Origin of the sequence: Streptomyces sp. NPDC018693, assembly GCF_044391385.1 — a bacterium.
Lineage (GTDB): Bacteria > Actinomycetota > Actinomycetes > Streptomycetales > Streptomycetaceae > Streptomyces.
Map to the genome: position 1 here is coordinate 353,063 of NZ_JBIRZZ010000004.1, position 57,483 is coordinate 410,545.

Here is a 57,483-nt window from a genome sequence, read left to right on the forward strand (position 1 = left end):
TGGGGGCGCGGCCCCCAGACCCCCCACCGCGACCCCACTCAGCCCGCGCAGCCGAAGTGCCCCCGCACCAGCGCCTGCACCAACTCCAGGTCCCCGAGGACCAACGCGTCCAACAACGCCACATGCTCCGCCGCGTCAGCGACGGCCGCCGGCCCCCCGACCAACGGCCACTGGGCCCGCCGGTGCAGATCATCCACGATCCGCACCAGTTGCTCATTGCCCGCAAGAGTCAGCACAGCCCGATGAAACGCCCGGTCGGACTCGGCGTAGGTGACCCGGCACCCGGACCCCGCCGCCCGCACCGTCGCCTCCGCGAGCGGCCGCAGCTCGGCCCACCGCTCGGCCGGCACCGTGCGGGCGAGCCGCAGCATCACCGGCACCTCGATCAGCGCCCGCACCTCGGCCAGCTCCGCCAGCTCGCGCGCCCCGCGCTCGACGATCCGGAAACCCCGGTTGGGCACGACCTCGACGGCGCCTTCGAGGGCGAGCTGCTGCATGGCCTCCCGCACCGGCGTCGCCGAGACCCCGAAGCGCTCCCCGAGCACCGGTGCCGAGTAGACCTCGCCGGGCGCCAGCTCCCCGGCGACCAGCGCGGTGCGCAGCGCGTCGAGGATCTGCCCGCGCACGGAGGAGCGCTGCACGACGGGCCGGGGCGCGGGGATCGGCGTCTCGCTGTGGGTGTGCTCACCCCGGGCGGCACCGACGTCGCTCTCCCGCGCCCGGCGGTCACGGCCGACGTCGACCGCCCCCGGCTGGGCCGGTACCCGCGCCTCGCGGCGCAGGGCCCCCGTCTCGGCGGAGCCGTGCGTGCCCTGTTTCACGGGGTCCTCCTCGGGCTCCGGGCTTGTCGGTACTTGGGGTCATTTAACGGCCGGTTGTTACTCATCCGTCAAGCACCTTAGGCGCAGTGGCTCTCAGTTCAAATCGGGACCTTATTCGATAAGGTAAGCCTTACCTACAATCGACTCCGAAACGGTGGTCCCCGGCATGCCGCTGCCCGCATCACCCCTGTCGGCCGCGTACGCCCGGCTCTCGGAGGTGTACCCGGGCCTGACCGTACGGCAGCTGGGGGCGGCCGAACCGGCGCCCCGGGGTGGCGGCTGGCTCTCGGCGGCCTCCCTCGCGCAGGGCGGCACCGCCCTCGACGCCCACCTCGCCCGGGACGACGCCCAGGTCCTGCGCGACTACGGACAGCGGGCCCGCCCCGACGTGATCGCGACCTTCGGACTGCACCGTTACTCCTGGGCCGCCTGCCTGCTGATCACCGTTCCCTGGTTCCTGCACCGCCGGGTGCCGCGCCTCCCCGTGACGCATGTCTCGTACGACCGCACGGACGGAGGCATGCGCCTGGCGATCCGTCCGCCCGCCTCGCTCGCCTGCCCGGCGACCCGGCGGCAGCACTGCCCGGCGCCCGGGTGGTCGCGGACGAGGACGCGCTGCGGGCTCAGGTGCGCGCGGCGGTCGCCGAGCACCACGAACCGCTCCTCGCCGCCTTCGGCCCGCGCACGCGACGCCGCGGACGCGCCCTGTGGGGCTTGGTGACGGACGACGTCGTCGAGGGCCTCCACCACGTCGCCGAGCTGCTCGGCGAGCCGGGCCGGGCCCGCCGCGAGCTGGAACTGCTGCTGCCGGGCACCACCCGGCCGTACGTCGGCACACCGGCCTTCCGCGAGCTGACCGGACCGGGCGGGGAGGCGCTGACCACCCGCGACCGGGCGAGTTGTTGCATGTTCTACACCGTGCGCCCCTCGGACACCTGCGCGACCTGTCCGCGCACCTGTGACTCCGACAGGGTTGCCAAGCTCACCGCCGCCGCCGTGAGTTGAGACCCTCTCAGGCGTCCCCCCGGAAACGGGGCACGACCTCGCGTCCCGTAAGATCGTCGGTCGACGGGACTCCCCCGCGGTTACAGGTGATTCACAACTTCCTCACTTGTCGCAGGAACTTTCCGTGGAACCATCCGTACGGGTAGTCTTATTCGAACTCAACTCCCGCCCCTCAAGCGGCAGTTCGAGCAGAACGTCGCCCTGGGCATCCCCTTGCACCTCCTTGGCGGCCTCTTGCCCCGAAACCCCCATGAGGGCCGGCGGGATTGGGCCACTATGGCGGGCGTTACGCCCTATCCCAATGCAAGGGACCCCAGATGAGACTGACCGACATATCGCTGAACTGGCTGCTTCCGGGCGCCGTACTGCTCCTGGGCATGCTGGCGGCGGTGGCGGTGCTCGCGCGCAGCAAGCGGTCCGGGGAGCACGCCAAGACCGAGGACTCGTGGGAGCGCAGCGAGGAGCGCCGCCGCCGCAAGGAAGCGATATACGGCACCGCCTCCTATGTGCTGCTGTTCTGCTGTGCGGCCGTCGCCGCCGCGCTCTCCTTCCACGGCCTGGTCGGCTTCGGCGAACAGAACCTGGGCCTCTCCAACGGCTGGCAGTACCTGGTGCCGTTCGGCCTGGACGGGGCGGCCATGTTCTGTTCCGTGCTCGCGGTGCGCGAGGCCAGCCACGGTGACGCGGCGCTCGGCTCCCGCATACTCGTGTGGACCTTCGCGGCCGCGGCCGCCTGGTTCAACTGGGTGCACGCGCCCCGCGGCCTGGGCCACGACGGCGCCCCGCACTTCTTCGCCGGCATGTCGCTGTCGGCGGCCGTGCTGTTCGACCGGGCGCTGAAGCAGACCCGCCGGGCCGCGCTGCGCGAGCAGGGTCTGGTGCCGCGCCCGCTGCCGCAGATCCGCATCGTGCGCTGGCTGCGGGCCCCCCGCGAGACCTACAAGGCATGGTCGCTCATGCTCCTGGAGGGTGTGCGCAGCCTGGACGAGGCCGTCGAGGAGGTCCGCGAGGACAAGCGCCAGAAGGAGGAGAGCCGACTGCGCCGCCGCGACCAGCAGCGCATGGAGCGCGCCCAGCTCAAGGCGATCAGCCGGGGCCACCGCGGGCTCATCGGCCGAGGCGGCCGCCAGATGGAGATGGCCGCCATGGAGCGGGCCGGTGCCGAGCGGGTCTCCGCGGAGCCTGCCATATCGGCGGAGCAGCTGCCCGTGCGCGCGCGACCCTCGCTGCAGCCCGTCCGCAGCGGTTCTGACCCGGTCACCGTCGACCTCACCGCGGAGGACGACACAATGGCCCTGCCGCGACTCGACTCCCTTGAGCGCAAGCTCAAGGACCTGGAGCAGCAGTTCGGCTAGACCGGACCGGGCACGACACACGACGGAGGGGGCGTGGCCTTGCGGGCCACGCCCCCTCCCGTTCGTCGTCCCGGTGGTCCTCCCCCGTCAGGCGGCGGCGTCCGCGCCGCCGAGCTCGAACCACACCGCCTTCCCGACCCCGTGCGGGCACACGCCCCACGCGTCCGCGAGGGACTCCACGAGGACCAGGCCCCGGCCGTGCGTACCGTCGTCGGCGTTCGGTACGCGCAGCCGGGGCCTGTGGGCCACGAAGTCCCTGACTTCCACCCGCAGGCCGGCCGGGCCCAGCGTGGCGGTCAGGACCGCGTCGTGATCGGTGTGGACGAGCGCGTTGGTGACGAGCTCGCTGGTGAGCAGTTCCGCTATCTCGGACCCTTCCGGCCTCTCCCAGTGCCGCAGCAGCTCACGCACCGCCCGACGCGCCGCGGACACCTCCCGCAGGTCCGCCCGGCCGAGTCTGCGCCGCAGTTGGTGCGGCTGCGGCAGCCCCGGGGCCGTGTCGGTCGTGTCCTCGGCCGCTGACAACTGCCCGTTCGTCTGTGCGCGCGTCTGCGTACTCGTCGGTGTACTCGTCTTCGTACTCGCCTGTGCAGTCGTCTGTGCAGTCGTCTGTGCAGTCGCTTGTGCAGTCGTCTGCGCTCTCGGCTGTGCCGAGGTTGCCGCGATCGTCATGGGACCGCTGCCCCGTGCCTGCCTCTTCATGACCCCCGCCCGCGCGCCGATGTCGGTTCCCCTCCTGCTCGAACACGTTCACGGGGATGCTTGCCCGTTGGGCACCGGGCCAGTCATGTCGAATCGGCGACGACCAGGTGTTCGGCCATGTACGGGCGGCTCGGCACCGGTTCCCGGCGGCACACGCGGCCTGCTTCGGGAAGAGATGGGGCGGTTGATCCAGGACGGGGGACACGGGAACAGCCGCCCATCCTCGCGGGTGGGCGGCTGCGGTACGGCGGTCGCGCAAAGTTGGCCGGAATCCGACGGGCGGCGACCGGGCCGGTCAGTACAGCTTGTTGACGGCGGTGACGGTCGTCTTCTTGAACTCCTTCACCGGGGCGTGACGGAAGTCGCCCAACTGCCCCCAGTCGACGACGGTCACGGTGCGGCCGTCCCGACCGACGGAGAGCAGCCGGACATCGGTGGCGCCCCAGGAGGTCTCGGTGTGCAGCCCGTAGACGTGGGCGCCCTCCTCGACACGCACCCCGCCGAAGTCCCTGAACTCGGCCTCGACGTCCGGGTGGGCCCGCTCCATCCGCGCGGCGCACGAGCGGATGTCCTTGTTCAGGCGCGCGACCAGGGCCTTCGCCGCGCCCTCGCTGCGCAGGACGACGGAGACCTGCCGGGCGCCGGTGTCGAGGTCGGTACGGAAGGTGCGGTACCAGGTGCCGCCGCGACCCGGCAGGGCCTTGTTCAGGCAGACGTCCAGCTCGACCTCCTCCGGAACACCGGGGGTGACCTGGCCGGCCGTCCAGGACGAGGAGGAGTGCGGCGGAAGGTCGGCCGCGGAGAGGAAGCCGGGCGCCCGCGTGGCGGCGCTCGCGGGCGCGGCGAGCGCCGTGACCGCTGTGAGGCAGGCGGCGGCGAGAGCGGTGAGCGCGCCGGTTCGATTGCGCATGGACATGGGTGTCCCCCGTGAAGTGCGTGAAAGGTACGAATGCGTGAAAGACGTCACGTGACGCCGGAACGGCACCTCGGCGGGCGGTCGGCCCTGCCGTCCGGTGCGGCACGATGAGCATCGGCGGTCACCCGGGCACGGGGCAAGCCTCCGCACCCCGGTCGCCGCCATGGAACCATCCCGGGCCGTCTGACGTGCAGATATATGGAGTGCCTGGGATGCTGTCCCGGGCCGTCACGGGCCAGTACGAGCCGAAGGGCAGGCATATGCGGGGGTACGGTGTCGAGCGCTGACGAAGTGGCCGAGTTCGCGGCACTGCTGACGGAGCTGAAAGAACGCACCGACCGCAGCTACGGCGCCCTCGCCCGCCGCCTCCACATGAACGCCTCGACGCTGCACCGCTACTGCGCCGGGGAGACCGTCCCCCAGGACTTCGCCCCCGTGGAACGCTTCGCCGCGTTCTGCGGCGCCACCCCGACGGAACGCCACGAACTCCACCACCGCTGGCTCCTGGCGACAGCGGCACGCCGGCGGGAGCGGGCGACGGAAGCGCCGACGGGGGCGGCAGCGCCATCTGCTGCGGCGGCGACAGCGGGGCCGACGGCCGCACAGGGCGCGGCAACCGCTGAGACTCCGGCAGCCGTAGGAGAGGGGGCTGCTGGGGAGACACCCGCAGCCGCATCCGGGGCCACAGCGCCAGAGACACGGGCAGCCGCGCCTGAGCGGACAGCCCAAGAGACACCGGCAACCACACCGAAGGAAACACCCGCCGACACACCGCCAGCCCCGCCGACATCAGCAGCCGGCGGCACAGCGGCGGCCGCGCCCACGGCTTCACCCGAAGGCACACCGGCGTCCGCACCCACGCCGGAGGCCGCGGGCCCATCGACACCCACGTCCACGTCGGCAGCTGCGGGCACACCTGCGGCCGATTCCCGGCACCCGGCGCCGGTCCCGGCCCTTCCCCGCGTCTGGTACCGCCGTCGGCGGTCGGCCGTGCTGCTCGGGGTCGGCTGTGCCGTCCTCGCGGCGCTGGGCACGCTCTCCGCGCTGGCCGCCGGGCGGCCCTCGTCCCCGACCGCCGCCGGGCCCAGCGCGACCGCCGGGACGCCCTCAGGGACCGGGCTCCGGGCGACCCCCTCCGCGACGCCCACCCCGTCCGCCACGCCCTCCCCCACCCCGCCCACGGCCTCGCCCTCCCCGAGCGCGGACCGGTCGTCGTCCCCCGCGCCGAGCGTGACCCCGGCCACGGGGGCGCCGCCGCTCGCCCCCGTCCCCCTCACCTGGACCGCCGACTCCCACGCGTGGGCGCTGGGCTGCGGGCACGACTACGTCGTCGCCAAGCCGCCGGAGCACGTACCGGCACCCCCGCTCCCGCAGGACGCGGCGGTCTGGGCCCGGGCCCAGGGCGCGGTGCACGGCCGGGAGACCAACGTGGCGATCTCGGTGCAGGGCCGCAGCTCCACGGCGGTCGTCCTCACCGCGCTGCGCGTCAGGGTGGTGGGCCGCGGCGCTCCGGCCCAGGGCTCGGCGTACGCCATGGACCAGGGCTGCGGGGGCTCGATCAGCCCCCGTCACTTCGCCGTGGACCTGGACCAGGACCGCCCGGTCGCCCACTCGATCGCCGGCAGCGACGTGGACACCCCGATCCCGGCGGTGCGCATGCCCTACCGGGTGTCCGCCGAGGACGCGGAGGTGCTGCTGGTGACCGCCCGGACGGCCGGCTGCGACTGCTACTGGTACCTGGAGCTCGACTGGTCGTCCGAGGGCCGCACCGGCACGGTCCGCATCGACGACCAGGGCCGCCCGTTCCGTACGAGCGCCGTCGAAGGACTGCCCCGATACGTCTACGACACGCTGAACCGCGCCTGGCGCAACAACTGACGCACGGCAGGGGGCGACGGCAAGCGCGCTCAGGCGGTCGCGACGGGCTTGTCGCTCGGCCTGTCCTCCGGCGTCGCCCTGGACATCGTCTTCGGCCTGGGCATCGTCTTCGGCCTGCTCTTCGACGAGTTCGCCCTCTGCCTCGCCATCGGCCTGTGCGGGGTACGGCCCTTGGCGCGGCGTTCGGCTCGGTCCTCGGCCGGGACACGGGCGAGGGCACGGTCACCTGACGGGTACGGCCACCCGGGGCCGACGCGTTCACGCCTCCCAGACGGCCGCCGCCGTACGGTCGTCGGAGTAACCCTTGACCCGGACCTGGGTGTCGGCCAGGAACGCGGCCAGGCCGGGCGGGGCGGGGGCGGACCACCGTCCGGTGAGGTACTCCGACAGCTCCGGTTCGCCGCGCAGCGGCTCGGCGAGGCCGCCGGTGCACATCAGCAGCGTGTCCCCCGGCCGGGCCACCGAGGCACGGAAGCGGAAGGGCGCGTGGGGCGGCTCGGCGTACCCGTCGGCCTGCTCCCGGGCGTCGTCCCCCAGGACGGGTTCGATGTCCTGCCAGACGCCGTCCCGCAGCCGGAACAGTCCACCGGCGCCGACACCGAAGAACACGCGGGTGCGGCACTCGGGGTCGGCGGGCAGCAGCAGACAGCGCAGGGTGGCCGTGTACTCCTCGGGCTCCAGGCCCTGCTCGGCGGCGCCGGCCCGCAGTCGGCCCAGGCTGCGGTCGGTGAGCCGGTGCAGGCCCGACTTCAGGTCCCCGCGCCGTGCCGCCCGGATGTCCTCCGCCAGGCGCGCGTGGCTGCGGCCCACGGCCTGGGCGATCCACCCGCACGCCTCGGCGGCCGCCCGGTGCGCGCCGGCGGTGGCCCGGGCGCCGGTGGCCATCGCGACCAGCACCAGCGCGTGCTCGCCGCTGCCGAAGCGAGCCGTGAGCAGCGAGTCGCGGCGCGGCTCCCCCCGGTAGCGCGCGGAGTCCCCCCGCACGGACACCGCCCGCAGGGTGCACACGCCGTACCGGGCCCCGTCCAGCACGGTGTCGGCCACCAAGTCCGCCAGGTCGTCCGGCTCCGCGAGGGGAAGAGCCGTGGGCTCGGCTTCGTAGGTGGGCGGCCCGGAACCGACGTAGTCCCTGAGGACCGGCATCCGCGACCTTTCACCGACCGTGGCAGCGGGCAGATCACCCGGCCGGGGCGGGCTTCCGTCGAGCGTGTCGCCGCGCCGTGAGGGCGTCGCGTCGGGGGAGGTGCGGGCGGGCGGGACGGTGCCCTCAGGGGTGGGGGTCGGGTCGGGTGCGGGTCGGTCCGTACGGGGACCGCGCTGGGGTGTGCCGCTGCCGGGGCCTGTCCCCGTGCCCGGGGCTTCCCCGACCCCCGGGGACCAGGCGGTGGCCCCGTGCGGTCCGGGGGGCGGGCGCTCGGCGAACCCGGGTGGGAGCGGCCCGGGCGGGAAGGTGGTCGGCCCCTGGGGTGTCTCGGGCGGCGCTTCCCACGGCGCACGAGGCCGGTCCGGCGGCCGACTCTCCGGGCCGACGCCGTGCGCGGGTACGTCCGTCGACGGCTCCGCGTCCTCCGGCTCCCAGGGGTCCCACGCCGCCACCCACTCGGCACTGGCCGCGCTCCAGGACCGCGCGCCCTTCTCACCACCCGCGACGCCCGCGTCGCCCCCGCCCCGCTCCTCCCCCTCGGCCCCGTCGGCCCGCTCCGCGCCCACCGCGCCCACCACGGAGGCGAACCGGTCGTCCAGGGAATCGACGGCGGCCGTGGGGCCCGTGTCCTGGGTGGAGTCGTCGTACAGCTGCCCCCACCAGTCGTCCTCGTGACCGGTGGGCCTTCCCCCCTGCTGGCTCATGCCCGTAATTGTCCACGGCACGGGCCGTCGGAAAACGGGACATCAGGAAAATCCGGCACGCCACACGAGGGACGCACCGAACACCAGTTCAGTGAAGGTCGGAGGTCGCCGAACGGCTCCACCCCCCACGGGAGAGCCGTCCGGCGACATGGGTGACCCGGGCCCCGATCCCCTGTGCGCCCCTGCGCGACGGAACCCGGATCACGTTCCGGGGCGGGTGACCATGATCATGTGTCACCGCCGCGCCTCACCTTGGCAGAGTGACCGGCGGTACGGCGATGATGTGCGGTGGCGGGATCCCGCCATGACCGTTTCCCGCCACCCGGACGAGGGTTCGGACCGCGAAGCCACCGCAGGAGGACCACCCGGATGCTGGGCGCGATAGGGCTCGACGAGACGCAGGAGGCGGCGTACCGCGCGCTGGTGTCGGTGGGCGCCTGCGACGTACGGGATCTGGCGTGCCGCCTGTCGCTCGGCGAGCAGGACACCGAGCGCGCGCTGCGCCGCCTGGAACGGCAGGGCCTGGCCGCTCAGGCGTCGGGCCGGCCGGACCGCTGGGTCGCCGCTCCCCCGGGCGTCGCGCTGGGCGCCCTGCTCACCCAGCAGCGCCACGAGCTGGAGCAGGCCGAACTGACCGCCGCGCGGCTCGCCGAGGAGTACCGCGCGGCGGCCGCCGAGCCGGCGGTGCACGACCTGGTGGAGGTGGTCACCGGCGCGGCCGCGGTCTCCCAGCGCTTCCTGCAGATCCAGCTCGGCGCGAGCGACGAGGTGTGCGCGCTGGTCACCGGGACCCCGGTCGCGGTGACCGGCGGGGAGAACGACGCCGAGAAGCGGGCCACCGAGCGCGGGGTGCGCTACCGGGTGGTCATCGAGCGTGCGGTGCTGGACCAGCCGCACGGCATCAGCGAGCTGACTGCCGCGCTGGCCCGGGACGAACAGGTGCGGGTGGTGGACGAGGTGCCGACCAAGCTGGTCGTCGCCGACGGCGTCCTCGCCCTCGTACCGCTGACCGCCCGCTCCGCGGAGCCCGCCGCGCTGGTGGTGCACGCCAGCGGGCTGCTGGAGCTGCTGTCGGCTCTGTTCGAGTCGGTGTGGCGGCAGGCGCTGCCGCTGCGCCTGGGCCCGTACGGGGTCACGGAGCAGGGCCCCGACGCTCCGGACCCCGCCGACCTGGAGATCCTGTCGCTGCTGCTGGCCGGGCTGACCGACGAGAGCGTCGCCAAACAGCTGGAGCTGGGGGTGCGCACGGTCCAGCGCCGGGTGAAGCGGCTGATGGAGCTGACCGGTGTGTCGACCCGGCTGCAGTTGGGCTGGCACGCGCGCGAACGGGGCTGGGTGGCACGCGAGCCCTAGCGCCACGTACGCCACCACCTGCGGGTCACGCCCGACTCCGGCACCCTGGGCAGATGGGAGCGTGGGAACTCCTGCTGGTCGGCCTGGTCATCCTGCTGGGCCTGTGCGGTGTGCTGGTCCCCGGCGTGCCAGGGTCGTGGCTGGTGTGGTCCGGGGTGCTGTGGTGGGCTCTGAAGGACCCGGAAGCGATCGCCTGGCTGGTCCTGGTGTGCGCCACGGCCGCACTGCTCCTCTCCCAGGTGGTCCGCTGGGCCCTGCCGCCACGCCGGCTGCGGGAGATGCGTGCGAGCGGCGCCAATCCCCGTATGGGGGTGTACGCCGGCACCGGCACGCTCCTCGGCTTCGTCCTGATCCCCGTCGTCGGCGCGATCCCCGGCTTCATGGCCGGCGTCTACCTCTACGAACGCCTGCGCCTCGGCCGCCACGCCGAGGCCCGCGCGGCCCTGCGCACCCTGATGCGCTCAGGCGGCTCCAGCGTCCTCGCGGAACTGTTCACCTGCCTGCTGATCGCGGGCGCTTGGGTGGGGGCGGTGCTGTGGGGGTGACGCGGGTCGGGGCCGACACCGGTCGGAAGGCCACGTTCCGGTGAATCTCGCCGAACCACCACAACCTCAGCACCCCTCCGCACGTCACCTTCACGCCATTTTCACGCCATAGCCACGCGCACGTCAGGAAGACCATGAGTCAGCACCAGCCCGGATACGGACCGCCCCAGCCCCCGTGGGGCCCGACGCCGCCCCCGCAGAAGAGGCCCTCCGCCGGCAAGTTCATCGGCTTCGGCTGCCTCGGCGTCGTCGCCCTGTTCGTCGTCATCGCCGTCATCGGCGCGGTCGTCGGCAGTGATGACGACGGCGCCGAGAACACGGCCGCCACCGCCACCAGCAGCCCCAGCGACACGGGCGACGGCAAGAACAGCGCCTCCCCCACCCCCTCCGCCGCGGCGAGCACCGCGAAGAACGAGGACGACGACACCGCACGGCTGCCCGACATGAGGGGCAAGGGCCTGCAGTCCGCGCAGGACCAGGCCCAGGCCGCCGGGTTCTACCACCTGACCTCGCACGACGCGCTCGGGCGGGGGCGCATGCAGGTTCTCGACCGCAACTGGAAGGTCTGTTCACAGACTCCCGCGGCGGGCGACCGCCCCACGGACACGAAGGTCGACTTCGGGGCGGTCAAGCTGGAGGAGGACTGCCCGGCCGATGACCAGGGCACCGTGGCGGAGGCCGGCGCGACGATGCCCGACTTCGTGGGCAAGTCGGTCAAGGTTGCCCGCGCCGCGCTCGACTCCAGCACCTCGATCACCGTCACCGACGCCTCCGGCGACGACCGGTTCGTCATCGTCGAGTCCAACTGGCAGGTGTGCACCCAGGCGCCGAAGGCGGGCGCCGTGCTCGACGGGCAGCCGGTGACGTTCACGGCCGTGAAGTTCGACGAGTCCTGCTGACCGGCTCAAGGGCGCCCTCCAGCGTCAGCAGCCGTATCTTGCGGTCGAGGCCGGCGGCGTACCCGGTCAGTGAGCCGTCGGCGCCGATCACCCGGTGGCAGGGGCGCAGGATGAGCAGGGGGTTGGCGCCGATCGCGCCGCCGACGGCGCGTACGGCGGCGCGTGAGGCGTCGATCCGGGCCGCGATCTCGCCGTACGTCGTGGTCGCCCCGTACGGCACATCGTCGAGAGCGTCCCAGACGCGCTCCCGGAAGGGGGTCCCGGAGGCCCGTAGCGGCAGCCGGAACTCCTTCAGGTCACCGGCGAAGTAGGCGGCGAGCTGCTCGGCGGCGTCCCGGAAGGGCCCGGTGTCCTGTCGTCGGCCGTCCTCCACCACCCGCCCGCCCTTCTGCCCGGGCAGGGACAGGGAGGTCAGCGCGCCGTCGGCGTCGGCGGTGAGGAGGAGCGGCCCCAGGGGGCTGTCGAGCCGCGTCCAGTACGTCGGGGTCAGGTCGTGCATCACGGCTCCAGGGTCTCGGCCCGCAGGTGGTGCAGGGCGTAGGTGCGCCAGGGGCGCCAGCTGTCGGGGACATCCGCGCCGGGCGGCGCCACGTCGGGGTCGCCGAGGGCGCGGGCCCGGATCGCCGCGGCCGTACGGGCGTCCAGGCCGGGCAGGGCCAGCAGCGCCTGCTCGGCGTCGTCGCGGTCGGCGCCCGCGTCGAGCCGTACGGTGCCGTCGGCGAGGGCGGCGGTGAGCGCGCCCAGGGGACCGTCGGGTTGGGCCTCGGCGAGGGCGGCCGGCTCGGGGAAGAGGTGGGTGAGGCCGCCGCAGGGCGCGTCGAGCGCCTTGCCGCAGGCGCGCACCAGCCGCTCGGCGTCCGCCCGCCCCACCAGGGCGCGTACGGCGTACTCGTCGGCGTCGACGGCCCCGGGCGCGCGCAGCCCCGGCCGGGCGGCGACGAGCGGGGCGAGCCGCGGGTCGGCACCGAGCCGCTCCTCGACGGCGTACGGGTCGGCGTCGAGGTCGAACAGCCGGCGCAGCCGCTGGACGGCGGTGGTGAGGTCGCGGTGGTCGGTGAGGTGCAGCCGGGCGTCCAGCCAGCCGCCCTGGTGGGTGGCGGCACCGCCGGGGGTGCCGCCCGGGCGCTCGGCGACGGCGACGATCCCGGTTCCGTACGGCAGCCGCAGCGTCCGCCGGTAGCAGCGCCCGCCCGGCGGCCCCGACACCTCCTCGACCCCGGCGACCGCCTCGCTCTCCAGCAGGTCGAAGACGGCGGCCGCGTGATACGGCCCCCGGTGGGCGAGCCGCAGCGGGATCCCGGCCCTCGGCGTGGCCCTGCGGCGGGCCGGGCGCCCGCCGCCGGGCGCGGCGGCCCGCAGCTGGGTCGGCGTGGCCGCGTACACCTCCCGCATGGTGTCGTTGAACTGCCGCACGCTGGCGAACCCGGACGCGAACGCGATCTCGGTGATCGCCAGCTCGGTGGTCTGCAGCAGTACCCGCGCGGTGTGCGCCCGCTGGGCCCGCGCCAGGGCGACGGGCCCGGCGCCCAGTTCGGCGGTCAGCTGCCGCTGCACCTGGCGTGCGCTGTAACCGAGCCGGGCGGCCAGTCCGGCGACGCCCTCACGGTCGACGACCCCGTCGCCGATCAGCCGCATGGCGCGGGCCACGACGTCCGCGCGGACGTTCCACTCGGCCGAACCGGGCACCGCGTCCGGACGGCACCGCCGGCAGGCGCGGAAGCCCGAGCCCTGCGCGGCGGCGGCCGTCGCGAAGAACCGCACGTTGCGCCGCTTGGGCGTCACGGCGGGGCAGCTCGGCCGGCAGTAGATCCCGGTCGTCCGCACGGCGAAGAAGAACTCCCCGTCGAAGCGGGCGTCCCGGCTGCGGACGGCCTCGTACCTGGTGTCCTCGTCCATCACGGTTCCAGTGTTCGGCACGGGCGGGGACGGAGCTAGCGGAAAACGGACATGGGGATGGCCCTAGCTATACCTATAGCTAGGACCAGCGTCCCCTTTTCGCTTCCGCCGCAGCCCGCCCCATGGCCCCTTTCCGCTTCCACTCCCGCCGGATCTCCGAACGCAGCCGCGCATCCGTCTTGGCGACGATCCGCTGGTTCTCCCGCAGCAGCTTGCGGTAGCTCTCCAGCCGTCGCACCGGCAGCTCACCGGCGTCGATCGCGGCGCGCACCGCGCACCCGGGCTCGTACTCGTGCGCGCAGTCGTGGAACCGGCAGCGCCCGGCCAGCTCCTCGATCTCGGAGAACACCTGTCCGACCCCCTCGCCGGCGTCCCAGAGGCCGACGCCGCGCAGTCCGGGGGTGTCGATGAGGACTCCGCCGCCGGGCAGGGCGAGGAGGTTGCGGGTGGTCGTGGTGTGCCGGCCCTTGCCGTCCATGTCACGGGTGGCCCGCACGTCCATGATGTCGTCGCCGGCGAGGGTGTTGGCGAGCGTCGACTTGCCCGCGCCGGAGGTGCCGAGCAGCACGGTGGTGCCCTGCCCGAGCAGCGCGGTCAGTTCCTCGACGCCCTCGCCGTGCAGCGCGCTGACGGTGAGCACCGGCACGCCGGGCGCGCTGGTCTCCACGTCCTGGACGAGATGCGCCAGCGTGACCGGGTCGGGCACGAGGTCGGCCTTGGTGAGGACGACGACGGGCTGCGCCCCGGACTCCCAGGCCAGCGCCAGGAACCGTTCGACCCGGCCGAGGTCGAGTTCGACGGCGAGGGAGACGGCGACGACCGCGTGGTCGACGTTGGCCGCGAGGATCTGTCCCTCGGAGCGCTTGGAGGAGGTGGAGCGGACGAAGGCGGTACGGCGGGGCAGCAGCGTCCGCACGTAGCGCGGGTCGCCGCCCTCGGGGTCGACGGCGGCCCAGTCGCCGGTGCACACGACCTTCATCGGGTCGCGCGGCACGACGAACTCGGTGTCGGCCCGTACGGTGCCCTCCGGGGTGACCAGGTCGCACTGACCGCGGTCGACCCGGACCACCCGGCCGGGCAGCAGCCCCTGCTCGGCGTACGGGGCGAACTCGGCGGCCCAGCCCTCGTCCCAGCCGTACGGGGACAGCGGGTGGGAGGCAGCCGAAGGAGAAAGGGAACGAGAAGAAGTGGAACGAGAAGACGAAGACAAGGGGGGACCCTTCACAAGGGCGGCCCCGGCGGCGCGCTCACGGGCGCGCGCGGTTCTGAAGTGGTCAGCCGGAGACCGCGGAGGTGGAGTGGATGAACTTCCGGTGGCGCACAGCACCCATCACAGAGACAGCCATCGGTCACACCTCCTGTCGTTCTCGTCGGGGTCGTTCTCGGCGCTCAGCCTAGGAGAGGTCCCTGCCTGAGCGCCAACGGTTTTCCCACTTCGCCGTTCTCGGGGTCAGGACTCCGTGCACGGCCGCCCGTTGAGTGTGAACGCGTGGGGCGCGGAGTTCGTGCCCTGCCAGGTGCCGAGGAAGCCGAAGGAGAGCGAACCGCCCTCGGTGACGGTCTTGTTGTAGTCGGCGGCCGTGGCGGTGACGCGGGTGCCGTTCTGGTCGAAGCCCGCGTCCCACATCTGGGTGACGCGCTGGCCGTCCCGGAAGGACCAGGCGACGCGCCAGGAGTCGAGGGCGTCGGCGGTGGTGACGGTGAGGGTGGCCTGGAAGCCGTCGTTCCACTGGTGGACGAGGTCGTAGCGGGCCGAGCAGGCCGTGCTGTCGGGGCTGTCGTCGGCGGTCGGGGAGGACGTGCCCTGGGGTTCTGGGTCGGGGCGCCCGGGTGCGGTCGTGCTGGTGGCGGGGGACGGCTGTTCCGGCGTACGGGAGGCCGGGGTGGAACCGACCGGGCTGGGGCCTCCTGGGGTGGAGTCGCTCGGCTCGGGGGTCGGCAGGGCGAGGCCGGGGCCGGCCACCGGGGTGCCGTCGGTGGGGGTGCCGGCCGCGGCGTCGTCGCCGGCGGAACCGAGCGGCATCAGCGACGCGGCGAGCGCCAGCAGCGAGACCAGGACGGCGGCCGCGAGCAGCCCGTGGCGCAGGACGCGCGCCCGGCCGGCGCCGGCCAGGGCGGCCTCGCCGTCCGGGTCGGGCGCGTCGGGGCGGCCGGGGCCGAGGCGCACCTCGGCGGCCCGGCGGCGGCGCTCCAGGTAGGCGAGGCCGCCCCAGCCGATGACGCCCTGGGCGAGCGCGGCGGGCAGTCCGCCGCCGTGCAGCCTGAGACAGGCGGCGGCCTCCGCGCACTCCTGGCAGGTGGCGAGGTGGCGGGAGAGGTCCTCGGGCGTGTCGGCGGCCGGCGAGCGGGTGACGGCGTCCAGCAGGCGGATGTAGCTGCGGCACTCCGCGCCCATCGGCGTGTCGAGGTGGTTGCGGTGGCAGCGGTCCCGGAACAGGCCGCGGACCTGGTTGAGTTCCTCGGCCGCGGCGGCCGGGTCCAGGCCGAGCCGGCGGGCCACGCCGCGCAGCGGCAGCGCCTCCACCTCGGCCAGCCACAGCAGGGCGGCGTCCGGTTCCTGCATGTCGCGCAGTCCGCGCAGCGCGATGGGGCGGGTCAGCGGCGGGCCGGTGTAGCGGGCGGCCTTCCCGGAGTTGAGCCACAGGCGCAGATCGGGGTCGAGCTTGTGGCCCTGGCCCGCGGCTTCCCAGGCGGCCGCCGTGGTGCGTACGGCGGTCAGCAGCATCGGGATGCGGGGCAGGCGGGGCGTGCGGCGGCCGGCGCTGCGTCGGGTACCGTCCTCCGCGGCGCGGGCCTCGCGTATGCCGAGCGCGAACGCCTCGCGGGCCAGCTGGTGGGCCGCGGTCGAGCCGGACGTGCACAGATCGGCGTACGACAGGACGGCGTCCCAGCACTCGGTGAACAGCGCGGCCTCGGCGTCGTCCCTAGGGGTCGGCAGGTCGGGCATGGGTCTCCTGCATTCGAATGCGAGGTCAACTCACCATGTCGGCAATGGAGTTGGGGGGAACCTCGCGGCAGGGCCAGAGCTTTTCACGTCTTCCACACAACTGACAAGCGGGGTGTTCAGATGTCATGACCAGCGCCTCGCCACGACGGCCGCCGCCGGTTGTCATGTCGACAAAACGTCCGCGTCCCTACGTGCACCGGGTTTCGGTTCCGGCTTACGGTACGGACGCGGACGCCGTTTGTCTCAACGTTCCGCCGGGTCACCTCACCCGCGTCGGCTCCTCGGCGGGCAGGCTGTCCATGAAGGAGCTCACGGAGAACACCGCGCGGCCGGGGCCGGGCGGGCCGTAGCCGGGGGGCGAGGAGAGGCCGAATTCGTCCATCGTGGCGCGGTACGCCTCCAGCAGCCGGATGTGGTACTCCAGCGGCGCGCCCTGCGGGTTGGCCTTGCCGAGCGGGGTGGTGGGCTCGGGGCACCAGGTGGTGAAGCGGGGCGTGATGCCGTGCGACATGAAGAAGCGCAGGCCCTCGGTGGTCGACGCGATGGCCTCGTCGACGGTGGTGAAGCCGAAGGGTTCGGCCATCTCCACGCCCGCCACGAAGTTGGGGATGACGTTGCGCGCGCCGAACACCTCGGCGGAGTCGAGGATGCGCCTGTGCCACTCGTCGCGGCCGACGTAGCGCTCCTTGCCGGGGCAGTACAGCTCGAACAGCCGGCGGTCCCACACCTCGTAGTTGGGGTGGTAGATCTGCACGCCGTAGTCCTTGAACCGCTGCACGTCGTCGCGCGGCAGGGCCTGGGCGACGACCTTGCCGATCCAGCGGCCGGGGAAGCGCTCCTCGATGGCCTTGGCGTAGTGGCCGTAGAAGTCGGCCTCGTCGCGGCCGGCGACCGTCTTGGTGATGGCGCCGCCGGTGAGGGTGTAGGCGGTGGACGCCTTCTGGGTGTCGTAGCGGTCGATGATCTCGAGCGCCTCCAGCACCTCCTCGACGTCCTTGACTCCTGTATACGGTCGACCGGCGGCCTTGTGCTGTCGCCAGTTGTGGTTGATGTCGCAGTACTGGCACTCCTCCTTGGCGCCGAAGTACTGGCAGACCCGGAAGACGGTCAGGTAGATGAGGTAGCCCCACTGGATGGTGGGGGCCACCTCCATGACCGACTTCCCGTTGGAGAGCGTGTGCCGGTAGTACTCCGGCATCGGCGGGACGCCGACGTCCGCGATCCGCTTCCCGTCGAGGTAGAGGCCGAGCAGCCCCTCGTCGTCGGCGGCGACCCGGTAGGGGGAGGCCGGGTTGACGCGCACGGAGACGACGGTGCGGCGCAGGTCGTACGGGCCGCCGGTGAGGATGATCTCCTCCGGCGGGCGGCGCAGCGCGGCCTCGCCCAGCTCCGGCAGGGTGCCGTGGTCGAAGGAGAAGATGAAGTACGACTTCGGCTTGACCTCCCCGCTCTCGTTGTCGCTCAGCGCGGAGGCGTCGAAGGCCACCCCGCCGCGCAGCAGGTCCTCCTTGAAGACGGCCTCCCGCGGCACATGCGGAAACCGCTCCATCAGATCCTCGACCAGCGCGGTACGGCTGCCCATCCCGTCTCTCCTCCCGGCTCAGGCGTACGACTCCTCACGTTATGCCCCCGTGACGGCGGGGTCGGGACCGGGGTGCCGGTGTCGCCGGTCGGCCGGGGTACGTTCCTGGGGGAACACCCATGTCTTCGGGAGGGCGACCGGATGGCCGAGAGCGTGACCAACTGGGCGGGCAACATCACCTACGCCGCCAAGGAGGTGCACCGCCCGCACTCGCTCGACGCCCTGCGCGCCCTGGTGGCGGGCAGCGACCGGGTGCGGGTGCTGGGCAGCGGGCACTCCTTCAACCGGATCGCCGAGCCGGGTCCTCAGGGTGTGCTGGTGGCGCTGGACGAGCTGCCCGTGGCCGCCGATGTCGACACCGCGGCCCGCACGGTGCGGGTGGGGGGCGGCGTCCGGTACGCGGAGCTGGCCCGCCGGGTGCACGCCGAGGGGCTGGCGCTGCCGAACATGGCGTCGCTGCCGCACATCTCGGTGGCCGGTTCGGTGGCGACCGGGACGCACGGTTCGGGGGTCGGCAACGGATCCCTCGCCGCCGCCGTGCGGGAGGTGGAGATCCTCACGGCGGACGGGGAGGTCGTGGTGATCGGGCGGGGTGAGGAGCGGTTCGGCGGGGTGGTGACGTCGCTGGGGGCGCTCGGGGTGGTCACCGCGCTCACTCTGGACCTGGAGCCCTTCTATGAGGTCGAGCAGCAGGTGTTCACCGAGCTCCCGCTGGCGGGGCTGGACTTCGAGGCGGTGGCGGGGGCCGCGTACAGCGTGAGTCTGTTCACCGACTGGCGGGCGCCGGGCTTCCGTCAGGTGTGGGTGAAGCGGCGCACCGACCAGGCGCCGGTGGACTTCCCTTGGGCGGCGCCGGCGACCGAGAAACTGCATCCGGTGCCGGGGATGCCGGCGGAGAACTGCACGGAGCAGTTCGGGGTGCCGGGGCCGTGGCACGAGCGGCTGCCGCACTTCCGGGCGGAGTTCACGCCGAGCAGTGGGGCGGAGTTGCAGAGCGAGTATCTGATGGAGCGGTCGACGGCCGTCGAGGTGCTGTATGCAATCGACCGTATCCGGGAGACGGTCGCCCCCGTACTGCAGACCTGCGAAGTGCGTACGGTCGCCGCCGACGAGCAGTGGCTCAGCCCGGCGTACGGACGCGACTCCGTCGCCGTGCACTTCACCTGGGTCGAGGACGTACGGGCCGTGCTGCCGGTCGTGCGGGAGGTGGAGGCGGCACTGGCGCCGTTCGCGGCGCGACCGCACTGGGGGAAGGTGTTCGACATTCCGTCGGCCGTCGTCCGTGGACTGTATGCACGGTCCCGCGACTTCGCGACCGTCGCCCGTGAACTGGATCCGACCGGCAAGTTCACCAACGCCTTCGTACGCGACACCCTGGGGATCTGACCGAGAATCCGACTCGGAGGCGACTTTATAAACCCCTTTCCTAATCCCTTGTCGAAAGCCCGCGCACGCCATAGCCTGGCGCGGCGCCGGAGCAACGTTGCCCCGGCCACGCATGGAAAGGGATGGGCCCGCCCGGTGAAGCGCACATCACGCGACATCCGCACCGCGAACCGCTACGAGGTGCTGCGCCAGATCATCGCCCACTCGCCCACCTCCCGGCAGGAGCTGGCGGCCGCCACCGGCCTCTCGCTCGCCACGGTCGCCACCCTCGTCGGCGAGCTGCTCGACCTGCGGATGATCACCGAGGTCGGGTTCGAGGACTCGGCCGGCGGCCGTCCCCGCGGCCTGGTCGCCGTCAACGCGTCGGGGGGCGCGCTGATCGGCGTCGACATCGCGGAGACGTATGTCCATGTCGAGCTGTTCGACCTCGGGCTGAACGTGCTGGCCCGGGCCGAGGAGGACGTCAGCCCCGGCGAGAGCCTCCCCGGGCAGGTGGTCGGCCATGTCGCCGCCGCCGTCGGCTCGGTGGTCGCGCAGGCCGGGATCGAGGGGGCCCGGGTGCTCGGCGTCGGGGTGAGCGTGCCGGGGCAGGTGGACCGCGCGACGGGTTTCGCCGAGTACGCGCCCAACTGGGACTGGCACGACGTGCCGCTGCTCGACCTGCTCACCGAGCACATCGCCTACCCCCTGTACCTGGACAACCCGCTGCGGGCCAGCGCGGTGGCCGAGCTGTGGTTCGGGGCGGCGCGCGGGCGCGGTGACGCCGTGGTCGTCAACCTCGGGACCGGGGTGGGCGCCGGGCTGGTCCTGGGCGGCGGGCTGCACCGGGGCGTGAGCAACAGCGCCGGCGAGTGGGGCCACACCACGATCGTCCTGGACGGCAGGCTGTGCCGCTGCGGCAAGCACGGCTGCGTGGAGGCGTACGTCGGCGCGTCCGGGATCATGCTGAGTCTGCGGGAGTCGAGTCCCGACAGCGCGCTGCTGCATCCCGAGGACCAGACGGCGACCATCGCCGCGCTGGCCCGTGCCCTGCGAGAGCGTGACCCGGTGGCGCTCAGGGTGGTGCGGGACACCGTGCGCTATCTCGGCGCCGGGATCGCGAACCTGGTGAATCTGTTCAACCCCGAAGTGGTGGTGCTCAGCAGCTGGGTCGCGGCCGCGCTCGGCGAGCCGCTGCTGGTCGAAGTGCGTGCGGCCGTGGCCCGGCACGCGCTGAAACGGCCGCTGGCCGCCACCGAGATCGTCCTGTCCCCGATCCCCACCGACCCGGTGTGCCTGGGCGCGGCGACGTTCGCGCTCGAAGGGGCGCTGCAGACGGTCGGGCAGCGGGCCGCCGCCAAGCGCACCACCGCCGCGAGGGCCCGTACCGCGCCGCCTTCCTGACGGTGCGGCGGGTGCGCCGCAGCACCCCCGTGTTCGTCATCCCGAACCGGACGCAACGTTTCGCACGGGCTTCGTCCAACCCCTTGCCGAAGCCTTAGCCGAAGGTTAACGTCCCGCACCGCACCGCATTGTGAGCCACGTAGCGCTGAAGCCGTGGAGCCGCAGCCGCACTCGAGACAAGGACGTCAGCATGTCGGCAATGAGCAACAGCAACTGGTCCCGCCGATCTCTCTTCCGGGCCGCCGCGGGCATGGCCGCCGCCGGCACGCTGGCCGCGTGCGGCGGCAACAACGGCCGGAGCGGGTCGGGTTCGGGCAACGGCCTGACCCAGTACTTCCACGCCTACGGCGAGGCGGGCACCGAGCAGGCGATCAAGAAGTACGCGAAGGCGTACAAGGAAGCGAACGTGACCACGCAGTGGATCACCGGCGGCAACTTCGAGAGCAAGCTGTTCGCGTCCCTGCTCACCGACCAGGCGCCCGACCTCTTCGAGTTCCACCCGCAGATCCAGCTCATCAGAAGCGGTCAGGTGGCCGACCTGACGGACATCATCGACCCGGTCAAGGACGACTTCAACCAGGCGGACATCGCCTCGCACACGGTGGACGGCAAGATATACGGCGTCCGCATGATCGACGACCCGCAGTTCTTCTTCTACCGCAAGTCCCTGCTGGAGAAGGCGGGCATCGAGCCCCCGCAGACGCTCGACGAGCTGATGGAGGCCGCGGCCAAGCTCACCACCAGCAAGGTCAAGGGCCTCTTCCTCGGCAACGACCTGCACGCCGTCATCCAGCCGCTGATCTACGCGGCCGGCGCGGACACCCTCACCGACAACAACGAGATCGCCTACCACACGGACGGCGTCGTCGCGGGCCTGAAGACGATGCGCAAGATCTTCACCAGCGGTGACCTGCTGCTGGACGCGCCGGCCGACTTCTGGGACCCCTCCGCGCTCAACCAGGGGCTGTGCGCCATCCAGTGGTGCGGCATGTGGGCCATGCCGGCGTTCCAGCAGGCGCTCGGCGACGACCTCGGCGTCATGCCGTTCCCCAAGGTCACCGACGCCGGCAAGCCCGCCGTGTACAACGGCGGTTGGTCGATGTTCGTCAACGCCAAGGGCAAGAACGTCGAGGCGGCCAAGGAGTACGTGAAGTGGCTGTGGATCGACCAGAAGGAGTACCAGGAGGACTGGGCCCTGTCGTACGGCTTCCACATCCCGCCGCGCACCTCCATCGCGCAGAGCGCCGACAAGCTGCAGTCGGGCCTGCCGGCCGAGGGTGTGAAGCTGTTCAACGAGTTCGGGCACTTCGACCGGATCGGCTGGACCCAGGCGATGATCACCGCCACGGAGGACGTGTTCGCCAACTGCGTCCGCAAGGACGGCGACCCGGAGGCGGAGCTCGACAAGTGCGACGCGAAGGTCGACGCCGAACTGAAGAAGCTCTTCCCGTAGGCGCCCGGACGGACTGACGTCATGTCGACCACCACCAAGCTCGACCCGGCGCTCCCCGCCGCGGCCGAGGCCCCCGGGGCCCGGCCGCGGCGGGGGCTGCGGGGCAGCAGCACCTTCAACTTCTGGCTGTTCACCGGCCCGTTCCTCGCCGGGCTGCTGATCTTCGTCTACGTCCCCATCGGCTGGAGCATCTGGCTCAGCTTCTTCGAGGCCCGGTTCACCGTCACGCCCAGCGAGTTCGTCGGCTTCGACAACTACCGGCAGATGCTGGGCAACGACGACTTCATGGGCTCGCTGGTCACCTTCACCGTCTTCGCCGCGATCATCGTGCCCACCACCTGGGCGCTGTCGCTGGGCCTGGCGCTGCTGGTGAACCGGCTGCGGTTCATGCGGGCGTTCTTCCGGTCGGTGTTCTTCCTGCCGACCGCGTGCAGTTATGTCGCCGCCTCGCTGATCTGGAAGATGTCCATCTTCAACGGCGTCCGTTTCGGCCTCGCCAACACGGTGCTCGGCTGGTTCGGCGTGGAGAACATCGCCTGGCTCGCCAACCCCGACCCGCCGTGGTACTGGCTGGTCATCGTCACCGCCCGGCTCTGGCTGCAGTCCGGCTTCTACATGATCCTCTTCCTGGCCGCGCTGCAGAACATCCCGGACGAGCTGTACGAGGCCGCCGCGATCGACGGTGCCAAGCCGGGCTGGCAGACCTTCCGGTACATCACGCTGCCCCAGCTGCGGGCCACCTCGACCGCCGTGATCCTGCTGCTGCTCGTGGCCGCCTACCAGGCGTTCGACGAGTTCTTCAACCTGCTGCAACGCACCACCTGGGGCCGGCCGCCCCTGGTCGAGCTGTACTACACCGCCCTCGGCCAGGAGCAGGACTACGGCCGCGGCAGCGCCGGCGCGGTGATCCTGACCCTGCTGATCTGCGTCGTGACCCTGTTCCAGGGCCGGATCATGGGCTTCGGAAGGGGTGACGAGTCCAAGTGACCACCACCGCACCGCAGATCGAGAAGCGGACCGAGCGGCGGACCGACGGGCCGCGCGGCGCCCGGCGCGGCGGGGTGATGGGCTCCACCGGCCTGTACGTCGCCACCGGCGTCGCCGCCTTCCTGTTCCTGATCCCGTTCTATCTGCTGATCCGCAACGCGCTGTCCACCGACCCGGAGATCACCGGCGAGAACTGGAAGCTGTTCCCCACCGACATCCAGTGGGGCAACCTCACCGAGCCGTTCGACGATCCCACGGTCGACTTCGGCCAGTCGTTGTGGAACTCGATGGTCGTCGGGATCCTGCACACGGTCGGCGTACTGCTGGTCTGCTCGCTGGCCGGCTACGGCCTCGCCCGGATCCCCTACAAGCACGCCAACAAGATCTTCTACGCCGTCCTGGTGACCCTGATGGTCCCGGCGGCCGTCACCTTCGTGCCCAGCTTCGTGCTGGTGTCGTCCCTCGGCTGGGTGGACTCCTTCCAGGGTCTGATCGTCCCGGGCCTGTTCAGTGGTTTCACCTGCTTCCTGTTCCGGCAGTACTTCCTGGGGTTCCCCAAGGAGCTGGAGGAGGCGGCGCGTGTGGACGGACTCGGCTACTGGGGTGCGTACTGGCGTGTCGTCGTCCCCAACTCGCTGAACTTCTTCGCCGCCATCGCGACGATCACCTTCATCAACGGCTGGAACGCCTTCCTGTGGCCGCTGGTCATCGGGCAGGACCCCAGCGCCTGGACGGTGCAGGTGGCGCTGTCGTCGTACATGACCAACCAGACCGTCAACTACCACCTGATCTTCATGGCCACGGCCATTTCCATCCTTCCCCTGCTGTTCGTGTTCCTCTTCCTCCAGCGCTGGCTGGTACAGGGGATCGCGCAGACCGGTATCAAGGGCTGAGCTAGGAGACCGATGTCTTTCCGCACCACAACGGCCATCGATTACGTCGAGGACGTCTCACCCGGTTCCGGGGCGCTGCCGCCCCGGGCCTGGTACGCCTCCTCGGACGCCACGTCGCTTTCCCTCAACGGCAGCTGGCGCTTCAGACTGTCCGGGACGGCCGACGCCGAGGACGACTCCTTCGCGGCGGACGGCTTCGACGCCGGGGACTGGTCCGAGGTGACCGTCCCGGGCCACTGGGTGCTGCAAGGACACGGCTCCCCCATCTACACCAACCACCTCTACCCCTTCCCGGTCGAGCCGCCCCGGGTGCCGACCGAGAACCCGACCGGCGACCATCTGCGCGTCTTCGACCTGCCGGAGGACTGGCCCGACCTCGCCGAGGGCGGCGCCGTTCTGCGGTTCGACGGGGTGGAGTCGTGCGCCCGGGTGTGGCTGAACGGCACGGAGGTCGGGGAGTTCAAGGGCTCGCGGCTGCCGCACGAGTTCGCGGTCGGCCATCTGCTGAAGACTGTCGGCAATGTACTGGCGGTGCGTGTCCACCAGTGGTCGGCGGGCTCCTACCTGGAGGACCAGGACCAGTGGTGGCTGCCGGGCATCTTCCGGGACGTCACCCTCCTGCACCGCCCCGCCGGCTGCGCGGTCGACTTCTTCGTGCACGCCTCCTACGACCACACCACCGGCGAGGGCACCCTGCGCGTCGACTCCGACGTCGACGGCCGGGTGACCGTGCCGGACCTCGGCATCGACATCGCCACCGGCGAGTCGGCGACCGTCGCCGTCCAGCCGTGGACGGCGGAGACGCCGAAGCTCTACGACGGCGCACTCGTCACCGAGGGCGAGCGGGTGCCGCTGCGCGTCGGCTTCCGCACGGTCGTCCTGGAGGACGGCCTGATCAAGGTCAACGGCAGGCCGATCCTCTTCAAGGGCGTCAACCGGCACGAGTGGCACCCGGAGAAGGGCCGCGCCCTCGACCTGGAGACCATGCGCGAGGACGTGCTGCTGATGAAGCGGCACAACGTCAACGCCGTGCGCACCTCCCACTACCCGCCCCACCCGGCCTTCCTCGACCTGTGCGACGAGTTGGGCCTGTGGGTGATCGACGAGTGCGACCTGGAGACCCACGGCTTCGTCGAGCAGAACTGGCGGGACAACCCCGTCGACGACGACCGCTGGACCCCGGCGCTGCTCGACCGCGCCGCCCGCATGGTCGAGCGGGACAAGAACCACCCGTCGGTGGTCATCTGGTCGCTCGGCAACGAGGCGGGCACCGGCCGCGGCCTGACCGCGATGGCCGAGTGGATCCACGGGCGCGACGCCTCCCGTCTGGTGCACTACGAGGGCGACATCGACTGCCGTGACACCGACATGTACTCGCGGATGTACGCCGACCACGCCGAGGTCGAGCGGATCGGCCGCAACCTCGACGGCGGCACCCACAAGCGGCGTGAACTCCCCTTCATTCTCTGCGAGTACGCGCACGCCATGGGCAACGGTCCCGGCGGGCTCGCCGACTACCAGCGGATCTTCGAGGCGCACGAGCGGCTGCAGGGCGCCTTCGTCTGGGAGTGGATCGACCACGGCATCAAGCACGCCGAGCTGGGCTACGCCTACGGCGGCGACTTCGGCGAGGAGCTGCACGACGGCAACTTCGTCTGCGACGGCCTGGTCTTCCCGGACCGCACGCCGTCGCCCGGCCTGGTCGAGTTCAAGAAGGTGATCGAACCGGTCGCGATCGACGGCGACGGCCCCGGCGGCGTCGTCCGCGTCACCAACAAGCAGGACTTCGCCGGCCTGTCGGCGCTGGCCTTCGAGTGGGCGTTCCAGGTGGACGGCGAGACGGTCGAGTCGGGCAGCCTGGCGGTGCCGGCGCTCGCGGCCGGCGAGTCGGCCGAGCTGAAGCTGCCGGAACCGCCCGCGGAGACCCGGTCGGGCGCGGAGACGGGGTGGACGGTGCGGGCGGTGCTCGCCGAGGACACCGCCTGGGCCCCGCGCGGGCATGTGGTGGCGTGGGGCCAGCTGCCGGTCGCGGCACGCGCGGTGCCGTCGGTTGCGGCGACCGACGGACCCACGGTGACGGACGGGCTGATCACGCTGGGCCCGGCCGCCTTCGACGCGCGCACCGGTGCCCTGAAGAAGATCGGTTCGGTGGAGGTCACCGGGCTGCTCCTCGACGTGTGGCGGGCGACGACGGACAACGACGACGGCATGTACTGCCACCCCGACGCACGCTTCGGCTTGATGTGGCGCAAGCTCGGCCTGCACCGCATGCAGCACCGGCTGGATGCCGTGGAGCCCGGCGACGACGCGTTGACCGTACGGACCCGGGTGGCGCCCGCCGCGGCCGAGGTGGGCCTGCGAACGGTGTACCGCTGGACCTCCGACGGCACCCTGCTGAAGCTGACCGTGTCCGTGACGCCCGAGGGCGACTGGACGGTGCCGCTGCCCCGGCTCGGCGTCCGCTTCGGTCTGCCGGGTTCGGCGGACGCGGTGCGCTGGTTCGGCGGTGGTCCGGGTGAGGCGTATCCGGACAGCAGGATGGCGTCGATGGTCGGCAGCTGGCGGTCGACCGTAGACAATCTGCAGACTCCGTATGTCCGTCCGCAGGAGAACGGCGCCCGCGCCGACGTCCGCTGGGCAGAGCTGGGCGGCCTGCGCGTCGAGGGCGACCCCGCATTCTGGTCCACCGCCCACCGCTGGACGAACGAGCAGCTCGATTCCGCCCAGCACCGCACGGACCTCACGCCCGGCGACACCGTGTGGGTCAACCTCGACCACGGCCAGCACGGCGTCGGCTCCCAGTCCTGCGGCCCGGGCCCGTTGCCGCAGTACTTCCTGACCGTCGGCCCCGCCGAGTTCTCGTTCGTGTTCTCGGAGACCGACTGACCTCCCCCGGTCCCCCGGAACACCGCCGCGGCCGGCCCCCCACCCCAAGGGGCCGGCCGCGGCCGTGTGGGGGGCCTACCGCACCTCCCGCCCCGCCCGCCGTACCGGCGTGAGCAGGGCCACCGCCGCGATCAGCACGCAGCATCCGCCCGCCGCCAGTGCCACCGGGGCCGTTCCCCGGCGTTCCGCGGTCCAGGTGAGGAGGATCGCGCCGACCGGGGCCGCGGAGTACTGGAGGGTCCAGTAGGCGGAGGTGACCCGGCCCAGGAGGGGTTCGGGGGTGACCTCCTGGCGCAGGGACATGGAGCAGGTGCCCGCGACGGCGACACAGGCGAGGAAGAGCGCGGCGAGGGCGGCGACCACGGCCACGTCCCCGGACCAGCCGAGGCCGGCGACGGCGAGTCCGCTCACCGCGACCGAACCGGTCCAGGCGGCCCCGAAGCCGAGGCGGCGGCGCAGCCGGGCCACGAGCAGGGAGCCGGCGACGGTGCCGAGGGCGCCGACGGCCATCACGGTGCCGACGGTGCCGTCGTCGTGACCGAGGTCGTGCTTGAGGTGATAGATGATCAGGTCGTTCAGCCCGAGCGTCAGGAAGCTGAAGACGAACAGCAGTCCGGTCAGCGCGCGCAGCACCGGGTGGCCCCACAGGAAGGACATCCCGACGCGCAGGTCCCGCCAGAGCCCGCTCCGCCGCGCCGACCGGTCGTCCGCCGGCCGGGCCCGGAAGCGCACGACGGTCATGCAGGCGGCCGAGACGCCGAAACTGGCCGCGTCGACGCCGACCGCGGCGGCCGGTCCGGTCCAGGCGGCCACGACCCCCGCGCACAGAGGGCCGAGGACGCCGGCGGCGGCCGCGGTCGCGTTCAGCCGTCCGTTGGCCTCGGTGAGCCGGCCCGTGCCGACCAGGCTGCGCACGACGGTCACATAGCCGACGGAGAAGAGCATGCCGACGGCCTCGCACACCGGCAGCACCGCGTACAGCAGCCAGATGCGGGGCCCGAACAGCCACACCAGTGGGACGGACCCGTACAGCACCATGCGCACCAGATCGCATACGATCAACAGTCGACGGCGGTCGACCCGGTCCACCACGGCCCCCGCGAACACCGCCGCGCCGACCGCGGCGGCCCCGCCCACCGCCGTCAGCAGACCCATCCGCGCGACCGACCCGGTGGCCTCCAGGACCAGCAGCGGAAGCGCGATCAGCGCGAAGGAGTCGCCGAGGACGGAGAGGGTCTGCGCGGCCCAGAAGATTCCGAAGTCCCGTTGCCGCCAAAGCGGTTGATCGCCGTCGCCGTCGGCCTTCCGGGTCCTCCCCCGCCGCGTCCCGTACGTCACCCGGCAACCCTACGTCCCACCACAGCGGCAGCGGCCTCAGCGGTCCCCGTGATGGTCGCGACCGTAGGCGCTCAGCACCTCCTGCCGCGTGCCCCCGGTGCGCAGGAAGCGTTCGTCGAGGGTGGCGGCGAGGTCGTCGAGTGCGGCGGCGAGGACGGACGCCGACAGGCGGGCGTCCGGGTGGCGAGCCCGCTGGGTCCGTTCGGCGAGTTCGGCGGCGTAGCCGATGTGGCGGGCCAGCGCGGTGTCGCCGGTGCCGTCGTGGAAGTAGTACGACTCCGGGTACTGGGCGAAGTCCACGCTGACGCGGGCGATCTCGGCGGCCAGCCCGTCCAGCAGGCCGGCGCCGGCGCCGGAGGCCAGGTCGTCGGGCGCCGGGTCGGTGCGGCGCAGATGGCAGATGCGCAGCGCCAGCGCCCGGCGGCGGGCCAGCGCGGGGAAGATGCCGAGGACCCAGGAGACGGTGGCGGTCAGCAGCGCGAACCCGACCAGCGCCTCCAGGGGCGCGACGATCCGCAGCCAGCCCTCCGCCGGCGCGATGTCGCCGAGGCCGAGGGTGCCGACGTGGACCAGGGAGACGTAGAGGGCGTCCACGGGCCGGGAGTGGCGGTCCGGTTCCAGTTCGCTGGAGAAGACGAAGCCCTCCGGCATGTGCGGCCAGTACACCATCGCCCAGCCCACGGCCACCCCGCAGGCCCACATCGCCACCACGCACGCCATGCCGAGCGGCCCGGCGACCCCGGCGGACCTGCGGCTGCGCCGGCCACGTGAGGACAGCCGCCACAGGGTCATCATCACGGCCCGGCTCAGTCCCCCGTGGCGGGTCGGATGCCACAGCGTGTGGAACACGTCCCGCAGGATGACCATCACGATGACCGCGCCGACCACCGAGATCACCCAGTCCATGCACCCTCCTCAGCCGTACCGCTACCGGCTCCAGCATGGTGCCGACCGGACACCGGGCCGAGGACATCCGCCCGGTGTCCGAAGCGCCGAGGGGGCGTTCGGGTGCTCAGTGGTCCGCGCAGCAGGGCGTCGGTTCGGGCACCTCGAAGGGGACGAGGACGCCCCCGGCGGCCGGCATGACGGTCAGGACGAGCTCGCCGTCCTGCCATTGCGGCCGTACGTGGTTCCGCGTCACGAGCCTTTCCCGCGGCGCCGGTTGACCGGGCGAGCCCAAGGCCGTCACCCGGTCGATCGCCGACCGCGCCAGCACCTCCGCGACGGTCAGCGTGCCGGTGAGGGAGGCGGCCCCCGGGTAGAGCACCGCCCGTCCCCGCGGGTCGGGCGCGCCGGGCGTCACGTCGTGGCCCCGTGCCGTGAGCCGCTCCCGGGCGGTGCGCGTCAGCGGCTCAGTCGGCAGGGTGAGGGAGACGACCACGCGCGGCCGGTCCCCGCGCACCAGGTGCGTACAGCCGAACACGGCCCCGGGAAGGGCGAGTTCGGCCGCCAGGGTGTGCAGCAGGTGGTCGGCCGCGCGCAGGTCCCTGGTCCCCGCGTCCACGGTGAGGACGTACGGCGGCACTGTCACGAGGGCAGGACCCACACCGGGTTGGAGTAGAACCACAGGTCACGCCAAGGGTCGGCGTCGCCCACGACGTCGAGGGCCGGCCCGGCCGGGTCGACCGCCGCGCCCATGGCACCGACCGCGCCGCGGTTGCCGTCGGACCCGCGCAGACGGACGTAGACCGGGCGGTCGACGCGGCCGAGGTCGTAGGTGAGGCGGACCGTGCCGGAAGCCTTGTTCACCTCGTACGACTTCACCACCCGGGCCGTGGGCGCGGTGAACGTGTCCTTGTCCTCGACCGGCCCTGTCACATCACCCTGGATGACGTCGACGCGGGCCAACTTGGGCAGGAAGCCGGCCCAGTTGGGGCCGCCGGCGAGGGCGATGTCGACCGTGAGCGTGACGCTCGTGCCCTTCCGGACGTGCAGCGCGCCGCCGAGCGTGGCCCACCGGCCGCCGCCGGTCATCCGGGCGTCGAGGCCGCTGATCAGCTGCCCGTGGTCGACCCAGATGCGCCCGGCGCGGATGCCGTCCATCACGGCGGCGTAGCCGAATCCGTCGGCGCCGACGTGCGTACGGCTGTACTGGCCGGGCCAGTAGTCGCCCTGGGCGATGTCGATCGCGCCGCTGTAGACCGGGTCCTCGTACCGGCCGTTGGCGTTGAAGTCGCTGCCCGGGCCGCGCACGGTGGTGTCGGCGTACACCTGGTGGCTGTCGCTGTTGGCGGTGATCCACCAGGGCTTGCCCTCGGCGAGCAGGCTGTCCCACAGTCCGCCGACCGTGGCGGTCATCCAGTCGAAGCCGCCCCAGGTGCGGTAGCTCTCCAGCGGGTAGCCGGGGAAGGAGTTGGCGCTGGGGTTGTTGTCGTAGATGCCGCGGGCGCGGCCCATGCCGAGGGGCGCGGGCAGACCGGCCGCCTGGTGGCCGGGCGCGCCCTCGAAGCCGACGGCTATCTGACGGCCGGCGCCGGTCGCGTCGCGCCAGCCGCGGATCTCGTGCGGGGAGTCGACACCGCGCCGCGCCGGGTGGTTGGCCAGCATCAGCGCGTCCTTGACCTTGCGCCGCTTGACCTGCTCCGCGAGGAAGTTGAGGCCGGCGATGGCGAGCGCCTCGTTGGCGGGCGTCGAGTCGCCGGCACCCTTCACGCTGCCGTCGTAGTCGGTCTCGAACTGCTTGAGGACGGCGACCTCGTTCCGGCCCGGGTGGACGAAGACGGTGCCGTGCTCGGCGGCCGGGATGTTCCACTCCAGGCCCTGGAAGACGAGCGTGTCCTGGTGGGCGGCCCGGGCCTGTCTGATGTCCGGGTTGACCTTCTCGACACCGATCCTGGCGTGCGTCGCGTTGCCGTGGTCGGTGATGACCAGCCAGTCCATGCCGTGCTTGGCGCCCTGACGGACCTGGTCGACGACGCGGTACTTGCCGTCGGAGCTGTACTGGGTGTGGATGTGGTGGTCGCCGGCCAGCCAGAGGAAGCCGTTCCTCCTGCGGCCGCCGGTGGCGGCGGCCGGCGTCGCGGCGAGCACGCTCCCGGCGGCCAGCCCCGCGCCGAGCAGCCCCGCCCGGCGCAACAGGGTGCGGCGCGAGTGCTGTTCGGGGTTCAGGGCCTCGTCGGGCACGGACGTGTCGAAGGCGGCGGGCAGGGCGCCCGCCGCCTCGTGGTCGTGAGAGTGGTCGTGTGAGTGGTCGTGTGAGTGGTCGTGGTGGTGATGATGACCGTGCGGATGTGTGTGCGCGTGCCCGTGCCCATGTCCCATGAACGCCTCCTGGATGCCGCTGCCTTCCGCGGCTGCCTTCCGCGCGACGCGACCGCGCCGCGTGGGGAGGATCGAGGCGAAACATGAACGTTGAACGACCGCGAGGTGATCCCCGACCACCTCACACACGTCGGATTGCCCTCCCCTGCTCCCCGGGGGGACGGCACCACCTAGGGTATTTCCTAGGCATCCTAGGTTTCCAGGAGTTCGCATGGCCCGTGCCGGTATCACCGCCGACCGCCTCACCGCGGCCGCCGCCGACCTCGCCGACGAGGTCGGCTTCGAGAACGTCAGCCTGTCCGCGCTGGCACGGCACTTCGGCGTGAAGGACGCGAGCCTCTACTCGCACGTCCGCAATCTCCAGGACCTGCGGACACGTGTCGCGCTACTGGCCGGCGGCGAGCTGATCGACCGGATCGCGGCCGCGGTCGCCGGGCGCGCCGGCCGGGACGCGCTGGCCGCCTTCGCGGGTGCATACCGGGTGTATGCACGGGAGCATCCCGGCAGGTACGCGGCGACCCAGATCCGCATCGACGACCCGGCCGCCGTCGCCGACTCCCCCGTAGCACGCCGCACCGCCGAGATCACCTACGGCATGCTCCGCGCCTACGGCCTCGACGAACCCGACCTCACCGACGCCGTACGGCTGTTGCGCAGCACCTTCCACGGCTACTGCGCCCTGGAGTCCACGGGCGGCTTCAACGCACCCCGCGACGTACAGCGCTCCTGGGACCGCGCGGTCGACGCCCTGCACGTACTGCTCCAGAACTGGCCCCGGGAAGGGAACGGCACCGATGACTGACCTTCACTACGACGTCCAGGGCACCGGTCCGGTCCTCCTGCTCGTCCCCGGCGGGGCGGGACACCCCATGGGGCTCGGCCCCATGACCGACGCACTCGCCGACCGGTTCACCGTCGTCACCCACGACCCCCTCGGCCTCGACCACGGCAGGCTCGGCCTGCCGGTCGCCGAGCAGCGGGTCGAGGACTGGAGCGAAGGGGCGCGCCGTGTGCTCGACGCGGTGCTGCCCGAGGGCGAGTCGGCGTACGTCCTCGGCACCAGCTCCGGCGGGATCGCCGCCCTCGATCTGCTGGCCCGGCACCCTGGGCGCCTGCGGCACGTCATCGCGCACGAGCCGCCCTGCGTGGGGGTGCTGCCGGACGGAGAGCGCCAACTGGCCGCGTTCCGGGGCGTGTACGACACCTACCGCGCGGCCGGGCTCGCGGCGGCGGGCGCACGGCTGGCGGCCGTACTGGAGGAGCGCGATCCCACTGCCGCCGCCGAGCCGGAGTCACAACCGCTCGCCGCTGCCGATGAGTTGACGAGCCCGATGGCTCTCTTCCTCACCCGCGTCCTGCGGTCCTTCTCCGCCTGCACGCCGGCACCCACGGCCTCGTCCGTGCCGCTCACCGTCGCCGCCGGGCGCGACTCCCGAGGGCAACTCCTGCACCGTACGGCCGAGTTCGTCGCCGAGCGCACACAGGGCGGCTTCGTGGAGTTCCCGGGCGGGCATCTGGGGGCGCTGGAGCATCCGGAGGACTTCGCCGGGTGCGTGGCGGAAGTGCTGTAGGGGGCCGCGGCTTCAGGCGCGCGGGGAGGGGGTCACAACCCCTGCACCTCGTCGTACGACGGCACCGCGCCCCGCGGTGTCCGGCCCGCGCCGATGTCCATGAGGGTTTCCAGGGCGGCGCCCAGAGCCCGCCGGTACAGCAGTGAGCCGAGGCTGACGCGGCGTACGCCGAGGTCGGCGAGGTGGGGCAGGGTCGGACCGGCGGGCGAGTAGAGGATGTTGAGCGGGACGTCGAGGTGCCGGACCAGCGCGGCGATCTCCCGGGGGTCGGTCAGGCCGGGCACGAACACCCCGTCGGCGCCCGCCTGCCGGTAGGCGTCGAGGCGCTTCAGGGTCCCCGTGCCGTCACCCCGCCAGTAGGTGTCGGTACGGGCGTTGACGAAGAGGCCCGGGACGGCGGCCTTGACGGCGGCGATCTTCGCGGCGTGCCGGCGGGCCGGGCCGAGCCCGTCCTCCAGGTTGATGCCGACCGCGCCGACTGCCGCCAACTGCCCTGCGAAATCCGCGACTTCGTCCGGATCCTCACTGAAGCCGCCCTCCGCGTCGACGGTGAGGAGGAAGGGCCCTGAGCCGAGGACGAGAGCGAGCCGCAGGGTCTCGTCGCGGGTCGCCGACACCCCGTCGGGCAGTCCGGCTGCCGCGGCCACACCGAGACTCGTCGTCCCGATCGCCGGATGACCGAGCGCGGCGAGGGCCCGCGCGGAGGCATGGTCCCAGGCGTTGGGCAGGAGCAGGGGTTCGGAGGCGTGGTGGAGAGCGGCGAAGGGTGTCATACCGGCACGCTAAGGGCGTGACAGTTCGGCGCCGGCCGAACCGTCCCGCGGCCGCCCACCACACCCCGCGCGGACCGCGGCCGGCGCATGGCGGCTTCCCTGCTCGACCGCGTCAGGACGAACCGTCGACCACGTGCACACGACTGTCGACCACATACACACAGCTGTCGACCGCATACACCCGACCGACACCTACCTGGCCACCGGCCGCCTACCGGCCACGGACGTCACCTGCATGCGTCGGTTCCGGCTGACGGACCCAGGCCGTCGCGACCGAGTGCCGCTCGGAGCCGGGCGAGCCACTCCGCGCCCAGCCGGCGCCCGTCGGGGAGTTGGTCGCGCCGATCCCAGCGCCACGCTGTGATGATCGCCAGCACGAGGATCCGGCACTCACGCAGCAAGTCCTGATCGACACCCGGATAGTGTGCGCCGACTTCTTCGGGTGCATGGGCGAGGTCGAATTCGACGGGCCCACGGCAACACGTCTCAAGGTCAATGAACAGCAGGCCGTTCTTCGTGGTGAGCACGTTGCCGGGGTGCGGCTCGCCGTGCAGCAGTTGCTCGGCGCCGCCGCGCTCGCCGATCACTCGTCCCAGGTTTCGTAACGTGTCGCCGAGCAGCTCCCGGTCCGCGTCGGCGAGCGCCGGTGTGAGGTCGCGGTCCGCCACGAGTCGTTGAGCCTGCTCGACTCGATCCGTGAAGCGCGGCGCCGGGACATCCAGCGTGCGCATGCCGGCATGCAGCCGCTCGAGCGCCCGGGCGTAGTCGGCCGGCGAGACCTCTTGGGCCGCCAGGGGCTCGTAGTAGGTCCACAGCGTGACCACGAAGCCGTCACGCTCATGGACGCGCGGCTCCACACCAGGCTCCAGAGCAGCCACCGGGCACCCGGATTCGGCGAGCCGCTGCGCAAGCTCCACTTCGAACCGCGCGACCTGATGCGCCACAGGCGCCACCCGGGCCAGGACGTCACAAGGCAGCAGACGGAGAGTGAGCTTGTTCGAGTCATGAAGGACGATCGCGTCGTCGACGGCCAGGCCCAGCGATGAGGCGATCGACAGGGCGGCAGTCACCGCACGCGGAACCTCTGACGCCTGCATCGTCGCCCGGCCCCTTTCCGTTGAGCGCTGCGACAATTCGCCACGCGGCGCAACGTGCGCACCCTACCCAGCTTTTCCACTTCGGCTGTTGAGCTACTCGCGGGCCTGAGCGTTCACTGTCGGACAAGCGTCACGGCTGTCCGCGCCCAGCCCGGCGAGCAGGCGCAGTCCGTCCTCGGCGGGGCTGCCGGGCTCGGCGGACAGCACCAGCAGCTCCATGCCCGATGCGTCCGGCAGCGCGAAGTTTTCCTGGTGCAGTTCCAGCAGTCCGACCAGCGGGTGCCGGTATGCCTTGCGTCCATGGGTGCGGGAGCTGACGTCCGCACGGGCCCAGAGGCGGCGGAAGCGCTCGCTGCCCATCGCCAACTCGCCGATGAGCGACGCCAGACGGGGATCATCGGGGAATTTGCCGGCGGCCAGGCGCAGGTGCCCGACGACGTCGCGGGTGCATTTCTCCCAATCCGCGTAAAGGCCGCGCTCGGCTTCCTCGAGGAAGATGTGCCGGGCGGTGTTCAGGCCCGGCATCGGCCGCCCGTAGAGGAGCTCGGCGAGGCGGTTCCCGACGAGCACGTCCATGCGGTGATCCATGATCAGCGCGGGCGCGTCGGCAACCAGGCCGAGGACGCGCAGCAACTCCGGCCTGACCCGGCTGCCCGGCGCCTTCGCGCGGCGGCGGCGCTGCCGGGCCAGCCGGTACAGGTGCCCGCGTTCGGTCTCGTCCAGGCCGAGGACGCGGGCGAGGGCGTCGAGGACCTGCCCGGAGGGCTGGGTCGCGCGGCCCTGCTCCAGGCGTACGTAGTAGTCGACGCTGACTCCGGACAGATGCGCGACCTCTTCGCGGCGCAGCCCCTCGACCCGGCGGCGGCTGTCGACGGGGATGCCGACGGCTGCCGGGTCGACCCGGGCACGCCGGGTCCGTAGGAAGCTCGCAAGGTCGTCCATGTCCCCAGTATGGCCTCGGCGGTGCCCGTGAAGGTGGTCCTGCCATTCCCAGGAAGTCCCGTCCGACGGACGAGGCGTCCCTGAACGCCGGGCGCCGCGGCACCCAGGATCGACGGCATCCGATCCGAAGGAGTCCGTGATGAAGACGCTGATCGTCTACGCCCACCCGGAGCCGAAGTCGCTCAACAGCTCACTGAAGGACCTTGCGGTCTCGACACTGGAGAGCGCCGGGCACGAGGTGCGGGTGAGCGATCTGTACGCGATGAACTGGAAGGCAGTCGTGGACGCCACCGACTACGGCCCCCATGCCTCAAGTCCGCTGAAGGTCGCGGCGGACTCGGGCCGGGCCTTCGACGCCGGGACGCTCACCGCGGACGTCCGCGGCGAGCAGGAGAAACTGCTGTGGGCCGACACGGTCATCTTCCAGTTCCCGCTGTGGTGGTACACGATGCCCGCGATCCTCAAGGGCTGGGTGGACCGGGTGTTCACCTACCACTTCGCCTACGGCGTCGGCGAACACAGCGACACCAAGTACGGCGAGCGCTTCGGCGAGGGCACCCTCGCAGGCAGGAAGGCCCTGCTGTCGGTGACCGCCGGCGGCCCGGAGTCGCATTATGCCGCTCGCGGGATCAACGGCCCCATCGACGACCTGCTGTTCCCGATCCACCACGGCATCCTCTACTACCCAGGCATCGAGGTGCTGCCGCCGTTCGTGCTGTACGGCACCGACCGGATGACCGACGAGGACTACCCGGACGTCGCCAAGGCATGGCAGCAACGCCTGCTCACCCTGGAGTCGACCGAGCCGATCCCGTTCCGACGGCAGAACTTCGGTGACTACGAGATCCCTTCGCTGCACCTGAAGGAGGGCCTGGAGCCGGCGGGCCGCACAGGTTTCGGGCTGCACGTCCGCGGCTGACCACCGACGGTGTCCAAGCCGAGCCGTGGTTCTGCGTCGCGTGACCAGCGGAGCCGATGCCGTTCGACGGACGGAGGGGGAAGGGGCCCGCGCCCGAGCGGGGCCGGCTCGGTCAGGCCCGCTCGCCCGCGCTCCGCTCCACGCAGAACTCGTTTCCCTCCGGGTCGGTGAGGACGCACCACCCCGTGCCGTCGGGGTTGCGGCGGTCGGCGACCAGGGTGGCGCCCAGGGTGAGGAGGCGTGCGACCTCCTCGTCCCGGGTGCGGTCCTGGGGCTGGAGGTCGAGGTGGATGCGGTTCTTGACGGTCTTGGCCTCCGGCACGGTGACGAAGAGCAGGCCGGCGGCCTCGATCAGGGCCTCGGGATCGCCCGGCTTGTCGTCGTCGTGAAGGGGGTGGCCCAGGACCTCGGACCAGAAACGGGCGAGGGCGTGGGCGTCGGCCGAGTCGATGGTGGTGTGCCGGATCGAAGAAGTCATGCCGGGGATTGTTGTGGAGCCGGGGAACAGAGGCGACGGGATTTCGTGGTCGCCCCCGTCCGGCTCAGGGGATCCGGTGCTGCTCCTCGCGTCCGTCGGACCAGTGGAGGTGCAGTTCGTGCGGGTCGGGTACCTCTACGGTGACGAGGTGGGCCAGCGGGTCGGGGTTGGGCTCGGCGGTGAGACGGGCGAGGGTGACGAAGAGGGTGGGGGGCTCGGATGTCTTGCCCGTCAGTGCGGGGATGTGCGAGTCGTGGGGAGTGGGGGTCAGTTCGGCGCCCGCCCCTGCGGCTGGGAGCAGTTCGGAGCGTACGCCGTCGGCGGGCGCCCATCCGGTGATCCGCACCGGGGTCCCGGGTGCCGTGCCCGTCACCAGGTGTGCGCGTACCTCGGTCGCGCCGGACGTCACCACCAGGGTGGTGACCTCGGCCGCGCCGCCGGCCGCGGTGTGGCGTGAGGCCGCCCAGGTCTCACCGGCGCCGAGCGGCACGATGTCGGTGCGGCCGGGGTCGCCGGCGACGATCACGCTGTTGTCGTACGACTCCGAGGGCGCCGTCACGGTCGAGTAGGCGAGGCGGGTGTAGTAGGGGTCGTAGCGGACGTCTTCGCTGCCGTGGTTGTGGAGGCGGACGACGCCGTCCGAACTGGTTGACTGCAGGAGCCAGTTGGGGGCTGCGAGCGGGGTGGTCGCGTCCTCGCGTTCGGCGGGGCCGGGTTCCTCGGTCGCCGTCCAGACCTCGTGGTCGGGCGGGAGCAGCAGGCCGAGGAAGCCCTTGCTCGCCCAGTAGGGCGAGGCCGGGCCGGAGTAGCCCTGGAGGACCCGCTCGTCGGGGCCGTGCCAGCCGAGGGTGAGCAGGCCCCGGGAGTCGACCGCGCCCCGCTCCAGGAAGTACTTCAGCGCCCCGGACGCCAACCGCCTCGTCTCCCCCGGCGACAGCGGGGTGTGGCCGGTGAGCGCACCGAGCCACAGGGGGACCGTGGTGGCGAAGCGGTACGTCAGGGAGCGGCCCTGGTGCAGGGGGGCGCCGTCGGCGCCGAAGAGGCGGGCGTAGTCGGCGAGGTGTGCGGACAACCGTGGACCGTATACGGAAAGCAGTCGGCTGTCGTCTGTCAGCCAGGCGTGCAACACCGGATACAGGTGCATCGCCCAGCCGTTGTAGTAGTCGAACTTCCGGCCGTCGCCGTCGGTGTACCACCCGTCGCCGACGTACCACTTCTCGATCCGCTCAAGCCCGCGCTCGGCCGCCGCGCGGGATGCCTCGACCTCGTACCCGACCGACTCCAGGAACCCGCCGACCGTCACCGGGAACAGCTCCCAGTTGCACGGCCACGCCTCGGCGGTGAGCGCGTCCCCGAGCCAGGCCGCCGCCCGCTGCCGTACCCCGTCGTCCAGCCGGTCCCACAGCAGCTCCCGCGTCAGCCGCAGCGCGAGGGCGATCGACGCCGCCTCGACCAGGGGCTGGCTGCGGTCCTCGATGCGCGGCCAGACGCCCGCGGTGCCGGCGGCCAGGCCCTCGGCGTACCGTTCCAGCGCGGTCTCGTCGCGGCGGAAGGCGGCCAGCAGCAGCGTCCGGGCGTAGCCCTCCAGGCCGTCGGAGAGCCGGCCGGACCAGCTCTCCCGGCCACCGGGGAAGTGGTAGAGGGCGCGGTCCTCGGTGGCGTAGGGGGCAACGGCGGCGAGCAGGGTGTCGGCGGCCGCCTCCCAGTGGGCGCGGGTGTATCCGGTGTACGGGCTCCGGTCGACGGCGGGCGGGGGCAGCTGCATCGGGGGTGTCAGTCCTTCCGGCGGTGGCCTGGGACGCCCCGGTTCCGGTCGGGGCGCCCCAGGGGTTCATGCGGGGCTCATACGGGAGTCATCCCACCCGTACCAGGCCCTCCGGCACCAGATGCCGGGCGACGAGTTCGTCGCGGACGATGCCCGCGTACACGGTCGCGCCGTGCGCGGACGTGTGGGTGTTGTCCCGCTTCTCGTTGTAGAGGTACAGCGCTTTCGACGCCTCCGGGCCCAGCGACTCCACCAGCGCCTTGGTCTTCGCGGTGAGGTCGATCAGGGGGACGTCCTCGGCTGCCGCGACCGAGCGGATCACCTCGGGATGGTTCACGCCGAGGCCGTTGACCAGCAGCGCGATGTCGTTGTTGAGCGTGCCGTCGGAGCTGAACCAGCGGCGCACGATCGGGGTGACGAGAACCGGCTCGCCGCCCTTCGCCCGGGCCGCGGCCACCAGGGTCTCCAGGTTGGCCCGGTAGGTCGCCTGGTCCGTCTGCTTGTCGTTGTGGGCGAGCTGGATCAGGACCAGGTCACCGGGGCGGATCCGTGGCTCCACGGTGGCCCAGAGCTGCGGGTTGTCCAGGAAGCTGACCGTGCTCTCCCCGGAGTCGGCGTAGTTGGCGACCGACAGTCCCTTGCGCAGGTATTGGGGCAACTGCTGACCCCATCCTGTATACGGTTCGCCCGGCTGGTCGCAGACCGTGGAGTCGCCGACGAGGAAGATCTGGCGGGCGTGCCGGGCCGGGGTGACCTTGATCGCGGCGAGGGCGGGGGCGGAGCCGCCGATCGTCAGGTCCAGGCCGGGAGTTCCCGCGGCGCCGGTCGGTTCTCCCTCGGGTGTGCGGACGTCGACCGTGAAACTGCGGGCGACGCGCTCACCGGCCGGCGCGGCGGTCTCCGGCAGGAGGGCGCGCCGGGTCTCGCCGGAGACGCTCGTGCTGGAGGCGTCCTCGCCGCCCAGGAGGATCTTCACATCGTAGGTGCCGGGCGGGACGTCGAAGTGGCAGGCGGTGGCTGTGCAGTTCTCGATGCCGAGGGGCGTGTCGTCGTCCCGGGCGTGGGCGGGCACGGCCGTCAGGGCGGTGGTCAGGCTCACCGCGGCCAGCATGGCGATGGTGAAACGTCTCACTTGCGGCTCCTCGATCACGGCAACAGGGCCTGGCGGTGGACCGTACCTTCTACGGCAAGCGCTTTCTAGCCCTTGGGCGGATTTCACAGGACCCTCAACCTTCCAACAGTGAAAGCCCTTTCGCGAAATCGATTCAACTGTCACTCTGCACTTGCCTGCCCGACGGACCGGGCCGCCGTCGGGTGACGACCACCCGCATGCCACCGGCGCGCGGGAGCCGCCGTGCGCGACCGGGAGGCGACGGAGGGCGCCGACGCCTCGCGGGACCACGCACCGTCGCCCCCCACCCGGACACGGCTCGGGCCCAGGCCCACACTCCGGCGCCCGCAGGCACCGGCACCCGCACCCCCACACCTCCCGTAAGGAGGAACCCCATGTCCGCATCCCCGCACGGACCGTCGTCCCCGACCCCCGACGGATCCCCCTCCCCCGGCGGATCCGTCGCACGCCGTGCCTTCGTGCTCGGCGCCGCCGCCGCAGCCGGCTCCACGGCTCTCGCCGGCCCGCTGGCCCCGACCGCCTCCGCCGCCGCCTTCGGGTGGAGCGACGACGGCACCAACTACGTCATCGACACCGGCGCCCACCTGGTCTTCAAGGTCCGCAAGTCCAACGGCGATCTCAGTTCGCTGGTCTACCGCGGCACGGAGTACCAGGGCTACGGCGGCAGGAACTCGCACATCGAATCCGGCCTGGGCTCCTCGAATGTGACGATCAGCCAGTCCGGCTCGACGATCCTGGTCTCCGTCACCTACGGCACGCTGAGGCACTACTACGCGGCCCGCAGCGGCGAGAACAACATCTACCTGTGGACCAACAAGGCCGACACCTCGGTCTCGGCCACCCGCTTCATCCTGCGCACCCGCCCGGGCCTGTTCCTCAACGACGAGCCGGACTCCTACACCTACGCGCCCACCACCATCGAGGCGTCGGACGTGTTCCGGAAGTCCGACGGCCAGACCCGCTCGAAGCACTTCTCCAGGCTCCGCGTCATGGACTACGCCTACGTCGGCTGGAGCGCGGGCGGCGTCGGCCTGTGGATCGTCCGCAGCAATCACGAGAAGGCGTCCGGCGGCCCCTTCTACCGCTCCCTGCTGCGCCACCAGAGCGCCGACGGCGGCGGCCTGTACGAGATCCTGTACTACGGCCAGAACCAGACCGAGGCCCAGCGGTTCGGCCTGCAGGGCCCGTACGTGATCGCCTTCACGGACGGCGGCGCGCCCTCCTCGTCGCTGTTCCCGGGAACCCTGACCACCCCCTGGGCGGACTCGCTGCCGATCTCCGGATACGTCGGCGCAGGCGGCCGGGGACGGGTGGCGGGCGTCGGGATCGCCGGGCGGAACACGGCGTACCCGTACACGGTGGGCCTCGCCAACTCGGCGGCGCAGTACTGGGGCTCGGCGCGCGCCTCGGACGGCTACTTCTCCCTCTCCGGGGTGCTGCCGGGGACGTACACGTTGACCGTCTACAAGGACGAGTTGGCTGTATACAGTACGCAGGTTTCGGTGTCGGCGGGCGGGACGACCACGCTCAACACCATCACCGTCCCGTCCTCCAACGACCCGAGCAACGCGAGCGCGATCTGGCGGATCGGCGACTGGAACGGCGCCCCGAGCGGCTTCAAGAACGCCGGCCTGATGACGTACGCGCACCCTTCGGACGTCCGGGCGGCCTCCTGGACTGGCAACGTGGTGATCGGCAGCGGCAGCGAGACCTCCGCCTTCCCCTGCTACCTCTGGAAAGACGTCAACAGCGGGATCATCGTCTACTTCCGGCTGACCGCCGCCCAGGCCGCCGCCGCCCACACCCTGCGCATCGGCGTGACCACGGCGTACGCCAACGGCCGCCCGCAGGTCGTCGTCAACGACACCTGGACGTCCGCCATCCCCTCCCCGCCCACCCAGCCGAACACGCGGTCGCTGACCAACGGCTCGTACCGGGGCAACAACCACACGTTCACCTACAGCATCCCGGCGTCCGCCTGGCTCACGGACACCGGTCAGTACAACCGGCTGAAGATCAACGTGGTGAGCGGGTCGGGGACGACGTCCTACCTCAGCGCGGGGACGGCGATCGACGCGATCGACCTCCTCGGCTGACCTGAGGTCATCAGCCGCGCGTCCACTGCTGGTTCGTCCCTCCGTTGCACGTGTACGTGATGATCGCCGCGGAGTTGGCGGTGGACGCGCCGTTCACGTCCAGGCACTCGCCGGTGGCGCGGGAGCGGATGTTCACGTGGTTGCCGGTGGTGGTGACCGACCACTGCTGGCCGGTCGCGGAGGCGTTGCAGCTCTCCTGCGTGACCGTGTCGGCGTTCTCCTGGACGCACAGCGAGCTGTGACGGGCCATCAGCTGGTAGTGGCCGCCGCCGACGGACTTGAACCAGTACCTCTGGTTGCTGCCGCCGTTGCAGTCGTACTGCTTGATCTGGCCGCCCTGCCACTGCGACTGGTTGATGACGTCGGCGCACTTGCCGGAGTGCCGGGCGACGAGCGTGTTGTACGTGGCGCCGGTGCCGCTGACCGACCCGGTGGCCGTGTCGACGGTGATCTCCGGGGACCAGGACATCGACAGGGAGGTCGAGGACGGGAAGGTCAGCGGCAGCCAGACGTAGCGGGAGTCGTTGACGGTCCCGCCGAAGGAGTTCCCCCAGCGGTCGCCCAGGTAGAGATATGAGGTGGTCGAGGATCCCTGCACCGGTAGAACGTATGCGGTCTGCGATCCGTAGGTCGTCGAGTCGCCGACGTTCCTCATCGACGACCAGGGGCCGGCGAGACTCGAGGCCGTGGCGTACTGCTGCTGGTTGGGGCTCCAGCCGGTCGAGCCCGAGGTGAGCATGAAGTAGACCCCGCCCCGCTTGAACAGCGCAGGCGCCTCGCGGTGGCCGCCCGGCCAGGGATTGGCGACCAGGCTCGCGATGCCGGTGTAGTCGGCGGTGAGCCGATAGATGTGCAGGTCGTAGTTCTCGCGGGCGGCGGAGATCATGTAGCCGGCGCCGTCGGTGTCGACGTAGACCGTGATGTCGCGGGACATGTGCTGGCCGAGCGGGCGGAAGCTGCCCTGCCAGGTGTAGGCGCCGTCGACCGTGTCGGAGACGGCGACGGCGGCGCGGGCCTCGCTGTAGTCGGTGCCGTTCTCCTTGTGCATCCACATCACGAACCTGCCGGTGGACGCGTTGTACATGACCTTCGGCCGCTCGATGTTGGCGGTGGCCAGCTCGGGGTGGCTGGACTGGGTCAGGACGTGGTTGCGGAACTCCCAGTTCTTCAGGTCGGTGGAGCGGTAGGCGGACACGTGGCGGAAGGTGTTGTCCGTGTTGCGGTTCTCGCCGAACCAGTAGTAGTAGGAGCCGACCTTGATGACCCCGCCGCCGTGGGCGTGGACCGGGTTGCCCGAGGTGTCGGTGAACCGGGTGCCGGGGGTGATGGTCTGGGGCGCGGCCTGGGCGGGGCCGGCGGTGACCAGGGCGCCGAGCACGGCCAGGCAGCAGGCGAGGACGATCGCGTAGGCACGTCTCATCGTCAGCCTCCCGTCGTCACGGTGTCGGCCACGGGTATACCGAAGTCCGGGGTGCCGTCCGGGTTCCAGCCGAGCTTCTGGATGCGGGTGTGGCGGTTGGGGTCGTTCAGGGGGTCGCCGTTGATCTCCTTGTACTGGCGGGCGTGGTAGACGAGGACATCGGTGCAGCCGTCCTCGGCGACGGTGAAGCAGTTGTGGCCGGGGCCGTACTGCTGGGTGGTGTCGTTGCTGGTGAACACCGGGGTGGGCGACTTGGACCAGTTCGCCGGGTCCATGAGGTCGCCGTCCGCGTCGGCGGTGAGCAGGCCGACGCAGTAGTTGAAGTCGGTGGCGGAGGCCGAGTAGGTGAGGAAGATCCGGCCGTTGCGCTTGAGGACGTACGGGCCCTCGTTGACCTTGAAGCCGATGCACTCCCAGTCGTACTCAGGTGTCGTGAGGCGGACTTGAGGGCCCGTCAAGGTCCAGGGGTTCGCCATCTCGGACAGCCACAGGGCGGTGTTGTTGCTCATGCCGGGTTCGTGCTGCGCCCAGCAGAGGTAGCGGGTGCCGCGGTGGGTGAAGGTGGTGGCGTCCAGGGAGAAGGTCTCCCAGGCGGTCTTGATCTGGCCCTTCTCCACCCAGGTGCCCTTGAAGGGGTTGGGGTGGGAGTTCTCCAGCACCCAGATGCGGATCCGCCAGACGTCCTCGGCGGGGGCGGCGGCGAAGTAGATGTACCACTTGCCGTCGACGCGGTGGATCTCCGGCGCCCAGATGTGCGCGCCCATGTCGCCGGTGGGGTGGGCCCGCCAGATGACGGACTCGGCGGCGGTGGACAGGCCGTTCAGGGTGCGGGAGCGGCGCAGGATGATCCGGTCGTACTCGGGGGCGGTGGCGGTGAAGTAGTAGAAGCCGTCGGTGTGACGGTGGATGTGCGGGTCGGCGCGGTTGGGGACGAGGGGGTTCACGTACGGGGCTGCCTTGTTGTGGTCGGGAGCGGCGCTCGCCACCGTGGGGGTGGCGGCGAGAGCACCCGCGGCCAGGGCGGCGCCCTTCAGTACCACGCGTCGGCTGGGGATGTGGGGGAGGTGGGGCAGGTCGTCCTCGCGGCTCATGGGGGACTGCCTCTCTTGTTCGAGATGTCGAGGTGCTCGGCATGAAGCGTTCGAGATCACGGACAGCATCTGCCATTACGAACGCCGAAAAGGTAAAGGTGCGCCAGGAAGAGGTCAACGGGTCTGACGCGACAAATAGAGAGCGCTTTCCAAGAGCCTGCCCAACGCATCTGCGCCGACGCGCGAATTTCTGTTATCGGTCACCCCCTCGCCCCGTCCCCCTCATGTGCGCAGCCATATCCACAAGACAGCAGCGGCCCTCGGCGCCCTGGCCACGGTCGCCGCCCTCACCGTCACCGCTCCCCCGGCCTGGGCCGCCGGCCCCCGGGACGTCACCGCCGACGTGCTCGCCGGCCGCGACGTGACGCTCGGCGGGGACACGGTCGTCACCGTGCCGCCCGGGACGACCACGTACGACGGGGTGTTCCGCGGCGAGGGCACGCTCACCGTGCGCGGCACCGGAACCCTGGTCCTCACCAAGGACAGCGACTTCACCCTGCCGAAGTCCCGGCAGCGGCAGAGCGTACGGATCCAGGGCGGCAACCACCCGTACGTCACCACGAGCAACCCCGACCCGCCCGCGATCACCGTCGAGCGCGGCGCGACGCTCCAGTACGGCGACGGCGGCACCGCGGGACTGATCGGCCACTTCCCCTACAACACCCCGGCGTTCAAGCTCAACCAGGACAACATCCGCGTCGACGGCACCCTGCGCCTGTCCCTCAGGAGCGCCTACAACCTCGGCACCATCACCGGCTCCGGCCTGATCACCCAGCCGCGCTTCCTGTGGGGCACCTGGGACCTGTCGGGCGCCCACTCCTTCTCGGGCGTCATCGACAACGGCACTCAGGTCAACGCCGGCAGTCCGGAGTTCGCGACCTCACTGCCCAACGTCCGCAAGGTCCTCAACCAGGGAACCTGGACCGTGGACACCCCGCTGGGCCAGACCGTCACCATGGGCATGGACTTCTACCAGCGGGAGTACGGCAGCGACATCAACGTCCAGTCCCGGCCCGGCAGCAAGGTGATCCTCACCGGCCAGTACAGCTGGTCGAACCAGGGCGGCGACACCAACCCCTCGCTCAGTGACCCGTCCCTGAACTGGACTCCCGCCCGCAAGAACGTCAACAAGCGCGGCACCAACATCAAGGGCGCCAACGTCCAGTGGGGCGACGGGACGACCGACAAGATCTTCATGCCCGGCACCGCCGAGACGGTATACATCAACCTCCTTGCCGCCAGGGAGCGTTCGAAGCTGACCTTCGACTACAACGGCCCGGTGACCCTGGGCGCCCCCATCGGCGGGGGTGTCTTCCACGACACGCTGTCCGCGCCGGGCGCCGGGGACGTCGTCATCGCCGGGACGCCCGGGAACGACGTGACCTTCGCGGCCGCGCAGTACTACGACGGTTCCACGACGGTGGAGAAGGGCGCGGTGCTGCGGCTGGGCTCGGACCGCGCCGACGGCTCCCTGCTGATGAGGTCGGAACGGTGCCGGGTGGTGATCGACGGGACGCTGGTGGTGCGCAACCGGTCGACTCCCGTGTCCCTGGCCCGGATCGGCGGTTCGGGATCGCTCGTCCAGTCCGGTGCGGCGACGACGACACTGACCGGCAGCGGGGTGACGTACACCGGCACGACGACGGTCGAGAAGGGCACGCTGGCCCTGCGCGACGGCGCCCGCCTCACCAACAGCCGGTCGATCAGGCTCACTTCGTCGGACGCGCGGCTGGACACCGGCGGCTCGGCGCTGCGGGTGCCGAGCTCGCTCAGCGGGAAGGGCACCGTGCGGGGAGCGGTGACCAACGAGGGCGCGATCCGCGGCGGACTGACGGTGAGCGGTGACTACACGCAGGACCAGAAGGGCCAACTGGTGCTGGGAACCGAGCCGTTGAAGGTGGGCGGCAAGGTGCGGCTGGCTGGTGGGCTCGACCTGTCCGCGGTCGCCCCGGACGCGCAGCAGAACGCCACGCCCGAGATCACCGTCCTCGACCACACGGGCCGTACCGCGACCACCGGCACCTTCGACGGGCTGCCGGAAGGGGCCGAGGTCAAGCTCGCCGAGGCCGTGTACCGGATCAGCTACCGGGGCGGCGACGGCAACGACGTCGTCCTGTCCGCCGTGGCCGAAAGCCCCTCCGCCCTCGCCCACCGGTCGGACTCCTCGGGCCCGGACACGCCGGTCCCGAGCAGCGCGGGTGCGGACGGGGGCGACGGGTTCGGGTGGTGGCCGTACGTGCTGGCGCTCGGGCTGCTCGGCGGCCTGGTGGTGCCGGCGACCCTGCGCACGCGCGGGACCGGCCGACGGCGGGCCGGTCGACGCGCGGCGCGGGGACGGGCCGCCGGCGGGGCCGAGGATCTCGCGGGCCTCGGTGCCCAGGGTGACGGTGTCCGCGGCGACGGTGTCGGACGCGGATCGGTCATCGATCAGGGGTAGCCAGCGGGGGCGTCCCCCATGCGGGTCGACCTGTTCACCTTTCGGACGACGGGGACGGCTCCCCTCCGCCGTCGACTAACGTCATGACATGCACAGCGACACCCCTTCCCGTCCCTCTCTCACCGAGGCGCTCGCCGCCGGGACCGTCGTGCTCGACGGCGGAATGTCCAACCAGCTCGAGTCCGCCGGGCACGACCTGAGCGACGAGCTGTGGTCGGCGCGGCTGCTCGCGGAGCAGCCGGAGGCGATCGTCGAGGCGCATCTGGCGTACTTCCTGGCCGGGGCGAGCGTGGCGATCACCTCCAGCTACCAGGCCACCTTCGAGGGGTTCGCCAAGCGCGGGATCGGGCGGGAGGAGGCCGCAGGACTGCTGCGTCTGAGCGTGGAGCTGGCGCACGAGGCGGCCCGGCAGGCCCGGGCCAAGGGCGTCACGCGCCCGCTGTGGACGGCCGCGTCGGTCGGGCCGTACGGGGCGATGCTCGCGGACGGCTCCGAGTACCGGGGCCGCTACGGGCTCAGCGTCGACGAGCTGGAACGTTTTCACCGGCCCCGGCTGGAGGTGCTGGCCGCCGCCGGGCCGGATGTGCTGGCCCTGGAGACGGTGCCCGACGCGGACGAGGCGCGGGCGCTGCTGCGGACGGTGCGCGGGCTGGGGGTGCCGGCCTGGCTTTCGTATACGGTCGACGGTCGACAGACCCGGGCGGGGCAGTCGCTGGAGGACGCGTTCGGGTTGGCCGCCGACGCGGAGGACGTCATCGCGGTCGGCGTGAACTGCTGCGCGCCCGGTGATGTGGACGCGGCTGTCGAGATCGCCCGGCGGGTCACCGGGAAGCCGGTGGTGATCTACCCCAACAGCGGGGAGGCGTGGGACGCGAAGAGGCGCGCCTGGGTGGGGCGCGCGTCGTTCTCCGCCGAGCAGGTGCGGGGGTGGGAGGAGGCTGGGGCCCGGCTGATCGGGGGGTGTTGCCGGGTGGGGCCTGAGGCGATCGCTTCGATCGCTCGGGACGTCTAGCCGACGCAGGGTGGCCCGGCCTTCCAGTCCGGTCGCCTTACAGTGGCGCATCAGCACCGCGCGGCGAAAAAGCGGGGGCGAGCCGAGTGGTACCAGAGCTGTCCGCTGCATGTGGCGACGGCGGGCCGACCAACAGAAGTCACCTCAGCCCCGCAGATCAGGCACATCGCGACGCCCCCATCGGTGCTAGCCTCCCTGCGGAAACCGGTTGCCGTGGGCCGCCGGGGAGGGGGCCGGGGATGACCAGGAAAAACGGGGACGGCGGGCGTAGCACCATTCGGGATGTGGCGGCTCGGGCGGGGGTGTCGGCGTCGACCGTGTCCCGGGTGCTCGGCGGGGTGTATCCCGTGAGCGCGCAGACGCGGGAGCGGGTGCTGCGGGTCGTTCGGGACCTGGACTACGTGGCCGACGCCCGGGCCAAGGCGGTCGCCGGGGCCGGGACGCCGACGCTCGCCTTCGTGCTGGAGGACATCACGGGGCCGTCGTTCGCGCAGATGGCGCGAGGTGTGGAGCGTGAGGCGACGCGGCTCGGGCATCTGTGCCTGGTGTGCAGCACGGACGGGGACGTGCGGCGTGAGCTGGAGTTCGTGGAGACGATGCGGGCCCAGCGCGCGGCCGCGGTGATCCTGGTCGGGGGCGCCGCCGACACCTCGGAGTACCGCGAGCGCACCCGCCGTATCGCCGACTCGCTGGCGGCGGCCGGGGCACGGCTCGTGCTGTGCGGGCGGCCGCCGCTGGACCCAGGGGCCCCCGTCACGGTGATCGAGTACGACAACGAGAGCGGCGCCCACGCCCTGGTCGCGCACGTCCTCTCGCGGGGCCACCGGCGGGTGCTGTTCCTGGGCGGGAAACCCGACCACACGACGGCGCAGGGCCGTGAGCGCGGGTATGCCGCCGCGCACCGGGACCGCGGTCTGGACATCGACCCGGCGCTGGTCCTGCACGGCGACTTCACCCGCGACTCCGGCCACCGGCTGATGCGGCAGGCGCTGGCGGAGGGGCTGGACTTCACCGCCGTGGTCGCGGCCACCGACATGGTGGCCTCGGGGGCGCTCACCGCTCTGCACGAGGCCGGTCTGGAGGTGCCCGGCGACGTCTCGCTGGCCGGGTACGACGACATTCCGTTCGCCCGCGATCTGCGCCCCGCCCTGACCACCGTCCATGTGCCGTACGAGGAATTGGGCCGTCTGGCGGTGCGTACGGCGCTGGGTCGTGCGCCGGACGCCCGCGGTGAGCACCTGCTGCTGGGGACGCATGTGGTGGTGCGGGAGTCGGTGGCCGGGGTGGGCGGGGGTTCGACGGGCTGACCGTCAGCGGCGCCGAGTGGCGGCCGCGCGGCGCAGCCGGCGGACCGCCGAGCGCAGCTCCGCGGCTCGGGCGGCGGTGCCGCCGTCGGCTGGAGCCGCGTCGGCGTCGGTGGCGGCGGGGTCGGTGGCGGCGGTGGGGATCTCGATCGTCGTCGCGCCTGTGCCGGTCGTGGTCCTGCCGTTCATCGGCCTTCTGATGGTCGTCCTGCCGGTGGGCGTTCCGTCGGCCGCGGCGGTGTCGGCTGTCGACCAGAGACCGAGTTCAGCATCTCGCAGACCGTATGCGGTATACAGTCCACCGTCGCCACCCTCCCGCCGACGAGCGTCCTCATACCGCCTACCGTCGTCCGCATCCCGTCCGCCCTCGTCGAAGACCCGCACCGGATGCCGGGAGTCCCACCCCTCCCACCCGGGATCACCGGTCTGCGCGAACCGCACCCACGCGCCGTGCATCGCGTCCGCCAGTTCCTGCGGTGCGCCGTCGCCGGCGAGCTTCGCGGACTCGGCGATCTCACCCGTGTCGAAGACGAAGCCGAGTTCCAGGGCGTGGCAGGCGCCCAGGCCGGGCAGCCGGGACGGCCAGGCGAACTCGTAGACGTACGAGGTGCCGGGCCGCGCGTCGGCCAGGCGCTGCAGCGGGCGGCGCAGCAGGTGGTCGGTGACCATCTGCCCGACGATCTCGGCGGTACCGGCCTCGGGATGCAGGGCCCGGTAGCCACGCGGCACCTCGTGGCCGCAGTGGCAGCGGGCCATGGCGCCGGCCAGGGCGACCGGGCCGAGCCGGTCGACGCGCTCCAGCAGTCCGCCGGGGACCAGCCAGAGCCGGTACTCGTCGCGGGTCCAGCCCAGCAGCAGCTCGGCGCCGCGCGCCACACCGCCGTCGACCAGCGCCTCCAGTGGGTCGCGCGGCACCAGGTCGCCGTCGACGACGATGCCGAAGGCGGGCCCGCCCAGCACGGGGCTGCTCAGCTTGCCGACCTCGGCCTGGGCGCGCAGCAGCAATTCGCGGTCGACGGCGGCGAACGCCTCGGCGGTGGCGGGCACCTTCAGCCGGGCGGCCATCCGGCGCACCATGCGCCGTACCTTGTCCCGGTCGAACGCCTCCGGTGGGCCGCTCTGCAGCACGGCCCGCCGGAACAGGCCCTGGGCCTGCGGGGCGGCGATCAGGGCGCCGACGCTGATGGCCCCGGCGGACTGTCCGGCCAGGGTCACCCGGTCGGGGTCGCCGCCGAAGGCCGCGATCGACCGGTGGACCCACTCCAGGGCGGCGAGCTGGTCGCGCAGGCCGGGGTTGGCGGGGGCGTCCGGGAAGAGGCCGTAGCCCTCGACGCCCAGCCGGTAGTTGACCGAGACGCACACCACGCCGTCCCGGGCGAAGGCGTGTCCGTCGTAGACCGGAACGGCCGAGGATCCCCTGGTCAGCGCGCCGCCGTGGAGCCACACCAGGACCGGGAGCCGGGCGCCGGGGCCCGGCTCGGGAGTCCACACGTTGAGATTGAGGCAGTCGTCGCCGGGCACGACCGGGTCGGACAGGTACTTCTCGAAGGCTTCGGAGTACGGCGGTTTCGGCGCCGTGGGGCCGAAGGTGCCGGCGTCGCGCACGCCGTCCCAGGGCTCGGGCGGCACGGGCGGGCGGAACCGGCGCGGCCCGAAGGGGGGTGCCGCGTAGGGGATGCCCCTGAAGACCGCGATCCCGCGCTCGTACCTGCCGCGTACCGGCCCGTACGGTGTCCTCACCACAGGGCCCACGGGGTGGTCCGTCCGGTCTGCCGTCATGCGCCCACCAGCCCTTCCGCCGCTTCCGTGCATCGGGTATCACCAGAGCACCACATCCGCGCCGGGTATTCCGGCGCGGATGCGCGGCGGGAGGGCCATTCGGCGTACAGGGGGCTACTTGGCGTACATCAGGGTGCCGAAGCCCAGCTGGTCGAAGCCTCCGCTGGTGGAGCCGTAGTCACCCCCTCCGCCCTCGGGGGCGAGCGAGAAGCACATCTGGGCGATGTGGCGGTCGTCGAGGTAGAGGCGCCGGTTGTAGTGGTAGTGGAGCATCGCCCAGACCGGGCGGGCCTGGCCGCGCGCGACGTCGGAGATCACCGTGTGCTCGCGGTAGGCGCAGTTCTGCCCGGTGCCCCACCCGTAGGTGGTGAACGGCACGGAGTTGCCCAGGTTGTACTTGGCGACGTACTGGGCGGCCTTCATGAACCGCCTGTTGTCGTACGAGTACAGATCGTCGCCCTGGTTCCAGGCCATCTCGCAGAGCGCGCCCATCTGGCCCATGCCCATGACGGTGTGGCCCTGGTCGCGGCCGGACTCCTGCCACTGGCCGAGGTCGTAGCCGTCGACGTTCGAATACAGGAACGGCACCGCGTTGCGGATCGAGCCGTTGCCCGCGCCGGACTTGAAGTAGGTGACGGCCTGGTCGTACTTGGCGCCGTCGTCGTTGAGGATCCCGATGGCCATGATCGAGGCCATGTTGCACAGGTCCCAGTTGGCCCAGTAGTTGGTGATGCAGGCGTCGTTGTGGCCGGTGAGGAACTGGTTGTTGAGGGGGTAGAAGACCCGGACCATCATCTCCTGGGCCGCGGCGAGGTCGAATCCGCTGTAGTCGCGCATGAGTTCGCAGGCGTTGGCGAACTGCCAGCCGTAGATGCCGGCCGCGAGGAACCGGTCCGCGTTGCCGGTGACCGTCCTCAGTGTCCTCGACCAGGCGTTGAGGATGGTGGCCGCGCACCTGGCGTTGGGCTCGGTGCCGGCGATGTGCCAGCGCAGGGCGTTCTGGTAGGCGGCGGCGATGTCGTTGTAGAGCTGGGGGTAGTTCTGGCCGTCGCCACCGCGGATGATCGTGTCCGTGGCACGGTGCGTCCAGGTGGACTGGGAGTGGGAGTTGGCCGTCAGCCGGTTCCAGCCGGACAGCCAGGGGTCGTCGCCCGCGGCGACCCTGACCCTGGCACGGTTGATGTCACCCCAGTTGTGCAGCATGCCGGGGTGGGTGAAGGTCGCGGGGGCCGCGCCCGCCGGGGTGGCGGCGGAAGCGGCGCCCAGGGCGACGGCGGCGGTGAGCCCGCCCGCGCTCCTCAGCAGACCGCGGCGGCTCAACTCTGGTGTATGGAAATGCCGGTGGGGGGATGTGCGGCTCATTGCTGATGCATCTCCAATCCCTGTGGGGATCTAGTGGGGAGTGATGCTCACCTCGTCGAATTCGGAGGTGCAGCGGGCCAGGGGGTTGCGGGAGCAGACCACGAGGCCCACGTAGTAGGGGGCGTCACCGAAGTCCGGGATCTCGCCGGAGGCGAGGGTGGTCCAGGTGGCGCCGTCATCGGTGGAGACGGATGCGGTGAAGGCGGTCCCGGTGCGCTTCAGCCGCAGCAGTGAGGGGAGTTTGACCGTGCCGTTGCCGGTGAAGGCCGACCGTCCGGCGACCTTGTTCCGGAGCATGAGCTGGGCGGTGCTGCCGCCGCTGACGATCGTCCCGGCGGCCTGGTCGAACGGGGAGAGCGACTTGGCCATCAGCAGGCCCACCCGGTCGGCCGTGGCCCCGGTGCGGGAGACCAGCCGGGCGGTGACCTGGCAGTCGCCGGTCACCGGGCGTCGGACGAACTGACCGGTCATGCCCTGGTTGTTGACGGTCAGGTCGGTGCCGGCGCCGCGCACCACGAAGGTCCCGTCCTCGTAGGCGGTGCTGCCGGGGGTGGCGACGTAGGCGACGCCGTAGGTGCCGAGCGTGCGTTCGTCGAGCACGACGTCGCCGAGGTCGCCGTACGACCAGGGGGCGGGCGGCGGGGTGCCGACGGTGAGGGTGAGGGTGGAGGTGGTGCTGCCCGCCGCGTTGGCGGCGGTGGTAGTGACGGTGAAGTCCCCTGTCTTGTTGGGGGTTCCGGATATCAGGCCGGTGCGTGGGTCCAGGCGCAGCCCGTCGGGCAGGCCGCGGGTGGTGAACCGGGTGGGGTGGTGGGAGGCGGTGAGGAGATGGGCGAACTCGACGCCACGGCCCGCGAACGCGGTGTCGGAGGAGGTGAACTCCGGCTTCGCGGGGGTCGGCATCACCGCGTGGACGGGCGCCGAACGGGGGCCACGTCCACCGGTGTTGGTCTTCACGACGCTGTAGTGGTACGTCGTGCCGGGTGTGCCGGTGGGGTCCGTGTACCGCAGCCGGGTGCCGAAGCCGACCGGGGCGATACCGCCGGCGAGCGTCACATACGGGCCGGCCGGGTCGGTGGCCCGCAGCACGGTGTAGGTGCCGGAGAGGTCCGGGTCGGCCCAGCTGAGCTCGACGGCGTCGGAGCCGGTGACGGCCCGCAGGCCGGTGGCGGTGCGCGCGGGACGCGGGGTGCACCAGACCTGGCCGGTGGAGGAGCGCACGCTGACGTTGTCGAAGGCACCGGTGCCGGTCTCGGCGTAGTCCTCGTCGACGCCGAGGCAGGAGGTGAGGACCAGGCCCGCGTAGGTCGCGCGGCCCAACTCGACGTCGCTGGAGCCGACTTCGGTCCAGCGGATGCCGTCCGGGGAGATGGAGCCGGTGCAGCGCCGGCCCTTGCGTTCCACCCGCACCCAGTAGGGCGCCCGCAGCCGGTAGCCGTCGCCCGCGCCCTCGACGTACGGGGCCTGGAGGGGCGTCGCCGATTCGGGCAGCTCGCCGAGGTCGGAGATCGGGAACGACGCGCTGCTGGTGATCGCCTGCTGCTGGGCGGGCGGTACGGGGGTGCTGCCGGTGCCGGTGACGGCGGCCCCGGAGGACGGGCGGACGCTCCACACTCCGCTCCAGGTGTGCAGCGGCAGCCCCTGGATCAGCATGGCGGCGTGCGCGGCGTCCGGGTCGAGGGAGTCGCGGACGGTGACGCCGATCTTGGAGTACTGGGAGCTGAGCGGCCACACGATGCGCGCGGTGACGACGCCGTCGCCGTACAGCGGCAGGTGCGCCAGCCGGTAGGTGTGCGCGGTGCCGCTCGCCTCCAGCAGGAAGCGCTCGCCGTCGAAGGCGGCGGAGCCGGGGATCCTCACGTCGCCGAGGTCCTGGGTCGACCAGGGCTCGGGGAGGCCGGCGGTCGCGGCCGTCCAGGGAGAACTCCCGCTGGTGCCGCTCGAGTTGGTGGCGGTGACCGTGTAGTGGTAGGTGCGGCCGGGGCGGACGTCGTGGTCGGTGTACCTCGGGGCCTCGACGCCGGACGCGATGCGCTCGTACTCGCCGTCGGGGTTGGTGGCACGGTGGATGGTGTATGCGGTCGCCCAGGCGGACGGCAGCCAGGACACGGTGACGGACCGGTCGTCGCCGACGGAGGTGATGCCGGCGGGGGCCGTCGGCGCGGCGGGCGCGGCGGGGGCCGTACCGGCGTAGGTGAGGGTGCCGAAGCCCGGGTGGTCCTCCTGGTAGCCCTCCACGACGCGTGCTCCGTCCGTGCCCCGGAAGACGACCTTCTCGGTGTAGGGGGCGGGCTTGCCGAGGCGGCCCGCGTAGTGGGCGTAGGTCATCTCCCACAGCGGGCGGTACACACCACGCTGTCGATCGGATACGGACGACTTTATGTACTTGCCGGTGCGGTCGAGGTCGGCGGTGAACGGTACGGAGTCGTCACCCAGGTTGTAGCGGGCGAAGTACTCGAAGTTGGCGAGGATCCGGTCGTCGGCGAAGCCGTACAGGTCCACGCCCTGCTGCCAGGCGACCTCGGCGGCGTCCGCGAGCAGGCCGAGGGCGAGCTGCTCGTGGGCCTGGTCGCGGCCGGACTCCTGGCCCTGCCCGGCGGCGGTGACGATGCGGTGCAGGACCGAGCCGTTTCCGGACCCGGCGGCCGCGAAGCGCAGCGCGTCCTCGAACATCACACGGTTGTCGCAGAAGACGGCGATGGCGAGGATGGTGCGCAGGGCGGCGAGGTCCCAGTTGCCGTTGGCGTAGAGGCAGTAGCCGGACAGGGCCGGGTACCAGACGTCGGTGAAGGAGCGCTCGCAGCGGCGGACCGACTCCTCGGACCAGCCGTCGTAGCCGGTGTGCCGGAGGATCTCGGCGGCGTTGACCAGTTTGAATCCCTGGATTCCGGCGCCGAGTTGGCCGTCGGCGCCGGTGATCCCGGTCAGCGAGGCGGCCCAGACGTCGAGGATGTCGCGGGCCTTGTCGGCGTGGCGTACGTCGCCGGTGATCGCCCACATGAGGGCGTTGTGGTAGGCGGCGGCCGCGTCGGTGGCGGCCTGGCTGGTCCAGTTGGTGGGGCCGCGGCCCCAGGTGGTGATCTGGCCGGTGTTGCGGATGGCGTAGGTGTGCTGGGAGCGGGCATCGCGGGCCAGGGCGGCGAATCCGGCGGCGATGGGGTCGCGGCCGTCCGCCACGCCGGACTTCATACGGTCCAGGTCGGCGCGGGAGTGGAGGAGGCCGGGGTGGGCGAAGGCGGGAGCGCTGTCGGCGCTCTGGGCCCACGCGGGCGTGGCGGCGAGGGCGGACAGCAGTCCGCTCCCGGCCACGCCCGCGAGTCCCGCCGCGCCGAGGAAGGTCCGTCGGCTGAGGGCGTGCATCTGAGGTGACTCCTGGCTTACGGGTGGCGCACGGTGATCGAGAGGGACTTGGTCGCGGTGCCCAGGCCGTTGGTGGCCGAGACGGTGACCTGGTAGGTGCCCGGCACCTGCGGGGTTCCGGAGATCAGACCCGTCGCCTTGTCGACGGTGAGGCCGGCGGGCAGGCCCTCGGCGTCGTACGAGGTGGGCAACTGGGTGGCGGTGACGAGGTGGTTGAAGATCTGGCGGGCGGTGGCGGTGGCCTCGCCGGCGCTGGTGATCTCGGGGGCCTCGGCGCCGGCCTCGGTGGCGGAGTCCAGGAAACGGAGGTTCTGCACATGCTCGTTGGCGAACATCGGCACCATGTCGGTCATCAGGTACCAGCCCGGCTTGCGCATCCTCTGGTGGACGACGGTGCCGTTGATCGCCAGGTTCTGGAAGGTGACGTTCTTGACGGCGCGGTCCGCGTCGTAGCCCACCATGATCGGCATAATCTCGTTCTTGCCGTTGTAGGTGAGGTTGCGGACGTAGATGTCCTCGATGCCGCGGCCGGGCGAGGCGTTGTAGCGGTTGGCCATGACGCGCATGTTGAACAGCTGGCCCCAGGTGAAGTCCTCGACCCGGACGTCCTGGATGCGCACGCCCCGGATCAGGTTGCTGTCGCCGGGGTTGAGGGCGAAGCAGCCCTGGTAGAGGACCTGCGGCTCACGGTGCTGAAGGACGTCGATGTTGCTGAAGACGATGTTCTCGATGGTCTCGGGGCTCTCCGGGTTGCCGTGGGTGCCCATGTTGACCGGGTGGGCGACGTCGGCCCACAGGGTGGAGTCACGAACGGTGACGTTGCGACAGTCGCCGTAGTAGTCCCAGCGGTGGGCGTAGATCGCGATGCAGTCGTCGCTGTTGCGCATCCACACGCCCTCGATGAGGACGTCCTCGCTGCTGAACACGTCGATGCCGTCGCCCCACTGGCCGGAGCTGTAGGAGTGCAGGTTGCGGACGGTGACCTGCTGGGACTGGCCGATGGTGCAGGAGTAGCCGGTCTTCGGGTTGAGGACGAGGATGCCGTCGATCTCGATGTTCTTGGAGAACTTGACCAGGGTGGCGGCGTCGGAGTTCCAGATGATGCCCCGGCCGAGCAGCCGGGAGTTCTCCACGTTGACGAACTCCACCCGGGCGTTGAGCACCGCTCCGCCGGCCAGGTACACCGTCTTGCCGCTGGGCACCTGCACCACACCGCCCGAGGGCTTGTGCAGGCCCGGGCCGAAGTAGATGACGTCGGGGTCGTCCGCCTCGGGACGGGTCTTCTCGATGGGGTTGGCGTGCAGTTGGAGGTTGTCGTAGATGTCGCCGTCGATCTCGATGGAGAGGTTGCGCGGCTCGGAGAGGCTGAAGGTGAGGGTGTCGCCGCTGACCTCGTGCTGGATGTCGTACGACAGCGGGCGGATCCGGGCGGAGGGGATGGTGCCCTTGGACCAGGTGACCTGCACCTCCACGCTGCCGGTGAAGTCGAGGTTGGCGACCGAGGTGGGGCGGACGACGCCGCCGCCGGTCGCCTCGTTGATGGTCTTGGTGGTGGCGCGCAGCACCGGCACCGGCTTCCACTGGCCGCCGGGGGTACGGGCCTTGACGAGG

At 71.8% G+C, this 57,483-nt stretch carries 43 protein-coding genes and 2 pseudogenes (1 of these 45 running past the window's edge); 20 read left to right on the forward strand and 25 right to left on the reverse strand.

Annotation, left to right across the window (positions count from 1 at the left end; translation table 11 throughout):
* Window positions 1–38: 38 nt before the first annotated feature.
* Window positions 39–821, reverse strand: coding sequence for a GntR family transcriptional regulator (locus ACH5AC_RS13555; RefSeq protein WP_398861910.1), 783 nt, complete (start codon window positions 819–821; stop codon window positions 39–41).
* A gap of 166 nt (window positions 822–987) precedes the next feature.
* Here ACH5AC_RS13555 and ACH5AC_RS13560 point away from each other — a divergent pair.
* Together ACH5AC_RS13560 and ACH5AC_RS13565 are read left to right on the forward strand one after the other, a co-directional pair.
* A pseudogene (locus tag ACH5AC_RS13560) lies at window positions 988–1,826 on the forward strand ((2Fe-2S)-binding protein).
* A gap of 317 nt (window positions 1,827–2,143) precedes the next feature.
* A complete protein-coding gene (locus ACH5AC_RS13565; protein WP_398861911.1) occupies window positions 2,144–3,181 on the forward strand; it encodes a DUF2637 domain-containing protein in 1,038 nt (345 codons plus the stop codon).
* Window positions 3,182–3,268: 87 nt separating this feature from the next.
* Here the strand turns inward: ACH5AC_RS13565 and ACH5AC_RS13570 are convergent, their stop codons facing one another.
* Together ACH5AC_RS13570 and ACH5AC_RS13575 are read right to left on the reverse strand one after the other, a co-directional pair.
* A complete protein-coding gene (locus ACH5AC_RS13570; protein WP_398861912.1) occupies window positions 3,269–3,706 on the reverse strand; it encodes an ATP-binding protein in 438 nt (145 codons plus the stop codon).
* A gap of 472 nt (window positions 3,707–4,178) precedes the next feature.
* Window positions 4,179–4,799 carry a hypothetical protein gene (locus ACH5AC_RS13575; protein ID WP_398861913.1) on the reverse strand — a complete coding sequence of 207 codons (621 nt, stop codon included), beginning with the start codon at window positions 4,797–4,799 and terminating at the stop codon, window positions 4,179–4,181.
* A 198-nt stretch (window positions 4,800–4,997) separates the two neighbouring features.
* Between ACH5AC_RS13575 and ACH5AC_RS13580 the strand changes: the two are divergent.
* Window positions 4,998–5,276: pseudogene (locus ACH5AC_RS13580) on the forward strand (helix-turn-helix domain-containing protein); the annotation flags it as partial.
* Window positions 5,277–5,789: 513 nt separating this feature from the next.
* On the forward strand, window positions 5,790–6,677 hold the full coding sequence (locus tag ACH5AC_RS13585) for a hypothetical protein (RefSeq protein ID WP_398862232.1): 888 nt from the start codon (window positions 5,790–5,792) through the stop codon (window positions 6,675–6,677).
* Window positions 6,678–6,935: 258 nt separating this feature from the next.
* Here ACH5AC_RS13585 and ACH5AC_RS13590 read toward each other — a convergent pair whose 3' ends face one another.
* Window positions 6,936–8,525 carry a protein phosphatase 2C domain-containing protein gene (locus ACH5AC_RS13590; RefSeq protein WP_398861914.1) on the reverse strand — a complete coding sequence of 530 codons (1,590 nt, stop codon included), beginning with the start codon at window positions 8,523–8,525 and terminating at the stop codon, window positions 6,936–6,938.
* A 369-nt stretch (window positions 8,526–8,894) separates the two neighbouring features.
* Between ACH5AC_RS13590 and ACH5AC_RS13595 the strand changes: the two genes are divergently transcribed.
* The 3 genes from ACH5AC_RS13595 (at window position 8,895) to ACH5AC_RS13605 (ending at window position 11,322) form a co-directional block, all read left to right on the forward strand.
* A complete protein-coding gene (locus ACH5AC_RS13595) occupies window positions 8,895–9,878 on the forward strand; it encodes a helix-turn-helix domain-containing protein (protein WP_398861915.1) in 984 nt (327 codons plus the stop codon).
* 53 nt (window positions 9,879–9,931) lie between these two features.
* Window positions 9,932–10,423, forward strand: coding sequence for a DUF456 domain-containing protein (locus ACH5AC_RS13600; RefSeq protein ID WP_398861916.1), 492 nt, complete (start codon window positions 9,932–9,934; stop codon window positions 10,421–10,423).
* Between the two features lie 134 nt (window positions 10,424–10,557).
* Entirely contained in the window at window positions 10,558–11,322 is a 765-nt protein-coding gene (locus ACH5AC_RS13605) for a hypothetical protein (protein WP_398861917.1), read from the forward strand.
* Here ACH5AC_RS13605 and ACH5AC_RS13610 read toward each other — a convergent pair.
* From ACH5AC_RS13610 to ACH5AC_RS13630, 5 genes are all read right to left on the reverse strand, one after another.
* Window positions 11,291–11,821: a methylated-DNA--[protein]-cysteine S-methyltransferase gene (locus ACH5AC_RS13610; protein ID WP_398861918.1), complete on the reverse strand. Its 531-nt coding sequence runs from the start codon at window positions 11,819–11,821 to the stop codon at window positions 11,291–11,293. The two genes, ACH5AC_RS13605 and ACH5AC_RS13610, sit on opposite strands and share 32 nt — an antisense overlap.
* Window positions 11,821–13,218 carry a bifunctional transcriptional activator/DNA repair enzyme AdaA gene (locus ACH5AC_RS13615; protein WP_398862213.1) on the reverse strand — a complete coding sequence of 466 codons (1,398 nt, stop codon included), beginning with the start codon at window positions 13,216–13,218 and terminating at the stop codon, window positions 11,821–11,823. The genes ACH5AC_RS13610 and ACH5AC_RS13615 overlap by 1 nt, the downstream gene beginning before the upstream one ends.
* 79 nt (window positions 13,219–13,297) lie before the next feature.
* A complete protein-coding gene (rsgA, locus tag ACH5AC_RS13620) occupies window positions 13,298–14,365 on the reverse strand; it encodes a ribosome small subunit-dependent GTPase A (RefSeq protein ID WP_398862215.1) in 1,068 nt (355 codons plus the stop codon).
* Window positions 14,366–14,668: 303 nt separating this feature from the next.
* Window positions 14,669–16,165: a cellulose binding domain-containing protein gene (locus ACH5AC_RS13625; RefSeq protein WP_398861919.1), complete on the reverse strand. Its 1,497-nt coding sequence runs from the start codon at window positions 16,163–16,165 to the stop codon at window positions 14,669–14,671.
* Between the two features lie 259 nt (window positions 16,166–16,424).
* Window positions 16,425–17,747: a radical SAM protein gene (locus tag ACH5AC_RS13630; RefSeq protein WP_398861920.1), complete on the reverse strand. Its 1,323-nt coding sequence runs from the start codon at window positions 17,745–17,747 to the stop codon at window positions 16,425–16,427.
* Window positions 17,748–17,888: 141 nt separating this feature from the next.
* On the opposite strand from ACH5AC_RS13630, the gene ACH5AC_RS13635 reads away from it, so the two are divergent.
* The 6 genes from ACH5AC_RS13635 to ACH5AC_RS13660 all read left to right on the forward strand — a co-directional run bounded on the left by ACH5AC_RS13635 (window position 17,889) and on the right by ACH5AC_RS13660 (window position 26,735).
* The gene (locus tag ACH5AC_RS13635; protein WP_398861921.1) at window positions 17,889–19,133 is read left to right on the forward strand and encodes an FAD-binding protein; all 1,245 of its coding nucleotides are present in this window, start codon (window positions 17,889–17,891) and stop codon (window positions 19,131–19,133) included.
* A 135-nt stretch (window positions 19,134–19,268) separates the two neighbouring features.
* Window positions 19,269–20,516: an ROK family transcriptional regulator gene (locus ACH5AC_RS13640; protein WP_398861922.1), complete on the forward strand. Its 1,248-nt coding sequence runs from the start codon at window positions 19,269–19,271 to the stop codon at window positions 20,514–20,516.
* A 190-nt stretch (window positions 20,517–20,706) separates the two neighbouring features.
* Window positions 20,707–21,969: an ABC transporter substrate-binding protein gene (locus ACH5AC_RS13645; RefSeq protein WP_398861923.1), complete on the forward strand. Its 1,263-nt coding sequence runs from the start codon at window positions 20,707–20,709 to the stop codon at window positions 21,967–21,969.
* 21 nt (window positions 21,970–21,990) lie between these two features.
* Entirely contained in the window at window positions 21,991–22,956 is a 966-nt protein-coding gene (locus ACH5AC_RS13650) for a carbohydrate ABC transporter permease (RefSeq protein WP_398861924.1), read from the forward strand.
* The gene (locus ACH5AC_RS13655) at window positions 22,953–23,849 is read left to right on the forward strand and encodes a carbohydrate ABC transporter permease (RefSeq protein ID WP_398861925.1); all 897 of its coding nucleotides are present in this window, start codon (window positions 22,953–22,955) and stop codon (window positions 23,847–23,849) included. Before ACH5AC_RS13650 ends, ACH5AC_RS13655 begins: the two co-directional genes overlap by 4 nt.
* A 12-nt stretch (window positions 23,850–23,861) precedes the next feature.
* Window positions 23,862–26,735: a glycoside hydrolase family 2 TIM barrel-domain containing protein gene (locus ACH5AC_RS13660; RefSeq protein WP_398861926.1), complete on the forward strand. Its 2,874-nt coding sequence runs from the start codon at window positions 23,862–23,864 to the stop codon at window positions 26,733–26,735.
* 75 nt (window positions 26,736–26,810) lie between these two features.
* Here the strand turns inward: ACH5AC_RS13660 and ACH5AC_RS13665 are convergent, their stop codons facing one another.
* From ACH5AC_RS13665 to ACH5AC_RS13680, 4 genes are all read right to left on the reverse strand, one after another.
* Window positions 26,811–28,073, reverse strand: a complete 1,263-nt coding sequence (locus ACH5AC_RS13665; protein WP_398861927.1) for an MFS transporter — start codon at window positions 28,071–28,073, stop codon at window positions 26,811–26,813.
* Between the two features lie 36 nt (window positions 28,074–28,109).
* The gene (locus ACH5AC_RS13670) at window positions 28,110–28,979 is read right to left on the reverse strand and encodes a potassium channel family protein (RefSeq protein WP_398861928.1); all 870 of its coding nucleotides are present in this window, start codon (window positions 28,977–28,979) and stop codon (window positions 28,110–28,112) included.
* 106 nt (window positions 28,980–29,085) lie between these two features.
* Window positions 29,086–29,604 carry a hypothetical protein gene (locus ACH5AC_RS13675; protein ID WP_398861929.1) on the reverse strand — a complete coding sequence of 173 codons (519 nt, stop codon included), beginning with the start codon at window positions 29,602–29,604 and terminating at the stop codon, window positions 29,086–29,088.
* Window positions 29,601–31,334: a PHP domain-containing protein gene (locus ACH5AC_RS13680; RefSeq protein WP_398861930.1), complete on the reverse strand. Its 1,734-nt coding sequence runs from the start codon at window positions 31,332–31,334 to the stop codon at window positions 29,601–29,603. Before ACH5AC_RS13680 ends, ACH5AC_RS13675 begins: the two co-directional genes overlap by 4 nt.
* Before the next feature lie 211 nt (window positions 31,335–31,545).
* Here ACH5AC_RS13680 and ACH5AC_RS13685 point away from each other — a divergent pair, with 211 nt between their 5' ends.
* Together ACH5AC_RS13685 and ACH5AC_RS13690 are read left to right on the forward strand one after the other, a co-directional pair.
* Window positions 31,546–32,136: a TetR-like C-terminal domain-containing protein gene (locus ACH5AC_RS13685; protein WP_398861931.1), complete on the forward strand. Its 591-nt coding sequence runs from the start codon at window positions 31,546–31,548 to the stop codon at window positions 32,134–32,136.
* The gene (locus ACH5AC_RS13690) at window positions 32,129–32,905 is read left to right on the forward strand and encodes an alpha/beta fold hydrolase (protein ID WP_398861932.1); all 777 of its coding nucleotides are present in this window, start codon (window positions 32,129–32,131) and stop codon (window positions 32,903–32,905) included. The genes ACH5AC_RS13685 and ACH5AC_RS13690 overlap by 8 nt, the downstream gene beginning before the upstream one ends.
* A gap of 32 nt (window positions 32,906–32,937) precedes the next feature.
* On the opposite strand, the gene ACH5AC_RS13695 is transcribed toward ACH5AC_RS13690, so the two are convergent.
* The 3 genes from ACH5AC_RS13695 to ACH5AC_RS13705 form a co-directional block, all read right to left on the reverse strand.
* Entirely contained in the window at window positions 32,938–33,678 is a 741-nt protein-coding gene (locus tag ACH5AC_RS13695) for an isocitrate lyase/phosphoenolpyruvate mutase family protein (protein WP_398861933.1), read from the reverse strand.
* A gap of 227 nt (window positions 33,679–33,905) precedes the next feature.
* A complete protein-coding gene (locus ACH5AC_RS13700; RefSeq protein WP_398861934.1) occupies window positions 33,906–34,775 on the reverse strand; it encodes a phosphotransferase enzyme family protein in 870 nt (289 codons plus the stop codon).
* A 93-nt stretch (window positions 34,776–34,868) separates the two neighbouring features.
* Entirely contained in the window at window positions 34,869–35,717 is an 849-nt protein-coding gene (locus ACH5AC_RS13705; protein ID WP_398861935.1) for a helix-turn-helix transcriptional regulator, read from the reverse strand.
* A gap of 139 nt (window positions 35,718–35,856) precedes the next feature.
* On the opposite strand from ACH5AC_RS13705, the gene ACH5AC_RS13710 reads away from it, so the two are divergent.
* Window positions 35,857–36,636 carry an NAD(P)H-dependent oxidoreductase gene (locus ACH5AC_RS13710; protein WP_398861936.1) on the forward strand — a complete coding sequence of 260 codons (780 nt, stop codon included), beginning with the start codon at window positions 35,857–35,859 and terminating at the stop codon, window positions 36,634–36,636.
* Window positions 36,637–36,748: 112 nt separating this feature from the next.
* Here ACH5AC_RS13710 and ACH5AC_RS13715 read toward each other — a convergent pair whose 3' ends face one another.
* From ACH5AC_RS13715 to ACH5AC_RS13725, 3 genes are all read right to left on the reverse strand, one after another.
* Entirely contained in the window at window positions 36,749–37,114 is a 366-nt protein-coding gene (locus ACH5AC_RS13715) for a VOC family protein (RefSeq protein WP_398861937.1), read from the reverse strand.
* Between the two features lie 64 nt (window positions 37,115–37,178).
* A complete protein-coding gene (locus ACH5AC_RS13720; protein ID WP_398861938.1) occupies window positions 37,179–38,879 on the reverse strand; it encodes a DUF2264 domain-containing protein in 1,701 nt (566 codons plus the stop codon).
* A gap of 88 nt (window positions 38,880–38,967) precedes the next feature.
* On the reverse strand, window positions 38,968–40,011 hold the full coding sequence (locus ACH5AC_RS13725) for a rhamnogalacturonan acetylesterase (protein ID WP_398861939.1): 1,044 nt from the start codon (window positions 40,009–40,011) through the stop codon (window positions 38,968–38,970).
* 374 nt (window positions 40,012–40,385) lie between these two features.
* Here ACH5AC_RS13725 and ACH5AC_RS13730 point away from each other — a divergent pair, with 374 nt between their 5' ends.
* Window positions 40,386–42,107, forward strand: coding sequence for a rhamnogalacturonan lyase B N-terminal domain-containing protein (locus ACH5AC_RS13730; protein WP_398861940.1), 1,722 nt, complete (start codon window positions 40,386–40,388; stop codon window positions 42,105–42,107).
* Between the two features lie 10 nt (window positions 42,108–42,117).
* Here ACH5AC_RS13730 and ACH5AC_RS13735 read toward each other — a convergent pair whose 3' ends face one another.
* Window positions 42,118–43,527, reverse strand: coding sequence for an RICIN domain-containing protein (locus ACH5AC_RS13735; RefSeq protein WP_398861941.1), 1,410 nt, complete (start codon window positions 43,525–43,527; stop codon window positions 42,118–42,120).
* A 2-nt stretch (window positions 43,528–43,529) separates the two neighbouring features.
* Complete coding sequence (locus ACH5AC_RS13740; protein ID WP_398861942.1) at window positions 43,530–44,618, reverse strand: family 43 glycosylhydrolase; 1,089 nt, start codon at window positions 44,616–44,618, stop codon at window positions 43,530–43,532.
* A gap of 226 nt (window positions 44,619–44,844) precedes the next feature.
* On the opposite strand from ACH5AC_RS13740, the gene ACH5AC_RS13745 reads away from it, so the two are divergent.
* The 3 genes from ACH5AC_RS13745 (at window position 44,845) to ACH5AC_RS13755 (ending at window position 49,374) form a co-directional block, all read left to right on the forward strand.
* Entirely contained in the window at window positions 44,845–47,055 is a 2,211-nt protein-coding gene (locus ACH5AC_RS13745) for an autotransporter (RefSeq protein WP_398861943.1), read from the forward strand.
* Between the two features lie 88 nt (window positions 47,056–47,143).
* Window positions 47,144–48,067, forward strand: a complete 924-nt coding sequence (gene mmuM / locus ACH5AC_RS13750; protein ID WP_398861944.1) for a homocysteine S-methyltransferase — start codon at window positions 47,144–47,146, stop codon at window positions 48,065–48,067.
* 239 nt (window positions 48,068–48,306) lie between these two features.
* Entirely contained in the window at window positions 48,307–49,374 is a 1,068-nt protein-coding gene (locus tag ACH5AC_RS13755) for a LacI family DNA-binding transcriptional regulator (protein WP_398861945.1), read from the forward strand.
* Between the two features lie 3 nt (window positions 49,375–49,377).
* Here the strand turns inward: ACH5AC_RS13755 and ACH5AC_RS13760 are convergent, their stop codons facing one another.
* From ACH5AC_RS13760 to ACH5AC_RS13775, 4 genes are all read right to left on the reverse strand, one after another.
* Window positions 49,378–51,150 (reverse strand): carboxylesterase/lipase family protein, encoded by a 1,773-nt coding sequence (locus ACH5AC_RS13760; RefSeq protein ID WP_398861946.1) that lies wholly within the window; start codon window positions 51,148–51,150, stop codon window positions 49,378–49,380.
* Window positions 51,151–51,264: 114 nt separating this feature from the next.
* A complete protein-coding gene (locus ACH5AC_RS13765) occupies window positions 51,265–52,512 on the reverse strand; it encodes an alginate lyase family protein (protein WP_398861947.1) in 1,248 nt (415 codons plus the stop codon).
* A gap of 30 nt (window positions 52,513–52,542) precedes the next feature.
* Window positions 52,543–55,872: an alginate lyase family protein gene (locus ACH5AC_RS13770; RefSeq protein ID WP_398861948.1), complete on the reverse strand. Its 3,330-nt coding sequence runs from the start codon at window positions 55,870–55,872 to the stop codon at window positions 52,543–52,545.
* 17 nt (window positions 55,873–55,889) lie between these two features.
* Window positions 55,890–57,483, reverse strand: the 3' portion of a protein-coding gene (locus ACH5AC_RS13775; RefSeq protein ID WP_398861949.1) for a putative Ig domain-containing protein. It continues 188 nt past the right edge of the window; 1,594 of the gene's 1,782 nt are visible here — the last part of the coding sequence; its start codon lies beyond the right edge, outside the window; the stop codon is at window positions 55,890–55,892.

What these genes read in the sequence shown, in the direction of transcription:
- ACH5AC_RS13565 (WP_398861911.1), top strand. Translation starts at nt 2,144, where the DNA reads ATGAGACTGACCGACATATCGCTGAACTGGCTGCTTCCGGGCGCCGTA.
- ACH5AC_RS13575 (WP_398861913.1), bottom strand. Translation starts at nt 4,799, where the DNA reads ATGTCCATGCGCAATCGAACCGGCGCGCTCACCGCTCTCGCCGCCGCC.
- ACH5AC_RS13590 (WP_398861914.1), bottom strand. Translation starts at nt 8,525, where the DNA reads ATGAGCCAGCAGGGGGGAAGGCCCACCGGTCACGAGGACGACTGGTGG.
- ACH5AC_RS13595 (WP_398861915.1), top strand. Translation starts at nt 8,895, where the DNA reads ATGCTGGGCGCGATAGGGCTCGACGAGACGCAGGAGGCGGCGTACCGC.
- ACH5AC_RS13600 (WP_398861916.1), top strand. Translation starts at nt 9,932, where the DNA reads ATGGGAGCGTGGGAACTCCTGCTGGTCGGCCTGGTCATCCTGCTGGGC.
- ACH5AC_RS13605 (WP_398861917.1), top strand. Translation starts at nt 10,558, where the DNA reads ATGAGTCAGCACCAGCCCGGATACGGACCGCCCCAGCCCCCGTGGGGC.
- ACH5AC_RS13610 (WP_398861918.1), bottom strand. Translation starts at nt 11,821, where the DNA reads ATGCACGACCTGACCCCGACGTACTGGACGCGGCTCGACAGCCCCCTG.
- ACH5AC_RS13615 (WP_398862213.1), bottom strand. Translation starts at nt 13,218, where the DNA reads ATGGACGAGGACACCAGGTACGAGGCCGTCCGCAGCCGGGACGCCCGC.
- ACH5AC_RS13625 (WP_398861919.1), bottom strand. Translation starts at nt 16,165, where the DNA reads ATGCCCGACCTGCCGACCCCTAGGGACGACGCCGAGGCCGCGCTGTTC.
- ACH5AC_RS13630 (WP_398861920.1), bottom strand. Translation starts at nt 17,747, where the DNA reads ATGGGCAGCCGTACCGCGCTGGTCGAGGATCTGATGGAGCGGTTTCCG.
- ACH5AC_RS13635 (WP_398861921.1), top strand. Translation starts at nt 17,889, where the DNA reads ATGGCCGAGAGCGTGACCAACTGGGCGGGCAACATCACCTACGCCGCC.
- ACH5AC_RS13645 (WP_398861923.1), top strand. Translation starts at nt 20,707, where the DNA reads ATGTCGGCAATGAGCAACAGCAACTGGTCCCGCCGATCTCTCTTCCGG.
- ACH5AC_RS13650 (WP_398861924.1), top strand. Translation starts at nt 21,991, where the DNA reads ATGTCGACCACCACCAAGCTCGACCCGGCGCTCCCCGCCGCGGCCGAG.
- ACH5AC_RS13660 (WP_398861926.1), top strand. Translation starts at nt 23,862, where the DNA reads ATGTCTTTCCGCACCACAACGGCCATCGATTACGTCGAGGACGTCTCA.
- ACH5AC_RS13670 (WP_398861928.1), bottom strand. Translation starts at nt 28,979, where the DNA reads ATGGACTGGGTGATCTCGGTGGTCGGCGCGGTCATCGTGATGGTCATC.
- ACH5AC_RS13680 (WP_398861930.1), bottom strand. Translation starts at nt 31,334, where the DNA reads ATGGGACATGGGCACGGGCACGCGCACACACATCCGCACGGTCATCAT.
- ACH5AC_RS13685 (WP_398861931.1), top strand. Translation starts at nt 31,546, where the DNA reads ATGGCCCGTGCCGGTATCACCGCCGACCGCCTCACCGCGGCCGCCGCC.
- ACH5AC_RS13690 (WP_398861932.1), top strand. Translation starts at nt 32,129, where the DNA reads ATGACTGACCTTCACTACGACGTCCAGGGCACCGGTCCGGTCCTCCTG.
- ACH5AC_RS13695 (WP_398861933.1), bottom strand. Translation starts at nt 33,678, where the DNA reads ATGACACCCTTCGCCGCTCTCCACCACGCCTCCGAACCCCTGCTCCTG.
- ACH5AC_RS13700 (WP_398861934.1), bottom strand. Translation starts at nt 34,775, where the DNA reads ATGCAGGCGTCAGAGGTTCCGCGTGCGGTGACTGCCGCCCTGTCGATC.
- ACH5AC_RS13705 (WP_398861935.1), bottom strand. Translation starts at nt 35,717, where the DNA reads ATGGACGACCTTGCGAGCTTCCTACGGACCCGGCGTGCCCGGGTCGAC.
- ACH5AC_RS13710 (WP_398861936.1), top strand. Translation starts at nt 35,857, where the DNA reads ATGAAGACGCTGATCGTCTACGCCCACCCGGAGCCGAAGTCGCTCAAC.
- ACH5AC_RS13715 (WP_398861937.1), bottom strand. Translation starts at nt 37,114, where the DNA reads ATGACTTCTTCGATCCGGCACACCACCATCGACTCGGCCGACGCCCAC.
- ACH5AC_RS13720 (WP_398861938.1), bottom strand. Translation starts at nt 38,879, where the DNA reads ATGCAGCTGCCCCCGCCCGCCGTCGACCGGAGCCCGTACACCGGATAC.
- ACH5AC_RS13730 (WP_398861940.1), top strand. Translation starts at nt 40,386, where the DNA reads ATGTCCGCATCCCCGCACGGACCGTCGTCCCCGACCCCCGACGGATCC.
- ACH5AC_RS13735 (WP_398861941.1), bottom strand. Translation starts at nt 43,527, where the DNA reads ATGAGACGTGCCTACGCGATCGTCCTCGCCTGCTGCCTGGCCGTGCTC.
- ACH5AC_RS13740 (WP_398861942.1), bottom strand. Translation starts at nt 44,618, where the DNA reads ATGAGCCGCGAGGACGACCTGCCCCACCTCCCCCACATCCCCAGCCGA.
- mmuM (WP_398861944.1), top strand. Translation starts at nt 47,144, where the DNA reads ATGCACAGCGACACCCCTTCCCGTCCCTCTCTCACCGAGGCGCTCGCC.
- ACH5AC_RS13755 (WP_398861945.1), top strand. Translation starts at nt 48,307, where the DNA reads ATGACCAGGAAAAACGGGGACGGCGGGCGTAGCACCATTCGGGATGTG.
- ACH5AC_RS13760 (WP_398861946.1), bottom strand. Translation starts at nt 51,150, where the DNA reads ATGACGGCAGACCGGACGGACCACCCCGTGGGCCCTGTGGTGAGGACA.
- ACH5AC_RS13765 (WP_398861947.1), bottom strand. Translation starts at nt 52,512, where the DNA reads ATGAGCCGCACATCCCCCCACCGGCATTTCCATACACCAGAGTTGAGC.
- ACH5AC_RS13770 (WP_398861948.1), bottom strand. Translation starts at nt 55,872, where the DNA reads ATGCACGCCCTCAGCCGACGGACCTTCCTCGGCGCGGCGGGACTCGCG.